This window comes from Pelomonas sp. Root1237 (assembly GCF_001425055.1).
Classification (GTDB): domain Bacteria; phylum Pseudomonadota; class Gammaproteobacteria; order Burkholderiales; family Burkholderiaceae_C; genus Pelomonas.
This window is the reverse complement of the sequence record NZ_LMDK01000019.1, coordinates 56,527-114,197: the sequence shown is the minus strand read 5'-3', so window position 1 is coordinate 114,197 and position 57,671 is coordinate 56,527. Positions and strand designations below refer to the sequence as shown.

The following is a 57,671-nucleotide window of genomic DNA, read 5'->3' as shown; positions in this document are numbered from 1 at the left end:
GAAGGAGCCCTCATGAACACCACCACCTTTGACCTGCCGCGCCGCCACGCGCTGCAGCGCCGTGACACCCTCGACTGGCTGTTCGCCGCCCTCGTGCTGCTCGGTGGCGGCTATGCCTTCAGCCGCTACCACGCGTCGATGGACGTCTACGAGCAGGGCATCCTGCTGTGCGCCATGCCGGCGCTGATCGCGCTGGGCTGGTTCTGGAAGCCGCTGCGTTGGCTGAGCGTCGCCGTCGGTGCGGCCACCCTCATCGCCATCGGCCTGTATGCCCAGCACACCGACGGCTTCGGCGCCGACCTGGCCGCCGGCGAGAAGGTGTTCTGGCTGAAGTACATGCTGTCCAGCCAGAGCGCCATCCTGTGGATGAGCCTGCTGTTCTACATGAGCATGCTCTTCTACTGGGGCGGCTTCTTCACCGGCGCCGGCCGCAACAGCGTGGCCGAGGTGGTCGGCTCCAAGCTGGCCTGGGGCGGCGTCTTCATGGCCCTGGTCGGCACGCTGGTGCGCTGGTACGAGAGCCACCAGATCGGCGCCGACATCGGCCACATCCCCGTCAGCAACCTCTACGAAGTCTTCGTGCTGTTCTGCTGGCTGACGACAACCTTCTACCTCTACTACGAGGCCCGCTTCGCGACGCGTTCGTTGGGCGCCTACGTGATGCTGGTCGTCAGCGGCGCGGTCAGCTTCCTGCTGTGGTACACGCTGGCCCGCGAGGCCCAGGAGATCCAGCCCCTGGTGCCGGCGCTGCAGAGCTGGTGGATGAAGATCCACGTGCCCGCCAACTTCGTCGGTTATGGCAGCTTCGCGCTGGCGGCCATGGTGGCCCTGGCTTTTCTGCTGAAGACGGCGACGACACGCGCCCTCGTCATCGGCCTCGTTGCCATGCCGCTGGGCATCGTCGGCCTGATCCTGGCGGTGCGCTTCGGCGCCACGCTGGAGGCCGCCACCGTCGCCGGCCTGCAGGGCTGGGCCTACAAGATCGCCGGTGTCGCCGCCTTCCTGGGCATTGCCGTCGCGCTGCGCGGCCACCTGACGGCGCGCCTGCCCGACCTGCCCCAGCTCGACGACCTCATGTACAAGTCCATCGCGCTGGGCTTTGCCTTCTTCACGATCGCCACCATCCTCGGCGCCTTCTGGGCCGCGGAGGCCTGGGGTGGCTACTGGAGCTGGGACCCCAAGGAAACCTGGGCCCTGATCGTCTGGCTCAACTACGCCGCCTGGCTGCACATGCGCCTGATGAAGGGCCTGCGCGGCATGGCCTCGGCCTGGTGGGCGCTGGTGGGCCTGCTGGTCACGACCTTCGCCTTCCTGGGCGTCAACATGTTCCTCTCAGGCCTGCACAGCTACGGTACGCTGTAGCGATGCCTGAAACGCCGGACCGCGAGCCTTGGACGCAGGCTGCGCCGGCCATCGCAGCCGCCCTGCCGGACCTGTGCTTCCTGATCGGGCCCGACCTGCGTTTCGCGGCCTGCAACCACCCGGATCACCCCGATCTGCACGCACCCTGGGCAACGCTGCAGGGTCGATCGCTGCAAAGCATCGGCCCGCCCGCCCTGGCGCAGCAGTTCGCGGCAGCCTGCGCGCCCAGCTCCCAGCGCCTGCGCTATGCGCTGCGCACCCAAAGTGGCCGCCTGGCCCGCTTCGAGGCCAGCATCGCCCCCTTGCTGGACGGCACGGGCTGGCTGTGCATGGCCCGCGACCTCGGCAGCACCGACGCCGAACAGGCGCGTTATGCCCGGGCCATGAAGGGCGCCGCCGATGGCCTGTGGGAATGGGACATCGCTGCCGACAGCGAATACCTGTCGCCCCGTGCCCTGACCCTGCTGGATCGCCCCGGCCGCCTCGCCGAACAGCTGCAAACCGACGACCAGGGCCAATGGCGGGCCGCCCTGCAGTCCCATCTGCAGCACGGCGCGCCGCTGGACATCGACCTGCGCCTGGCCGGCGCCGCGACACGCTGGCTGCGTTGCCGCGGCTGGACCGAGCGCGACGCACGCGGCCAGCCAGCCCGCGTGCTGGCCACGCTGTCCGACATCACCATCGCCAAATTCACCGAACAGGCGCTGACCGACAGCCAGGCCAAGTTCCGCGCCCTCTTCCACACGGTGCCGGTTGGTATCGCGCTGTTCGACGTCGCCAGCGAGACCGTCATCGAGTCCAACGACGAGCTCGGCCGCCTGCTCGGCTGGCCGACGCTGTCCGTCGTCGGCCAGACCGCCGAGGCCCTGGGCCTGGCGCCACTGCCTGGCACTGAGGGCCGCACCGAGATCGACGACCGCGAACTGCACCCGGTCTCAGGCTGCCGCCTGCACGCCAAGCTCGTCGCCGAACCCGTCGACCTGGCGGGCCGGGCGCTGCTGCTGTGCGCCGTCGTCGACATCTCGGTGCAGGTCGACGCCGAGGCCGCGCTGTCGGCCCTGGCCGAGCAGTTGATGGACCAGGAGCGCCGCACCACCCAGCGCCTGGCCCAGGCCCTGCACGACCAGCTCGGCCAGACGCTGACCGCCCTGCGCCTGATGCTGGACCTGGGCGCCGCGGACGCCCGCCAGCAGGCCCGCGGCCTCATCGACCAGGCCTTGCGCGAGGTGCGTCAGGTGCTCGTCGACCTGCGCCCGCCGCTGCTGGAGGACGAAGGCCTGGCCGCGGCGCTGGACAACGAGGTCGCTCAGCGCCGCGCCCTGCATCCGGGCGTGCGCCTGGTGCTGGACGCGGAGGACGAGCTGCTGACGCAGCGCTGGCCGGTGGAGGTCGAGTACGCTCTGTTCATGATCGCCCGCGAAGGCCTGGAGAACGCGCTGCGCCACGCCCGGCCCACCGAGGTCAGGCTCAGCTTCTACGGCTGTGCGCAAGAGATCGAACTCGGCGTGGCCGATGACGGCAGCGGCCTGGACGCCGACTTCGAGCGTCGCCCCGGCCACCTCGGCCTCATCGGCATGCGCGAGCGCGCCCGCGCCATCGGCGCAACGCTGGAGCTGGGCCCGCGCGAGGGCGGCGGCACCCAGCTGACCTTGAGATGGAGCGTGCCCGAATGACGCAAGCCGCCCGCATCTACCTCGTCGATGACCACGCCATGGTGCGCCAGGGCTTGCGCGCGCTGCTGACCGAGGCTGGCCATGATGTCGTCGGCGACAGCGGCGACATCACCGCCGCCCTGGCCGAGTTGCAGCAGCTGACGCCGGACATCGTCCTGGTCGACCTGTCGCTGGGTCCGCGCTCCGGCATGGAGCTGCTGGCCGAGCTGCAGCGCCGCCACCTGCCCGTGCGGCCCCTGGTGCTGACCATGTCGGCGCAGCCCCGCCACGTCGGCATGGCCCTCAAGCTGGGCGCCTGCGGCTATGTGCTGAAGGGCTCGCCATCGGAGGAACTGCTGCAGGCCATCGAGGCGCTGCGCAGCGGCCGCCGCCATCTCGGCCAGGGCGTGGGCGAACTCGCTGCGCGGGCGCTGGCTGAAGGCACGGGCGACGACCCCTTCGCCGCGCTGTCGGTGCGTGAACGCCAGGTCGTCACCATGGTCGTCGATGGCCATTCCAGCAACGAGATCGGCACCGCCCTGCATTTGTCGCCCAAGACGGTGGACAGCTACCGCAGCCGGCTGATGGCCAAGCTCGGCGCGTCCGATGTGACGGCCCTGGTCAAGCTGGCAATACGTCACGGTCTGATCAGCAACGACGCCTGAGCGGCGCGGACCTGAGCGCCCCGGCAACCGGCATCAAGAACTCCCGGCAGCGCCGCCGGGTGGGGGCGCCTAGATTGACAGTCACCGGCCCTCGGTCGGCGAAAGTCCCAGATGCCCGTCCCCCAAAGCTCAGAGGCCCTCCATGCGGGCGCATGAACTCCCCGCCGACGAGGCCGAGCGCCTGCAGTGCCTGGCCGAGCTGGGCCTGAGCCAGCCGCCCACCCAGCCCGAGCCCGACGCCGTGCTCGACGGCCTGGTGCGCTGCGCCGCTCATCTGCTCGGTTATCCCATCGCGCTGATCAGCCTCGTCGGCGAGCGCCGCATGTGGTTCAAGGCCCGCTACGGCACCGAGGTGGTCGACTGCGAGCGCGAGGCCTCCTTCTGCGCCCACACCATCCTCGGCGAGACGCTGTTCGAGGTGCCCGACGCCACGACCGATCCCCGCTTCGCCACCAGCCCCTGGGTGATCGGTGCAACCCGCCTGCGCGCCTACGCCGGCCTGCCCATCCGCCTGGGCAACCTGACGCTGGGGGCCCTGTGCGTGGGCGACACCGTGCCGCGCCGCCTGGACGCCGTGCAGGCCACGCTGCTGGCCGACATTGCCAACGCGGTCGGCGCCTGGTTCGCCCACCGCCGCGAGCATGTCGACCTGCTCGCCAGCCGCACCCATCTGCAGGCCCAGGCCGAGCTGCTCGGCCGCCTCAGCAGCGAGACGCCCGGCATGCTGTTCCAGTACCGCAGCGCGCCCGGCGGCGGTGGCGAACTCGGCTTCATCAGCGGCCAGGCCGAGCACATCTTCGGCCCCATGGCGCCGCTGCAGCCTGAGGGCCTGCGCGTCTTCGCCGAGCGCGTGCACCCTGAGGACCTGCCCGGGCTGTTGCTAGGCATGCGCGAGGCCAAGGCCGGCCAGCAGGCCTGGCAGCGGCTGTTCCGCGTCTGCCTGCCCGGCGCCGAGCGGCCGGCCTGGCGCTCCGGCCGCGCCAGCCCCTCGCTGCAGGCCGACGGCAGCGTGCTCTGGCATGGCTTCATCGCCGACGTCGACGAGCACATCGAGATCGAGAACCTGCGCCGCGACAAGCTCGCCGCCGAACAGGCCAGCGCCGCCAAGAGCGCTTTCCTGTCCCGCGCCAGCCATGAGCTGCGCACGCCGCTGAATGCCGTCATCGGCTTCAGCCAGTTGCTGCTGCTCAACCATGAAGAGCCCCTGACGCCGCGCCAGCAGGAGCGCATCGAATGGGTGCTGGACTCCGCCAAGCGCCTGCACCAGCTGGTCGACGGCCTGCTCGACGTCGACCGCGCCGAGCCCGGCCGCCCCAGCCGCTTCGATGCGGGCTCCGGGGCCGAGGATGCCTTCACCCTGCTCTACATCGAAGACGAGCCGCTCAACACCCTGCTCGTGCAGGAAGCCCTGCGCGACCGCCCCGACTGGCGCGTGCTGCACGCTGGCGACGGCCGCGCCGGTCTGGCCCTGGCCAAGACCCAGAAGCCCGAGGTCGTGTTGACCGACATCAACCTGCCTGGCCTGTCGGGCCTGGACGTCGTCCGGGAGCTGCGCGCAGACGCCGCCCTGGCCGGCACGCTGTGCATCGCGCTGTCCGCTGACGCGACGCCGGGCCAGATCGAGCGGGCCATGCAGGCCGGCTTCGACGACTACTGGACCAAGCCGCTGGACATCCTCGAGCTCGCCGGCCGCCTGGCCGATGCGCTTGCCGAGCACGGCGGCCGCTGATTCGATTGCTTCTCAGGGAGAGAACATGATGAACGCCCTCGCGACGAGCCCCAGGCCCGCCCCCCCGCCCGCCCAGCCCCGCGTGACCCGGCCCGCGGCCGCGGCCGTGGCCCGCACACCGTCCGAGCGCGCCTGCCTCATCCATCTGCTCGTCGTCGACGACGACGTGGCCGCCATCGAGTACCTGGGCCAGCTGCTCAAGGGCTTCGCGCAGATCAGCTTCGCCACCAATGGCGAGGATGCGCTGCGCCTGGCCGAGCTGCATCGCCCCGACCTGGTCCTGCTCGATGTCGAGCTGCCTGGCATGGACGGCTTTGAGGTCTGCCGCCGCCTGCGCGCCACGCGCGGCCTGGCCGAGCTGCCCATCATCTTCGCGACCTCGCATGTCGATCCCGGCATCGAGGCTCGTGCCCTCAGCCTCGGCGCCAACGACTTCCTGCGCAAGCCCTTCGACGACGTGCAGGTGCTGGCGCGCCTGCGCACCCAGCTGCGCGCCGCCGCCGAGCGCACAGACAAGCCCGAGGCCACCTCCCAGAGCCGCACGCGCATCCTCATCGTCGACGACGACGCCACCAGCATCCAGCTCGTGCGCAGCCTGCTGGCCGACGTCGGCGAATGCCATTTCGCGCTGAACAGCGCCCAGGCCCTCAGCCTCGTCGGCGAGCTCAAGCCCGACCTCATCCTGCTGGACATCGACCTGCCCGACAGCGACGGCTTTCACCTGTGCAAGCGGCTGCGCGCCGACGCCGCGCTGGGCCAGGTGCCCATCATGTTCCTGACCCAGTCCCACACCCTCGGCCACGAGGCCCGCGCGCTGGCTCTGGGCGGCGACGACTTCGTGCGCAAGCCCTTCAGCGCACCGGTGCTTTGCGCCCGCGTGCGCCGCCTGGTTGAGCGCAAGCGCTCGCTGGAGCGCCGCCAGGTCGACCACGACCACCGCCAGATCAGCGACGGTCGGGTCGCCGCCATCGTCCAGGCCTGCAAGGACGCCATCCTCGTCGTCGACGCGGCCGGCGGCGTCGTCATGGCCAATGCCGCCGCCTGCGCCCTGCTCAACGTGAGAGCACAGCCGCTCAGCCTGCGCCTGGATGAGCTGCTCATCATCGACGCTCTGGGCCGCCACTGCGTGCAGCGCGCCAGCGGCCAGCGCGTACCAGTCGAGGTCAGCACCTCGACCGAAGGCGAAGGCGCCGACGCGCTGACCGTGCACGTGCTGCGCGACACCCGCGAGCGCGACCGCGAGCAGGCCCTGGCGCGCCGCCAGACCGAGGCCGCCGCCACGCGCCGCGCCACCGCGTCCATGCTCTCCTACATCGCCCATGAGATCGGCAACCCGGTCAACGTCATCAAGGGTTTCGCCCAGCTGATGCAGGCCGAACGCCTGAGCGCCAGCCAGGCCGACAAGCTCGCCCACATCCTCGACGCCGTCGGCCAGCTGTCGGGGCTGCTCGGCGACGTCAGCGACGTCGCGCGCATGGAGTCGGGGCAGTTCCATGTCGAATTGCAGGATGTCGAGCTGCACACCCTGGCCGGGCAGGCCTGCGAACCGGCCGCCGCCCAGGCCGCCGCCGTCGGCATGCTGCTGAGCGCGCCGCCACCGGCACCGCCCGTGCGCGTGCGCGCCGACGCCCGCCGCCTGCGCCAATGCCTGGACAACCTGCTGTCCAACGCCATCAAGTACGCCGGCGACGGCATCTGCATCGCGGTCGAGATCGAAGCCCGCGGCCCCGAGGTCGTGCTGGCCGTGCAGGACCGCGGCTGCGGCCTCAGCGAAGACCAGCTCGCCCACCTCTACGAACCCTACAACCGCCTCGGCCGTGACGGCGGCGCCATCCCTGGCACGGGCCTGGGCCTGACGCTGACGCGCGACCTGGTGCAGGCCATGGGCGGGCGGCTGGAGGTGCGCAGCCAGCCCGGCCGCGGCTGCCGTTTCGAGATATTGCTGGCGGCCAGCCAGCCCACAGACAACCCGGATTGACTCAGCCTCGCTGCGCGGCCCCAAAATGGGCCGCGCCATGCCTTTGACCCTCCCCAGCCCTCTCCACCCCGCCGCGCCCAGCCCGCTGGCCAGCCGGCTCGACAGCCTGTTGCCGGCCCTGGCGGATGCCCGCGTGCTGCTCGTCGATGACGACCCCGGCATGATCCAGATGCTCGGCCGGCTGCTGTCGGGCTACAGCCAGCTGCGCTTCGCCACCGACGGCGCCCAGGCCCTGGCCATCGCGCGGAGCTGGCAGCCCGAGCTGGTGCTGCTGGACGCCGAGATGCCCGGCATCGACGGCTTCGAGGTCTGCCGCCAGCTCAAGGCCGACCGGCTGCTGGCCGAGGTGCCCGTCATCTTCGTCACCCAGCACACCGGCGCCAGCGTCGAGGCTGCCGTGTTCGAGCTCGGCGCGGCCGACTTCGTCGCCAAGCCCGTCGCCGGCCCGGCCCTGCGCGCCCGCGTCGCCATGCAATTGCGCCTGCATCGCACCGCCCAGCGCCTGCTGCGCCTGGCCCGCCGCGATGCGCTGACCGGCCTGGCCGAACGCGCCCAGTTCGACGACGAGCTGGACCTGGAATGCCGCCGCGCCCGCCGCAGCGGACAGCCGCTGGCCCTGCTGCTGGCCGGCCTCGAAGGCCTGGCGGCCTACCGCAAGCGCCATGGCCAAGGCGCCGCCGACAACGCGCTGCGTCATGTCGCCGGCCTGGCCCAGCAGGCGCTGCAGCGGCCCGGCGACCTGGTCGCGCGCCACGGCGACGAAGTCTTTGCGCTGCTGCTGCCCGACACCACGGCTGCCGGTGCCGCGGCCCTGGCCGCACGCCTGCAGCAAGCACTGGCCGGTGAGGCCGAACTGACCCTGGCCATCGGCATCGGGCTGCTGGCCAGCGATGGCGACCCGAGCGTGGCCGCCGCCGCCGCGCTGGCCGCGGCGCTCGAGGCCGGTCCGGGCCGGGTCTGCGTGTGCGCTGCGACTGCCGACGGCCACGAGCCGCCGCTCGCCACATGATGCTGCCCGCTCCCGACAGCTGGCCCACCCAGCTGGACACGCGCCACAGCCTGCTGCTGGTCGACGACGACGCCGCCAGCGTGCAGGTGCTGGCGCGCATGCTCAGCGGCCTGGGCGAACTGCGCTTCGCGCTGTCCGGCGAGGACGGGCTGCGCCTGGCGCGTGAGAGCCCGCCCGACCTCGTCCTCGTCGACGCCGAGATGCCCGGCCTCTCGGGCTTCGAGGTCTGTGCCGCGCTGCGTGCCGACCCGCGGCTGGCCGATGTGCCCGTCATCATCATCACCGGCCACACCGAGGTCGCCGTCGAGGTGGCTGGTTTCGCGGCTGGCGCCTCCGACTTCATCCGCAAGCCGCCGGTGGCCGAGGTCGTCGTCGCGCGCGCCCGCACCCAGCTGCGCTTGAAGGCCCTGGGCGACGCGCTGCGCGCCTCGGCCCTGACCGACGGCCTGACCGGCCTGGCCAACCGCCGCCGTTTCGACCAGGACCTGCGCCTGGAATGCGAGCGCGCCCGCCGCGGCCACGAGAGCCTGGCCCTGCTGTTGATCGACGTCGACCACTTCAAGCGCTACAACGACCGCTACGGCCATGTGGCCGGCGACGCCTGCCTGCGCGAGATCGCCGCCGCCATCCGCGGCTGCATCCGCCGCCCCGCCGACCTGGCCGCGCGCTACGGCGGCGAGGAGTTCGCCGTGCTGCTGCCGCAGACCGACGCGGCCGGCGCGCGTGCCATGGCCCAGCGCATCGTCAACGCCGTGGCCGACCTGGCGCTGGCGCATGCCGATGCGACACCGAGCTGCCTCGTCAGTGTCTCGGTCGGCTGGGCCGCAGCCCGGCCGGATCTGGACGCCAGCGTCGTGCTGACACGTGGCGAGTCCCTCGTCGAAGCGGCCGACCGCGGCCTCTATGCCGCAAAGGCGGCCGGCCGCGGTCGCATCGGCGAAGCCAGCGAGGCCCATGCCCACGCTTGAGCGCCAGCCGCGGCTCGGCGGCCCACACACTGCGCCAGACCAGGACCCGACATGTCCCTGACTTCCTGTGCCCCATCCACACTGCGCCGCTGGCTCGCCGGCCTGTTGCTCGCTGCGACCACGTTCGCGGTTCCGGCGGCTCCCCTGGTCATCGCCATTGGCGACTCGACCCTGTTCGCGCCGCTGCAGCTGGCCGCGCAGGAGGGCTTCTTCGCGGCCGAGGGCCTGGACGTGCAGGTCATCGGCTGCATCAACGGCCGGCGCTGCCTCAAACACCTCACCGACGGCGAGGCCCAGATCGCGACGGTGGCCGACACGCCCATGGTGTTCGCCCTGCATGCCGGCCACCGCTTTGAGATCGTCGCCACCTTCGGCACAACGCCCCGCGACACGGCACTGGTGGCGCGCACCGACCGCGGCATCCGCACGCCCGCCGATCTCGCCGGCAAGCGCATCGGCGTCGTGCGCGGCACGAGCGCCCACTACTTCACCAACGTCTTCCTGCTCGTCAATGGCGTGCCGCGCGACTCGGTCAACCTCGTTTTCATCGACCCCGATCGCGGCGCCGAGCCGCTGCTGCGCGGCGAGGTGGACGCGGCCGGCCTCTACCGCCCCGCGGGCCCCCAGGCGCTGCAGCAGCTCGGCCCCAAGGGCGTGCAGTTGTCGACACTGCGGCCCTACACCGTCATGGTCAACCTCGTTGCCCAGCCCGGGCTCAGCCAGGCCACGCTGCTGCGCATGCTCAAGGCGGCACAACGCGGCGTGGCCCTGCTCAACAACCAACCGGGCCGCGCCCACGAGCTGCTCGGGGCACGCTGGAAGGTCGGCGCCCGCAATGCTGCCGCCCAGCTTGACGGTTATGAGTTCCACCTCGGCCTCGACCAGAACCTGCTGTCGACACTGGAGGCCGAGTCGCGCTGGGCGGTGCGCGAAGGCCTGGTGGAGAACAAGGCCGTGCCGGACTATCTCGAGCTGATGCGCGTCGAGCCGCTGCGCGCGCTGGATCCGCGCTCGATGACGATAGTCAAGTAAACCACCATGCGCCTGCGCCCCGCCCTGATGACCTGTGTGATCGCGGCGCTGCTGGTCGTCGGCACGCGGCTGACGAGCATCGCCATCGAGCGCGAAGCCTCCGAGCGCAATGACGCGCAGCGCACGACGGTCGAGGTCATTGCGCGCGACGCCGCCGGCCTGCTGGTGCTGACCCAGGACTACGGCCTGTACCACAGCGAACGCGCCGCCCGGCAGTGGAACCTCGTGCACCAGCGCCTGAGCCAGGCGCTGGCCAACTACGCCGGCGCGGACGCGGCCAGCGCCGAGCAGGTCGGCGACCTGCAGGACACGGCCCGCGGCCTGCCGCAGGTCTTCGCCGCGCTGCGCCAGGCCTCGCAGTCGGCAGCCGTCGATGCCGATGGTGTCGCCCGCCGCGAGATGCTGACCGACCAGCTGGTCAACGAAACGCGCCGCGTCAGCGACGGCGCCTTCGAGCTGTCGCGCGACCTCGTCGAGTCGCGCCGCCGCGACGCCGTGCGCCAGCGCTGGCTGGCGGTCGCCACGCAGGCCACGCTGCTGACGCTGACGCTGCTGCTGGCCGGCCTGCTGCTCAAGCGCGTGCTCGCGCCCATCGACAAGCTGCGCAGCGTGGCCAAGGCCGTCGAAGGCGGTGACCTGGCTGCCCGCAGCGGCTTGGCAGACAAGGACGAGCTCGGCCAGCTGTCGCAGGCCCTGGACGCCATGACGGCCGCCCTGCAGCAGCGCGACACGGCCCTGCGCGACAGCAACCGCCAGCTTGCACGCAACGAGGCCTTTCTGGAGCGCGCCGGCCAGATGGCGGGCGTCGGCGGCTGGGAGCTGGATGTGGACAGCGGCCGGCTGAGCTGGACGGGCCAGACCCACGCCATCCACCAGTTGCCGGACGGCACCGAGCCGGACAGCGAGGCGGTCTTGCGCGGCTTCATGCCCGACTCCGAGCAGAAGCTGCGCCAGGCCATGGCCACGGCCGCTCGCACCGGCGAGGGCTGGGACCTGGAGCTGGAGCTGCTGGCCCCGGACGGTCGGCTGCGCTGGCTGCATTCCGTCGGCGCCACCGAACGAGAAGAAGGCCGCGAGGCCGGCCGCGTCGTCAGGCTGGTCGGCGCCGTGCAGGACATCACCGAGCGCCGCGCCGATGCCGACGCCCTGCGCCGCGCGATGCAGGCGGCCGACGCGGCCAGCGCGGCCAAGAGCGACTTCCTGGCCAATATGAGCCACGAGATCCGCACGCCCATGAACGCCGTCATGGGCCTGACCTTCCTGCTCGAACGCACGCCGCTGGACGCCGCCCAGCGCGACCTGCTGGCCAAGGTCAGCAGCGCCAGCCGCTCGCTGCTGGACGTCATCAACGCGGTGCTGGACCTGTCCAAGATCGAGGCCGGCGAGATGGTCATGGAAGCCACGCCCTTCGACCCGCGCGCGCTGCTGCGCGATGTCGCCAGCCTGTTCCAGTCGCAAGCCGAGTCCAAGCGCATCGCGCTCAATCTCGAATTGGACGCAGGCCTGCCACCGCTTCTGCTCGGCGACGCGGCGCGGCTGCGCCAGGTCGTCAGCAACCTCGTCTCCAACGCCATCAAGTTCACGTCCGAGGGCGAGGTCGCCTTGAGCGCGCGCTGCGCCGACGCCGGTGCCCAGCCGCTGCAGCTCGAGATTGCCGTGCAGGACAGCGGCATTGGCATTCCGGCCGAGGCGCTGTCGCGCATCTTCACGCCCTTCACCCAGGCCGACAGCTCCACGTCGCGCCGCTACGGCGGCACGGGCCTGGGTCTGTCCATCGTCAAGCAGCTGTGCGAGCTGATGGGCGGCCAGGTCGGCGTCAGCAGCAGCCCCGGCGCCGGCACGCGCTTCATCGTGCGCCTGCCCTTCGAGCCCGCGGCCGGCCCGGGCCCGGCCATCCGCCCGCTGACGCTGCTGCTGGCCAGCGACGATGCCACCCAGCGCGACGCGCTGCAGCGCCTGTGTGCCGACCTTGGCTGGCAGGCCGAACCGCTGGACGCCGCCGCGGCGCTGATGGAGCGCCTGGGCCGCGCCGCACCCGACCTGGTGCTGCTCGACCACCGCCTGTTGCAGACCCTTCCCTCGGCCGGGCAGCGCGTCTTGCAGGAACGCCTGGCCGCCCTGCCCTGCGTGTTGATGAGTCGCGGTGCCGGCGTGGGGCAGCTGCGCCTGCCAGCCGATGTGTCGGCCCTTTTCGACGCCGTACAGGCGGCGCTGGCCGCGCGCGGCACCACGCAGCCGCTGCTGGCCAGCGGCCCCAGCGCCACAGCCGTGCAGCGCCTGCCCGGCGTGCGCGTGCTGGTGGCCGACGACAGTGACATCAACCTCGAGGTGGCCCGGCGCATCCTGGAGCAGGAGGGCGCGATCGTCACGCTGGCCCAGGACGGGGCCGCCGCCGTCGCGCGGCTGCGCGCCGAGCCGGGTGGCTTCGACGCGGTGCTGATGGACGTGCAGATGCCGGTGCTCGACGGCTTGGCCGCCGCGCGCAGCATCCGCACCGAACTCGGCCTGCGCGAGCTGCCCATCCTGGCGCTGACTGCCGGCGCCCTGCTCAGCGAGCGCCAACGCGCGCTGGACGCCGGCATGAACAGCTTCATCAGCAAGCCCTTTGATCCGGCCGGCCTCGTGCAGCAGCTGCGCGAGCAGGTCGAACGCATGCAGGGCCGGCGCCTGCCGGTGGCCGCCCGCGCCGCAGAGAGCCCGGCGGGCGAGGCCTGGCCGGCGCTGGACGGCATCGACAGCGACGAGGCCAGCCAGCGCATGCAGGGCGACCTGGACTTCTTCGCCCGTCTGCTACAGCGCCTGCTCGACGAGTTCGTGGACCTGACGGCATTGGCACCCCTGGATGCCACGCAAGCCGCCGCCCGCCTGCACAAGCTGGGCGGCAGCGCCGGCTTGCTGGCGGCTGCGGCCCTGCGCCAGGCAGCCCAGCGTGGCGAAGTCCAGGCCCGCGCCGGACAGGACTTCCAGGCCGCGCTGGCCGAAGTGGCGCAGCGCCTGTCGGCACTGGCGGCGCAGGCCCGACCCTGGCTGCAAGGTCGCCAGCCCGGCCCGGCGACCGCCGCGGCCCGCCCGCTGGATGCGCAGGCGCTGGTGCGCTTGAAGCAGGCCCTGCAGGCGCATGACCTGGCCGCCCTGGACCAGTTCCAGCCCCTCGCCCCGGCACTGCGCGCGGCCTGCGGCGAGGCCGGCTTCGAGCGGCTGCGCCACGCGCTGGACCGGCTGGATTTCGAGGCGGCTCTGGCTGTTCTCAGCTCCATTGCCGACGCACCAGCTTGACGCGCTGCATCGCCGCATCGGACTGGGCCAGCGCCGCCAGAGTGCGTGCCGTCGAGACGGATTCGCAAAGCAGGGCGAAGAGCGTCTATGGCTGCAATCGATCACGCCCAGCCTGTTGCGGGGCGGTCAGCCCACCGGCAGGGCCGTCTCGTACTTGACCTCGCGCAGCACGACGTTGCTGCGTACGCTGCTCACGCCCGGCAGCTTGAAGATGTGCTGCTGCAGGAAGAGGTCATAGGCCTTCATGTCGGCCGCAACAACCTTGATGACGTAGTCGGCCTCGCCGGTGATGGCATGGCATTCGATGATCTCGCGTCGCGTGCCCACCAGGCGTTCGAACTGCTCCACCGCGCCTTCGCTGTGCCGCACCAGGCTGACATTGGCCAGCACGAGGATGGACAGGCCGATCTTCTCGCGGTCCACCAGCACGACCTGGCCGCGGATGACGCCGCGCTCCTCCATCTCCTTGACGCGCCGCCACACCGGCGTGGCCGACAGGCCCACCTTCTCGGCCAGGGCCTGAGTCGACAGGCGCGCGTCAAGCTGCAACGCCTCAAGGATCTGCAGGCTGGCCCGGTCGAACTCGTTTGTTTCCATGTCAGTGGTGCCCGGCCGCCCGAAGCCACTGACGCGCCCCCTCGGGGGGCAGCCAGCAACGCGGGCGTGGGGGCGTTTCGTTAAATAGCCTCTTTGGAGAAGAATCATCTCATTCGGCCCGCCGCAACCCGGCATTGAGGCAAGTTCTTCCGGCGTATGGAGGGAAGAATTTCCCGCCTTAGGAGATCCGATGTCCGACACCTCTGTCACGCCCAGCCTGCGCCCCTACCAGCTCAGCGACAACCTCGCCGCCAACAGCGGCGCCGTCTTCCTGACCGGCACGCAGGCCCTGGTGCGGCTGCTGCTCGCGCAGAAAGCCCAGGACGAGCGCGCCGGGCTGAAGACGGCCGGCTTCGTCTCCGGCTACCGCGGCTCGCCGCTGGGCATGGTGGACCAGCAGCTGTGGAAGGCCAAGAAGTTCCTCGAGAAGGCCCACATCGAGTTCCTGCCCGCCATCAACGAAGACTTGGCCGCGACGGCCTGCCTGGGCGTGCAGCGGGTGGCGCTGGATGCGCAGCGCACCGTCGATGGCGTGTTTGCGATGTGGTACGGCAAGGGCCCGGGCGTGGACCGCTCGGGCGATGCGCTCAAGCACGGCAACGTCTACGGCACGAGCACGCAGGGCGGCGTGCTGGTCGTCTGCGGTGACGACCATGGCTGCGTCTCCAGCAGCACGCCGCACCAGAGCGACCAGGCGCTGCAGGCCTGGAGCATGCCGCTGGTGCACCCGGCCAATGTGGCCGAGTACCTGGAGTTCGGCCTGTATGGCTGGGCGCTGTCGCGCTTCTCGGGCGCCTGGGTGGGCTTCAAGGCGATCTCCGAGGTTGTCGAGAGCGGCATGACGGTAGACCTGGACGCCGTGCCGCTGGACTTCGAGCATGCCGTCGACTACACGGCGCCGACCAATCTGCATATCCGCTCGGTGGACCTGCCCTCGCTGGAGCTGGAGTCGCGCCTGGCGCACAAGATCGAAGCGGTGAAGGCCTTCGCCAAGGTCAACAGCATCGACAAGCACATCGTCACCAGCCCGGCGGCTACTTTGGGCATCGTGACGGTGGGCAAGGCGCACTACGACTTCATGGAGGTACTGCGGCGCCTGGACCTCGACCCCAACGCCCTGGCCGCGGCCGGCGTGCGCGTCTACAAGGTGGGCCTGGTCTTCCCGCTGGAGCCGACCCGCATCACCGAGTTCTGTTCCAACCTGACCGACGTGCTGGTCATCGAGGAGAAGGGCCCGGTCGTCGAACGCCAGATCAAGGAGCTGCTCTACCACCTGCCCGACTTCCAGCGCCCGCGCGTCGTCGGCAAGACGGATGAACATGGCTGCGCGGTGCTGAGCGCCCTGGGCGAACTGCGCCCCAGCCGCATCATGGGCACGGTGGCCGACTGGCTGGCGCGGCTGAACCCGGCGCTGGACCGCCGCCACCTGGTCGTCGACTTCCTGACGCCGCAACTGCTGAGCAACGCCGCCGACGCGGTGCGCCGCCAGCCCTATTTCTGCTCGGGCTGCCCGCACAACACGTCGACGAAATTGCCCGAGGGATCACGGGCCCTGGCTGGCATTGGCTGCCACTTCATGGCCAGCTGGATGGAGCGCGGCACCTCCGGCCTGATCCAGATGGGCGCCGAGGGCGTGGACTGGGCGGCGCAATCGCGCTTCACCAAGGAAAAGCACGTCTTCCAGAACCTGGGCGACGGCACCTACTACCACTCGGGCTACCTGGCCATCCGCCAGGCCATCGCGGCCAAGACCAACATCACCTACAAGATCCTCTACAACGACGCCGTCGCGATGACCGGCGGCCAGCCGGTCGACGGCCAGACCAGCGTGCCGCAGATCGCGCGCCAGGTGGAGGCCGAGGGCGTCAAGCGCCTGGTGGTGGTGTCCGACGAGATCGGCAAGTACGACGGCCACCATGGCTTGTTTCCGACCGGCACGACCTTCCATGACCGCAGCGAGCTGGATGCCGTGCAGCGCGAGCTGCGCGAGATCGAAGGCGTGACGGTACTGATCTACGACCAGACCTGCGCCGCCGAGAAGCGCCGCCGCCGCAAGAAGAAGGAATTCCCGGACCCGCCGCGCCGCATCTTCATCAACGAGGCCGTCTGCGAGGGCTGCGGCGACTGCGGGGTCGCATCGAACTGCCTGTCCGTGGTGCCAGTGGAGACCGACTGGGGCCGCAAGCGCGCCATCGAGCAGAGCAGCTGCAACAAAGACTTCTCCTGCGTGAACGGCTTCTGCCCGAGCTTCGTGTCGGTGCACGAACCGGTACTGAAGAAGAAGGCCGGCGGCAGCTACACGGCGCAAGACCTGGCGCGCGAACTCGCCGCCATCCAGCCGCCTGCCCCCTGGCAATGGACGGGGCCGTTCGACCTGCTGGTCACCGGTGTCGGCGGCACCGGTGTCGTCACCGTCGGTGCGCTGGTGTCGATGGCCGCCCACCTGGAGGGCAAGCAGGCCTCGGTGCTGGACTTCATGGGCTTTGCGCAGAAGGGTGGTGCGGTGCTGAGCTTCGTGCGCGTGGCACCAACGCTGGACCTGCTGAACCAGGTGCGTATCGACACCCAGCAGGCCGACGTGCTGCTGGCCTGCGACATGGTGGTGGGCGCCTCGCCCGATGCGCTGGGCACGGTGAAGGCCGGTCGCACCGTCATCCTGGCCAACACGCATGAACTGCCCACGGCCGGCTTTGTGCGCAACCCGGATGCATCGCTGCAGGGCGACTCGCTGATCGCCAAGATGAAGTTCGCCGTCGGCGAGCAAGGCGAACTCGACACCATCGACGCCCAGGACATCTCGCAGCGCCTGATGGGCGACACCCTGCCCAGCAACATCATCATGCTGGGCGCCTGCTGGCAGCGCGGCCTGATCCCCGTCAGCGAGGCGGCGCTGATGCGCGCCATCGAGCTGAACGGCGTCGCCGCCGAGGCCAACAAGACCGCCTTTGCGCTGGGCCGCTTGGCCATCGCTGCACCGGACGCTATTCCGAGGCTGGCCGGCGACGTCAACGTGGTGAAGCTCTTCAACTTCGACCAGCTCGACGGCCCTGACGGCCTGATCGAGCGGCGCGCCCAGTTCCTGACCGACTACCAGGATGCGGCCTACGCCCAGCGTTACCGCGCCTTGGTCGAGCGCGTGCGCGCCGCCGAGTCCGCCCTCGGCAAGGGCCAACGCCTGACACAGGCCGTGGCGCGCTACTACGCCAAGGTGCTGGCCATCAAGGACGAGTACGAGGTGGCGCGCCTGTACACCGACGGCCGCTTCGAGAAGGCGATGAAGGACCAGTTCGAGAACTGGGAGCGCCTGTCCTTCCACCTCGCCCCGCCGCTGATCTCCAGGCCCGGCGCCGACGGCCGTGCGAAGAAGATCGAGATGGGTTCGTGGACCTTCACCGCCTTCAAGTGGCTGGCGAAGCTGAAAGGCCTGCGCGGCGGCGTGCTGGACATCTTCGGCAAGACCGAGGAGCGCCGCATGGAGCGCCAGCTCATCACCGACTACGAGAAGCTGGTCGACGAGATCCTCGCTTCACTGACGGCCAACAACCTGAACACCGCCGTCGAACTGGCCCGCCTGCCCGAGAAGATCCGCGGCTATGGGCATGTCAAGCATGCCAACGTCATTGCGGTGAAGAAGCAATGGCAGGCACTGCTGGATCGCTTCCATGGCCGCACGGTCGAGGTTGCGGCGCAGCCGGTGGCGATGCCGGTGCGGGTCAAAGGCGTGGCGGAGCTGTAGCCCTCAGCGCTCCCAGACTCCCGCGCGCCTCAGCGTGTCCGCGGCGTCGAGGTCCAGCGCCCAGTTGCCCAGGCGCTTGTCGACGCGCTGCGCGGTGGCCGGGCGCACGCCAGGCAGCGGCGCACCCTCCAGGAAGGCGCCGAGGCACTCGCCGATGTAGTCCAGCCCGAGGTGGCCCAGCGTGGCCGCGCTGCCGGTGAAGCGACCGTTGATCTCGAAGGCCAGCAGCAGCCCGTCCGGCGTGCGGCCCAACTGCACATTGAAGGGGCCGCGCCAGCCCAGGTCGGCCAAGGCCGCCCCGAAGGCCTGGAGCATGGGGCGCAGCTCGCCGTCCAGGGCCAGCGCCTCGACACGCTCCGTGCGGCCGAGCCTGACTTGCGTGTGCCGCGTCGCGAAGGGCGCCAGCACCCGGCCCGAGGGCGCCACGCAGCCGTCCAGGCTGAGCTTCTCCACTCCAGGCAACGACCAGTCCAGCGGCACACCACCCTCGCGCAGTCGCTGCCAGGCCGCCAGTTCCGGCCGGGCGCCCAGCCAGGGTTGAAAACAGTAGTCCGGCCAGGACAGCGCGGCGCGCAGTTCGCTCTCCCCGGTGGCCAGCACGACACCGCGCGACGCGTTGCCGCGGCGCGGCTTGGCAACCAGCGGCCAGCCCCATCCAGACGCCAGCCCTGACACGGCGGCCCAACCGTCCTGATCGCACAGCGTCGGTGCGAAGGGCAGGCCGCGTGCCGTCGCGAAGGCGGCAGTGGCCCGCTTGTCGCGCAGCACCTGCGCACTCGCTGCGCCGCCCACCATGCAGCGCACCCCGGGGTTGCGCTCGGCCCATCCGGCGAGGAAGACAACGTCGTCGTCGCGACCGGGCAGGATGAGGTCGGGTGCCTCCTGCGCCACGATGGCTTCGAAGCGGGCCAGGAAGCCGGCGTTGTTGAGCTCGGGAGTGAGGTGAACGCGGTCGCACAGGAAGTTGCTGACCGCGTCGGCCTGTGAGTTGAAGCCGACCACCTCGACACCCTCGCGCCGCCCAGCCAGCCCTTCGAGCAGGTTCTGCCCCACCAGGCTGCCGACGCTGGCGACCAGCAGGCGCGGCCTCTCATGCATGGCCGGCTGGTTCTTGCATCAGGGTAGGCACGACATGCGTGGCGAGGGCGCACCGCAGCTGATCGAGGTCTGCTTCGGTCAGGAAGCCATGCCAGGGCAGGCCGAGGCTGCGCCCGGCCAGGGCGGCCGTGACCGGCAGATCGCCAACGACCGGGCAGGCCGCGAAGGCCGGCTGCGCCGGCAGCGGCGGGCAATACCAGCGGCGCGTCTCGATGCCCTCGCGGGCCAGGGCTGCGGCCACCGGCGCCGCGGGAACGGGCAGCATCAACACCAGGTTGGCCGGCAGCGCGTCGCCGGCATCGAAGCCCGTCTGCCGCCCCACGCCGGGCAAGCCGTCCAGCAGCGCGCTGTAGGCCGGCCACCGCGCCCGGCGCCGCTCGCGCAGCGCGCCACGGCGTGCCCACTGGCACAGGGCCACGGCAGCCGCGTACTCTGACATCTTGGCGTTGCCCGCCACGGCGGCGGCCCGCCCGCCCTCGAACCCGAAGTTGGACAGCCGAGCCACACGCTCGGCCAGGGCGGCGTCGCGCGTGGCGATGAGCCCACCCTCGCCGATGCCGAAGGGTTTGGTCGCATGCAAGCTGAAGGCGGCGCAGGCCCGATGCCCGACGGCCTGGTTGCCGAAGGCCGCCGCGGCATCCATCAACACCGGGACGCCCGTGTCCTCGGAAAAGGCGTCCCACGCGGCCGCATCCAGCGGCCGGCCGAAGGTGGCCACGGGCATCACCAGCGCCAGGCGGCGGTGGCGTGCGACCTCGCGCGCGAGCACCGGGCTGAGCTGCCAACTGCCCTCGGCGACGTCGGCGAACAGCACCCGCAGCCCCTGGCGCAGTGCAGCGGCTGCGGTGGCGGGAAAGGTGAAGGCGGGCATCAGCACCTCGCCGCCCCGCGGCAGGTCCAGCGCCGCCATCGCCAGTTCGAGGGCGGCGGTGCCACTGCTCGCCGTGCGCACATGCAGGTCCGCCCCCACCGGCGCGATCGGCGCGATCGGCCAGTGCGCCGCGAGCGTCGCTTCCAGCTCCCGCACCAGCGGGCCGAAGTTGCTGTACTGGCGTGCGGCGTCGATGCGGCGCAGCCAGGGCATCAGCGCGTCTGCGCAGGGCAGGTCGGGAATCAGCAGCCGCATGCTCATGGCGCTGGCGCCGGGACAGGGCCGGGCACCTCGTCGTGCCCGATCTCGAAGTGCTCGGCCGGCAGGCCTGCACACCAGCGCTGCCACATGCGGCGAACGGCTCGCTCCAGGCCCCGCGCGACCGTGGCCGGCCGGCGCAGCGGCGTGGCCTGCCAGCGATCCCGCAGGCCCGCACGCAAGGCCGCCAGTGCCGGCAGATCGCCGGCCCGGGCGGCAGCGATGGCGACGAACTCGTCGACGTCGCGCGCCACCCAGTCCTCCAGCCCGATGCGGCCCAGCACGCCGGCCGATTGGCAATGCGCCCGCCCGGCGCCGCGCAGCGTCACGACCGGCACGCCCATCGCGAGCGCATAGTTGGTCGTCGTGCCGCCACCGTAGGGCCAGCTGTCGAGCACAAGGTCCACCTCGCCGTACAGGGCCAGGTAGTCGGCCAGCGCCACGGGCGGCCGGAACTGCAGCCGCGCCGCGGCAATGCCCTGCCGCGCGAACTCAGCCTCCAGGCGCTGCGCCTGCGCCTGCGCGGCGACGTAGCCGATCAGCAGGCGCGCATCCGGCACGGCGTGCAACACGCGGGCCCAGCCAGCGACGACCTCCGGGCCGATCTTGCGCACCGCGTTGAAGCTGCCGAAGCAGACCCGCCCCGCCGCCAGCGCCGGCAGCGGACCGACCTCCGGCAGCCGAACCAGCGGCGTGAACGTGCCCGAGCAGGGGATGCGCGCGAACTTCTCGACGTAGAAGTGCTCGTACAGGCCCGGCGGCGCATTGAAACGGTCGCACAGCGCGTAGTCCATGGCACGCAGGCCGGTCGTGTTGGGATAGCCGATCCACGTCACCTGCAGCGGCGCGGGCTTCATCGCAAAGCTCGGCAACCGGTGGCCGGCCGTGTGGCCCGACAGGTCAAACAGCACGTCGATCGCGTCGGCATGGATGCGGGCCGCCAGCGCCTCGTCGCCGAGGTCCCGCACGTCGCGCCAGACCTGGGCCAGCGGGCGCAGCCGCTCGGTGACTGCATCGCGCTTCGCACCGCCCGCGTAGACCCAGACTTCGATCTGCGTCCGGTCCAGCGCCGCCCAGACCGGCTCGATGAAGCCGGCCACGGGATGATCGTAGAGATCGCCCGAGACGAAGCCCACGCGCAGCCGCCGCGCCGGGTCGCACGGCTGCGCGAAGGCGAAGCCGGCAGCCGGCACCGCGGCCTCGGCGCGCCGGCCGTATTCGACATGCGCGGCGAAGCTCTGCTCGGGCGCCAGGCTGCCATCGAGCGTGCCGTAGTACAGCCGGTTGCTGAACAGGGACAGGTCGCGAGGAAACTCATCGCGGCTCGCGCTGCAGTAGGCCGCAGCCTCGGCCGGGTCACCCCGGTGCGCAGCGTGCCAGGCCAGCAGGCGGCGCGCTTCCACGTTCTCGGGATCGAGTTCGAGGACGCGGCGATAGCTGGCCGGTCCGTCGGCTTCCTGCCCGGTGACCGTCAGGAAGCGGGCCAGGTTCAATTGAAACTCCACCGACTGCGGCGCCAAAGTCACCGCGCGCCGGCTGGCATCGATGGCTTCGGACATGCGCTGCGAAGCCGCCAGCGCGACGGCCAGGTTGTTGTGACGCGCCGCCTCCTGCGGTTCGTCACGCACCGCACGGCGCGCCAGGCTCAACGCCTGCGGCAGGTCGCCTGCTTCCATCGCCGCGGCAAAAGCCTGCCAGGCCATCGTCCCGGCCGCCGTTCCGAGAATGCGCAGGTTGTCTCGGATTTCGGCATCGCCCGGCGCCAACTCGGCCGCACGGCGCAGCGCCGCCAGCGCGTCGCGATGCTGGCCAAGCTGCATATGGCCCAGGCCGAGCAACTGCCAGAGCTTGCTGTCGGAGGGCCGGTTGCGCAGCGCGGCCTGGGCGCAGTCGACGGCCAGGGCATGCTCACCGAAGTTCAGGAGCCGGATCAGCTCGATGTTGGACGCGATCGATTTGTGCCTTACCGCCATACCCGCCATTTGCGTCTGCCGTCACACCGGCTCGGCCCAACCCAGCTCCGCCATGTCCGCCACACGATGCTTGTCATCGCCCAGCATGATGAAGTCATCCAGCTGCGGCGGCTTCACCGCCGTGCCGGCCAGCATCGCATGCACCTGCCCCCGATGGTGGGTCTGGTGCATGAAGAGGTGCGCCAGCACCCGCCCCACCGGCTCGCGCGGCCCGTTCTCGATACCGGCGCCGCGGTCGAAGGCGACGATGCGCTCCTCGTCGCCCGGCTGCAAGCCTGAGCAGAACGCCACCAGCTTCTCGTCGCTTTCGTCCTGCCGCGCCGCCAGCTCGGCCGCCGTCTGCGCCGGCACATAACTGGCCCAGATGTGGCGCATGGCTGCGTCACCCTGCAGGGCGGCAAGGTAGTAATGGTCCACATTGAGGATGTGATTGGCCGTCAGCGCCAGGCTGGGGAAGAAGCTGGTGCGCGGGGCGTGGAAATCGGCATCGGACAGCGCTGCCAGCGCACCCAGCAGGCGGCGGTTGGCGAGGCGGTTGGCGCGGGCCTGAATGAGGAAGATATTCATGGCTGGCATTGTGCTCGGGCGGCCCCGCCATGGGGCTGACGGCGCGGACCGGACATGCTTCAATCGCCACGCAGGCAGCATGCCGCGCCACAAAAGAGTCAAGGCTTGCGCATCGGAGACGGCTATACCGGGTCAGAGAAGGTCAGCACGGCTGCATGGGTGGCGGCCGCGGCCGTGCTGTCCATCGGCCTGGCTTTGACAGCGGGCGCCGTCATCTGGCAGCAGCAGCGCGCCGGCGCCGAGGCGCGCGGCCTGCAGGAACGCCAGGTTGAGCGGCTGCAGGCCGATGTCGTGAAGCGGCTGACCATGCCGGTCTATGGCCTCAAGGGCGCCCGCGGCGCGCTGGCGGCGCTGGAGGGCAAGTTCAGCCGCGCGGCCTTTGACGCCTATGTCGAGTCGCGCGACTTGCCCCGCGAGTTCCCCGGCGTGCGTGGTTTCGGCTTCATCGAGAGGGTGGCGCGCCGCGACCTGGCCGCCTTCGTCGCGGCCCGCCAGCGCGAGGGGGGCACCGAATTCCGCGTGCATGGCTCGGGCCAGGACCCGACGCTCTACGTCGTCACGCAGATTTCGCCGTTCTCGCACAACTTCTCGGCCTGGGGCATCGACTCCGGCGCTAACCCGGTGCGCCGCCAGGCCATCGAACAGGCCATCGACAGCGGCGAGGCGACTCTTTCCGGCCCCGTGCGCCTGGTGCAGGACCCTCTGAAGGGCACCGGTTTCCTGCTGCTCGTGCCGGTCTATCTGCAGGGCCATGACCCCGGCACGCCGGCCGAACGCCGCGCCGCGCTGCTCGGCCTGCTGTATGCCCCGCTGGTGGCGGGCGACCTGCTGCGCGGCGTGGCAGAGCCGGCGTCGTCGCTGCTGGACCTGAAGTTGTCCGTCCGGACCACCGACGCCGAGTTTCAGCCCCTGCTGGCGACGCGCGCGGGCCAGGCGCTGGCACCGGCCGAGGCGGCCGATTACGAGCTGAGTGACGCGCCGACGGCCGATTCGTTGCGCTTCACGGTCGCCGGCCGCGAGTTCATGCTCGATACGGCGCTGACCCGCGAGGCGTCCATGCGGCTGCTGGGCCTGTCGGGCCTGGGCCTGGAACTGGGCGGTGCGCTGCTGAGCCTGCTGCTGGCCGTGACGGTCTATCTGCTGGCCGCCGGCCGCACACGCGCCGAGGAGATGGCGCGCGGCATGACCGCCGACCTGGCGCGCCTGGCCATGGTGGCCAGCCACACGACCAATGCCGTCTTGATCACCGACACGGATCGCCGCATCAACTGGGTCAACGACGGTTTCACGCGGCTCAGCGGCTTCACCAGTGCGGAGGCCGTGGGCAAGCGGCCGAGCGACCTGCTGCATTCCGAGCTGACCAACGAGGACACGGTGCACGGCATGCGCGAGGCCATGAGCGTTGGACTGGGCTGCAAGGTCGAGCTGATACGCCGCGCCAAGGACGGCCGCGACTACTGGGTGGACGTCGAGGTCCAGCCCCTGCACGACGCCGAGGGCGCGCTGACGGGCTTCATGGTCATCGAGTCCGACATCACGGCCCGCAAGCAGCTCCAGGCCCAGGCCGACGAGGCGCGCCAGAGCCTGCAGGACCTCTACGACAACGCGCCCTGTGCCTATTACGCGCTGGACGAGAACGGGCGCTTCCTGCAGATCAACGCCCTGGGCCTGAGCTGGCTGGGCTGCACGGCCGAAGAGCTGATCGGCCAGGCCAGCCCGGCGGACTTCTTCGATGCCGAGGGCCGCCTGCTGTTCAGCCAGGCCTTCCCCCGCTTTATGCGCGAAGGGCGCATCTCGGAGCTGGAGTTCAGCGTCAAGGGCCGCCAGGGCGAAGCCCGCCGCGTCAGCCTGTCGGCCACGGCCGTCTACGACGCCAACGGCAACTACCTGCGCAGCCGCTCCGTGATGTTCGACATCAGCGAGACCCATCGCATCCGCCAGCAGTTGCACCAGTTGACGCTGGACCAGGAGGCCATGCTGGAGAGCGATCTGGTCGGCATCGTCAAGCTGCGAGACCGCGTGACCGTCTGGCGCAATCAGGCGCTGGAGCGCATGTTCGGCTACGCCGAGGGCGAACTCCTCGGTGCGCCGGTGCGCCAGCTCTACGTCGACGACACCGCTTACGAGACCCTGGGTGCGCTGGCCTATCCACAGCTCAAGGCCGGCGGTCGCTTTCGCACCCAGCTGCAGATGCGGCGCAAGGACGGCTCGTTGATCTGGGTGGACCTGGCCGGCGTCGAGCTGCCCGCCGTATCCAGCGAACGGGGTGGCGAGTCGCTGTGGATGATGGTCGACATCACGCAGAGCAAGGCCCACGAGGCGCGCATGGAGCGCGCGGCCCTGCACGACGCATTGACCGGCCTGCCCAACCGCCTGCTGCTGGGCGACCGGCTCAAGCAGGCCATTGCCGCCGCCGAGCGCAGCGGCCATGTCTTTGCGCTGGCTTATCTCGACCTGAACGGCTTCAAGCAGATCAATGACAGCCATGGCCACGACGCCGGCGACGAAGTGCTCAAGGCCGTGGCCGCCCGCCTGCACACCGGCCTGCGCGCCAGCGACACGGTGGCCCGCCTGGGTGGCGACGAATTCGTCGTGCTGCTGACGCCGACCCTGGTGCCGGCCGACGCCGAACCGGTGCTGAACCGGCTGCTGGACGCTCTGTCCCAGCCGATCACGCTGGGCTCGGGCGAGCAGGTGGCCGTGGGCAGCAGCCTGGGCCTGGCCCACTTCCCGGTGGATGGCCAGACGGCGGATGCGCTGATGCGCTTCGCCGACGAGGCCATGTTCGCCAACAAACGCGCCGGCCGCGCCCGCGCACGCACAAGTTAGCAAACGTTTCCGCCGGGATGTATTCACGCCCGGCGGGCACTGTGCGCCGATCGGTTGTAACAGCCTCCCCAGGCTTGGGGCATGATTCGCGCCCATGCTGACCCGCCGCCAAGCCCATCTCGCCCTGGCCAGCCTCGCGCTGCCGGCCACATCCGCTCGCGCCCAGGAACGCCGCGCCATCGTGCTCGGCCAGTCCGTGCCGCTGACCGGTCCCGCCGCCCAGCTCGGCCTGCAGATGCAGCTCGGCGCCAAGGCCTATTTCGATGCCGTCAACACCAGCGGCGGCGTGGGCGGCCTGCCCATCGTGCTGAAGACGCTGGACGACGGCTACGAGCCCGCGCGCTGCAAGGCCAACACCGAGAAGTTCATCCAGGAGGATGTCTTCGCCTTGTTCGGCTATGTGGGCACGCCCACATCGGTGGCGGCGCTGCCGCTGGCGACGGCCGCCAAGATTCCCTTCATCGCCCCCTTCACCGGCGCCGAGGCGCTGCGCGACCCGTTCAACAAGCTGGTTTTCCACATCCGCGCGTCCTACTACGACGAGACCGAGCTGATCGTCAAACAGCTGACCCAGCTCGACCTGAAGAAGATCGCCGTCTTCCACCAGAACGACGCCTATGGCCAGGCCGGTCTGAAGGGCGTGCTTCGCGCGCTGGAAAAACGTGGCCTGCAGCCGGTGGCCGTTGCGACGGTGGAGCGCAACAGTGTCGACGTGGCTGCGGCCATCAAGACCCTCGTGCCGGCACAGGCCGAGGCGATCGTGCAGATCAGCGCGTACAAGAGCTGCGCCGCCTTCATCCGCGAGGCCCGCAAGGCAGGCTATTTCGGCCAGTTCTACAACGTGTCCTTCGTCGGCACGCAGGCCCTGGCCGATGAGCTCGGCAAGGACGCCGCCGGCATCGTCGTCTCGCAGGTCATGCCGTCGCCCTTCGGCACCGCGGTCGGCCTCGTCAACGACTACCAGCAGGCCCTGCGCAAGCTCGACGCCAAGGCCGAGCCCAACTACACGAGCATGGAAGGCTATGTCGCGGCGCGCGTCATCGTCGATGCCCTGCGCCGTTTGGGCGGCCGGCCCACCCGCGAAGCACTGATCGCCGCGCTGGAGACCTTGTCCGGCTACGAGTCACGCGGCTATCACCTGAACTTCTCGCCCACCAAGCACACCGGCTCCAGCTTCGTGGAGCTGTCGATGCTCACGGGCGACGGAAAAGTGAAACGTTGACCCCTCTGCGGGCCGAGCGCCGGGCCGCTCCCTAGCCGGCCCGCGCTGGCGATGTGCTTGCGGCTCGATGCCGCAAGCATCGCCGTCCCCTCGGGGGACCGACCAGGCTTGGCCGCGTCCAGCGGGGCAAGACTGGGCGAGGGGCACCAAGATTCAACCGCGATCGTCCTTGGGGGAGTCCATGACGATGTAGCTGGTGATCATGCTGACCTGGGGCAGGCCGCCCAGCACGTCGGCATGGAAGCGCTTGTAGGCCGGCAGGTCGGCCACCTCCACACGCAGCAGGTACTCGAAGGCACCGGTCACGTTGTGGCACTCGCGCACAACCAGGCAGTCCTTCATCGCCTGCTCGAAGCTCAGCTGCTCGTCCAGCGTGTGGCGCGACAGGCCGATGGCCACGTAGGCCACGAAACCCAGGCCCAGCCGCGCCGGGTCCAGCACGGCGCGGTAGCCCTTGATGACGCCCACTCTCTCCAGCTCTTGCACGCGCCGCAGGCAGGCCGACGGGCTGAGCGCGATGCGCTGGGCCAGCTCGGCATTGGTCATGCGGCCGTCGCGGGCCAGCTCGCGCAAGATCTTGTCGTCGATCGCATCCATGGCCGCAGATGATTGCACATTGGCGAGCCAACGCACTGCACAACGCAAACCCATTCGGTGCCGACCTGCCTAGAGTTGCGCGCCATGGAAACCACCCTCAGCACCCTGGCCGCCCTCACCGGCTTCGCCTTCGTCATGTCCATCACGCCCGGACCCAACAACCTGATGCTGCTGGCCTCGGGCACCAACTTCGGCTGGCGGCGCAGCCTGCCGCATCTGCTGGGCATCAGCTTCGGCTTCGGCGTCATGCTGGTGCTCGTCGGCCTGGGGCTGGGCGAGGTGTTCACGCGCTACCCCGGCCTGCATGAGGTGCTGAAGTGGGCAAGCCTGGCCTATCTGCTCTACCTCGCGGTCAAGATCGCCAGCGCCGCGCCACCGACCGCTCAAGGCGGCGGCCAGGGCCGACCCCTGGGCTTTGGCGCTGCGGCGCTGTTCCAGGTCGTCAACCCCAAGGCCTGGGCCATGGCGCTGACGGCCGTGACGGCCTATGGCGAACTCGGCATCGCGGCGCTGACAGCCGTCTTCGTCCTCGTCAACCTGCCCTGCTGCGGCTCATGGGCCCTGCTGGGCGAGCAGATGCGCCGCTGGTTGCACCGGCCGCGCGCGCTGCAGGCCTTCAACTGGGGTGCCGCGGCGCTGATGGTGGTGTCGGTGCTGCCGCTGCTGCGGAGCTGACGCCGCTCAGTCGGCCATCGGCTCTACGCTGACGCTCACGCCCAGTGTCGCCACGCCGCCGCCGCGCAGCACGCCGCGCAGCGGCGCCACGTCGGCATAGTCGCGGCCCCAGGCCAGCGTGACGTGGTCCAGGCCCGCAGGCACGGCATTGGTCGGATCCAGGGCCAGCCAGCCCTGCTCGGGGCACCACAGTTCAACCCAGGCATGCGAGGCATCCGCGCCGACAAGTTTGGTCACGCCCTCGGGCGGGCGTGTCAGCAGATAGCCGCTCACATAGCGCGCCGCCAGGCCCAGTGAGCGGCAGGCGGCGATGAAGACGTGGGCGAAGTCCTGGCAGACGCCGCTGCGCAGGGCCAGCGCGTCGGCGGCGCGGGTCGCCACCGTCGTGCTCTGCGGCAGATAGCGCAGGTCGGTGTGGATCTGGTGCATCAGCGACAGGCCGCCGGCGGCCAGCGTGCGGCCGGGCGAAAAGGCGCGGCGCGCATAGGCGCGCAGCGTCTCGTCGGGTGCGGCGTAGTTGGAGGCGAGCGCGAACTCGTCGGCCTCCTGCAGCGCACGGCCAGCGCGGTAGCGCAGGCCGGCCGCAACGGCCTCCCAGGCCTGGCCGCGGCCGGGCTCGGGCACCGGGCGGTCGCTGAGCTCCACCTCGAAGCGGCTGTCGACGACGAGGCGTTCATGCACGCGCGCATGGCCAAAGCTCAGGTGCTGGTTGCCCCAGGGGTCGCGGCGCAGATGCCGGGCCAGCTCGCCCGTATCCAGCTCCAGCCCCTCGACGCCCCAGCCGTCCGGCAACGGGTCGATGTTGAGCCGCCAGTCGCTGACCTTTTGCCAGGGCGTGTGGCGCGGCGCCAGGCAGGCGGCGTGATAGGCCCATTCCACCGAGTCGTCGTAGGTGTACTCGGTGACGTGATGGACGGCGAGCCGGATGCCTGTCATTGCCAGACTCGCTGTTCTGCGCCGAGCACATGCGCGAAATAACGCTGGCTGATCAGGCTGGACAACTCGCCCGCCTGGGCCGCCGCGCGCGTCAGATGCTCGACAAGGGCCGGCCCTGACGCCGCCAGTTCGGCCAGCGGCCAGGCCTCGGGCACGGGCAGCTCGGCAGCGATGTCGGCGGCCCAGCCGGGATCGTGGCGGGCCAGCTTGGCGAAGCGGTCGCGCAGCGTGCGCGCCACCCAGGCCAGCGACCGCGGGTTGTCGGTGTCGTGCACCAGCAGGTGCAGCAATGGCGGTGCCTCGCGGCGCGCCTGGAACTGGGCACGGTAGGTGATGGTCGAGTCGAACACGCCCAGCAGCAGGCCGAAGCCGTCCTCGGTCAGCGCCAAGCCATGCTCGAAGGTCTCGGCCAGCACCTCGGCATGGAAGGACAGGCGCTCGATCTGGCGGCCGATGGACAGCAGCCGCCAGCCGTCATCGCGCGTCATGCGGTCGGTCTGGGCGCCGGTGATGGCGGCCAGGTGGGTGTCGGCGCGCGCCAGCACATTGAGCACATCGGTCACCGGCGTGCCCGGACCGGGGCGGTCCAGCACAGCGCGCAGATGCTGCTCGAACTGGGCGGCTGTTTCGTGGATGAGGCGCCAGGCCTCGGGCGACAGGCGCTCGCGCAGCGCCTGGGCGCAGGACTGCAGCGCACGCAGGTTCCAGCCGACGCTGGTCTCGCCGGACGCCGGCAGCAGGGCCGTCAGGATCGCACGCTCGAAACCACGCGGGTCGTCCTCGGCCGCGGGCGCCTTGGCGCCGACAAGGCCATGGCGGCGCGCCAGCGCGTCCAGCAGCGGCAGCATGGGCGGCGGCATCGCGCCGCGCTGCACCATGACGCTGGCCTCGATGACATGACGCGCCAGCCGGGCGCTGTTCTCGGCACGCTCGGTGTAGCGGCCCAGCCAGAACAGGTTCTCGGCGGCGCGGCTGGTCACCGTCCAGTGCACGTCGCGCAGGTCGGCGGCCTGCAGCGGCTGGGCCAGCAGCGTCGTCGGGTCGACCTCGCCGTCGGTCATGACCCAGGTGTCGGCGCTCAAGCTGCCGCGCTGGATGGACAGCCAGGCATCGGCCAGCGGGTCGCGCTTGGGCGCCACGCGCGCCAGGCCGCCGGGCAGCACCTTCCAGCCGCCCTGGCCGTCGGTCATGGCGAAGACGCGCAGCACGGCCACGCGCGGCTCCAGCGCGCCGCGCGTCCAGACCGGCTGCTTGGTGGGCTTGACGCGGGCCTGCAAGGTGTAGGCGGTGGGGTCGGCGTCGATACGCTCGGCCAGCTCCCAGAGCTGCTCGTCGGTCAGTTCCGCGGCGACGATGGGCGAGAAGCTGCGCGTCGTGCTGCTGGCCGAGAAGGTCGGCACGACGACAAACTCCGCCAGCCGCGGGCGCAACCTGCGCCAGGCGCTGTCCTCGCCGCACCACCAGCTCTGGATGGCTGGCAGCGTCAGGTCCTCGCCCAGCAGGCTCTCGGCCACGCCGGGCCAGAAGGCGGACAGGCCCGGGCTCTCCAGCCAGCCGGCGCCCGGCGCATTGGCGATGACGACCTCGCCGGCACGCGCTGCCTGCAGCAACCCCGGCACGCCAAGGATGGAGTCGGGGCGCAGCTCCAGCGGGTCCAGCCAGGTGTCATCAACGCGGCGCAGCAGCACATGCACGCGCTCCAGGCCGGCCAGGGTCTTGAGATAGACCTTGTCCGCGCGCACCGTCAGGTCGGCGCCTTCGACGAGGGTGATGCCGAGATAACGCGCCAGGAAGGCCTGCTCGAAATAGGTCTCGTTGCGCGGCCCCGGTGTCAGCAGCGCGACGCGGCTGCGCTCGCCGGCGGGTGACAGCTGGGTCAGGGTCTGGATGAAGTCGCGGTAGCTCGCCGCCAGGCGCTGCACGGCCATCTGCCGGAAGGCTTCGGGGAACTGCTGGGCAACGATGAGGCGGTTCTCGAGCACATAGCCCAGGCCCGACGCCGCCTGCGTGCGCTGGCCGACCACCCACCAATGGCCGTCGGCGCAACGCGTCAGGTCGAAGGCCAGCACATGCAGGTGAACGCCAGCGGCCGGCTTGGCTCCATGCATACCGCGCAGGTATTGCGGGTGGGCCAGCACCAGTGACGCGGGCAGCAGGCCTTCGCTCAACAGCTTGCGCTCCCCGTAGGTGTCGGCCATGACGGCGTTGAGCAGGCGCGAGCGCTGGGCGATGCCGGCCTCGATATGGCGCCATTCGTCCGGCTCGATGAGCATGGGCAGCAGTTCCAGCGGCCAGTGGCGGGCCAGCGGCGCACCCTCTCTCTCGTCCTGGCCGGGCAGCGGTGGGGCATCGCTGTGCACGTTGTAGCTGGCACCGTCCTCCAGCACGCGGCGCTGCACGCGCAGGGCCTTGGCGCTGAGCTCCTGCCAACCCGCCGCACCGCCGGCCGCGAAGAAACGACGCCAGCGCTCGGTGAGGCCGCCCTGGGGCTCGCCGGGCTGGTTGACCTGGCCGGTCAGCTCATAGAAGTGGCCGTCACGGCTGCGCAACGCGGCCGAAGCGGCAAGCGCCAGCGGGTCGGGCGCCAGCACCTCCTCGGGCTCGTCGGGAAGCAGGCTCCACTGGCTGGGGGTGAGCTCAGACATGGGCGAGGAGGATCGATGCGGTCATGCGGCGCGAAGAAGGCGGAAAGGGCATTGTCGAGCAATGTCCGCGCGGCGCCGGCCCGGGGCTGCGGGGGGTGCGCCGGCTGGCGCCGGTCACTGCTCAGGGCGCCGGTAAGCCCGGCTCGCTGGCAACCTGGCCACGCGGCGACAGAAAGGCGCGCAACACGCGTTCGGCCGCTTCCGGGTCATCGCGCCAGGCGCCATGGCCCACGTTGGCAAAGCGCTCGAACTGCACCCATTGCGCCGGTAGCGCGGCAACGATCTCTTCGGCGTCCTGCGGCGGCGTGACCGGGTCCTGCTCGCCGGCCATGACCAGCACCGGGCACTGCACATTCGCGAGGCCCGGGCGAAGGTCCATGTCGCGCAGCTCGGTGCGGGTGTGGGCGAACAGGATCTCCGGCTTGAACATCATCCAGCCGCCGGCGTTCGGGTTCTTGAGCTGCGTGTTGTAGAGGCGGCGGCAGACCTTTTCATACACGGCCCAGCTGGCCGGGCCGGGGTTCTCCCAGAACTCGCGCGTGGCGGCCGCGGCGTCCGGCCCGCCGAGCGCACCGAAGCGCTCGATCTTGCGCTCCAGCCCGAAGTGATGCGAGGTGCTGGACAGCACGACCTTGCCCGGGTGCTCCGGGTGGCGGGCCAGATAGCGCTGTGCGACAAAGCCGCCGAAGCTCTGGCCCAGCACGATGGGCTTGACGACGCCCAGTGCGTCGCACAGCCGCACGATGTCGTCGGCGAAGACGTCCAGCACCCACTCATCCGCCGGCCGCGGGTCGCTGCGGCCATGGCCGCGCTGGTCGAAGTAGACGACCTGGCAGAGATCGGTGAAGCGGCTGAAGAAGGGCCGGAAGGCGGTATGGTCGAAACCCGGGCCGCCATGGATGAGGATCAGCGTCGGCTTCTCGCGCAGTTCGGGGCCGACGGGCTCATGGCCCAGGCCCTCAATGTCGACGAAGAGGCGGACGCCGGGTTCGATTTCGATGCGCATGTTTCGGGTCTTAGCGCGATTCGCGCTGGTGGCGAATCGAGATTACAACGGCCACATCAGCGCGCGGCACGTATCGGTAGCGGACGACGTAACCTCGTGCAGCCCGGCCGACGACCAGTTCACGCGTGCCGGTGCCGGCACGGCGTCCGATTTCTGGCGCGTAAGTCAACACACGCAGCGCATCGAGCAACTCGTCTTTGCGCTCGACGGCGTTGTCAGCATCGTGCGCCATCAGAAAGTCCGTGATGCGATCCAGATCGTCAATTGCACCGCGCCCAAGCTCGACACTCGTCATTCGAGAATCTTGCGAGGCTTCGGCAGTACCGCCGGCTTACCGGCAACCTTGGCATCGAAGTACGCCTTGGCTTCGTCAAGACTGACGGCTTCGCCAGTCTTCAGGAACTCAGTCCAGCGCTCCTCGCAGATCCTGTCCATCTCCGCATCGAATTCCGCCTGCTCGACCGACTCGGCAATGGCATCGCGGATGAAGGCATGCGCCGTCTTGCCGGCCCGCGCGGCGGCTTCGCTCACGCGTTCCTTCAAGTCGTCTTCCAGGCGAATGGTCGTCGTCGACATGGGGGGCTCCAATGTTGTAGCGCAATTGTGCTACATCAGCCCACCTTGCGCAGATCCAACGTGAACGGGAACTCCAGGCTGCGCTTCGGCTCACCCACCTCGACCTGGCCCGGCGTGTGGCCCATGGCCACGAAGCGCGACAGGCGGCGGCTCTCGGCCTCGTAGGCGTTGACCGGCAGCGTCTCGTAGCTGCGCCCGCCCGGGTGCGCGACCGAGTAGCGGCAGCCGCCCAAGGACCGGTTCTGCCAGGTGTCGACAAGGTCCAGCGTCAGCGGCGCGTGGATGGGGATGGTGGGGTGCAGGGCCGACTCCGGCAGCCAGGCGCGGTAGCGCACGCCGCAGACGAACTCGCCGACGCGGCCCGTGGGCTGCAGCGGCACGGGCACGCCGTTGACCGTCACACGGTGGCGCGGGTCGACGAGGCCGGTGACGAGCAGCTCCATCCGTTCCAGCGACGCGTCCACATAGCGCACATTGCCGCCGGCCGAGCCTTCCTCGCCCATCACGTGCCAGGGTTCCAGCGCGCCGCGCAGCGTCACATGCACGCCGCGGGCCACGAACTCGCCGTACTTCGGGAAGCGGAACTCGAAGTGCGGCGCGAACCAATTGGCGTCGAAGGCATAGCCGGCCTCGCGCATGTCCTGCATGACGTCGGCAAAGTCCTCGCGCACGAAATGCGGCAACAGCCAGCGGTCGTGCAGCTCCGTGCCCCAGCGCACCAGCGGTGCGCGGTAGGGTTTGTTCCAGAAGCGGGTGACGAGCGCGCGCAGCAGCAGTTGCTGCACGATGCTCATGCGCGCATGCGGCGGCATCTCGAAAGCGCGCAGCTCCAGCAGGCCCAGGCGGCCGGTGGCGGAGTCGGGCGAGTAGAGCTTGTCGATACAGAACTCGCTGCGGTGGGTGTTGCCGGTCACGTCGACCAGTACATTGCGCAGCGTGCGGTCGATAAGCCAAGGAGCGACGTTGTCCCCGAGCTTGTGGATCTCGCCCAGCGCAATCTCCAGCTCGCGCAACTGGTCGTTGCGCGCCTCGTCCACGCGCGGCGATTGGCTGGTGGGGCCGATGAAGAGGCCGCTGAACAAATAGCTGAGCGACGGGTGGTTGTGCCAGTAGGCCAGCAGCGACGCGAGCAGCGCGGGGCGGCGCAGGAAGGGCGAATCCGCCGGCGTGGCGCCGCCGAGCACGAAGTGGTTGCCGCCGCCGGTGCCGGTGTGGCGGCCGTCGATCATGAACTTCTCGCTCGACAGGCGCGTGAGGCGCGCGGCTTCGTACAGGAACTCGGTGTGGTCGACCAACTCGCGCCAGTTGTGGGCCGGGTGGATGTTGACCTCGATGACGCCGGGGTCTGGCGTGACCTGCAGCAGCTTCAGGCGCGGGTCGCGCGGCGGCGGGTAACCCTCCAGCACGATCTTGTAGCCCGTGTCCTCGCAAGCCGCCTCCACCGCCGTCAACAGCTCCAGGTAATGCTCGAGCTTTTCGAGCGGCGGCATGAAGACGTAGAGCACGCCGCTGGCCTTGCCCTTGCGTTCGGCCGCGGGGCCGTTGGCGCGCCGCGGGTCGCGGGCTTCGACGCACAGCGCCGTGCGCGTGACGTCACGGGCGCTCTCGAAGCGGCCTGGTGCGGCCTGGGTCGAGGCGTCGCCTGCCCCTGCCCCACCAATGCCGGCGCCACCCGCAGCAGCACCGGCCTTGCCCCCCAGCCGCAGGCCCGGCACCGGCCCGGCCGACGTCACGCCCAGCGTCTGCACCCGCAGTGCCGCCGCGGCCGGCAGCATGCCGCGCGGTGCGAAAGGATCCTGCTCGATCAGATAGGGATAGTCGCCCTTGCTGACCCAGGGGAGCGAGTCCAGCGGCAGCCGCCAGCCCATCGGCGAGTCGCCGGGATGCAGGTAGAGGCGATCGTCGCGGAAGAACCAGGGCCCCGTCTGCCAGCGCGTGCCGGCCAGGGCCGGCGAGTCGCCGCTGTGGGCGATCGGCAGCACATAGCCGACGACCTCGGCCAGGCCTTGCTCGAAGATGCGGCGCAGGCGCGCCCGCTCCATCTCGTCGTCCAGCCGCGAGTCGAAGGGGTCGACGTTGACCGGCAGGCGGCGCTCGCGCCACAGGTAGTAGAAGGTGTCCTCGTAAGCGGGCTCGACATGGCTGTCTGGTAGGGCCAGGCGGCGCGTCAATGCGCTCATGAAGGCCTGGGCATGCGTGCTCGTGTAAGCGTGGCCCTCGCGTTCGTCAGCGAACCACTCCGGGTTGCGCCAGCAGGGTTGGCCGTCGGCACGCCAGTAGATGGACAGCGCCCAGCGCGGCAGCTGCTCGCCCGGGTACCACTTGCCCTGGCCGAAATGGAGGAAGCCGCCCTGGCCATATTCGTCGCGCAGCCTGTGCGTGAGCTGCTGGGCGTGGATGCGCTTGGTGGGGCCGAGCGCCTCGGTGTTCCATTCGGGGGCGTCGCGGTCGTCGATGGACACGAAGGTGGGCTCGCCACCCATCGTCAGCCGCACGTCGCCGGCGGCCAGTTCGCGATCCACCTGCTCGCCGAGCTTCAGCACTTCGGCCCATTGCTCTTCGGTGTAGGGCTTGGTCACGCGCGGCGATTCGTAGATGCGCGTGACGCTCATCTCGTGCTCGAACTCGACCTCGGCCTTGTCGACGGCGCCGCTGATGGGCGCTGCGCTGCCAGGCGTGGGCGTGGCCGCCAGCGGGATGTGGCCTTCACCGGCGAGCAGGCCGGAGGTCGGGTCCAGGCCGATCCAGCCCGCGCCGGGCAGATAGACCTCGCACCAGGCGTGCAGGTCGGTGAAGTCGACCTCGGTGCCGCTGGGGCCGTCCAGCGCCTTCTCGTCGGGCGTCAGCTGGATCAGGTAGCCCGACACGAAGCGCGCCGCCAGGCCGAGGTGGCGCATCAACTGCACCAGCAGCCAGCCGGAATCGCGGCAGGAGCCGGAGGCTTTCTCCAATGTCTCCTCGGGCGTCTGCACGCCGGGCTCCATGCGGATCAGGTAGGAGACGCTGCCCTGCACCTTCTGGTTGAGCTCGACGAGGAAGTCATTCGTCGAACGCCGGTCGAGCGGGATCTCCTTCAGGTAGGCGGCCAGCAAGGGCGTCAGCGGCTCGACCTGCAGATAGGGCGCGAGCTCGATCTGCTGGACCTCGTCGTACTTGAAGGGGAAGGTCTGGGCGTGCTCTTCGAGGAAGAAGTCGAAGGGGTTGTAGACCGACATCTCGGCCACCAGGTCCACCGTGACGGTGAACTCGGTCGTCTTCTCGGGGAAGACCAACCGCGCCAGGTAGTTGGCGAACGGGTCCTGCTGCCAGTTGATGAAATGGTCGGCAGGTTCGATGCGCAGCGAGTAGCTCAGCACCGGCGTGCGGCAATGCGGCGCCGGCCGCAGCCGCACGACCTGCGGGCCGAGGCTGACGGGGCGGTCGTATTTGTAGCGGGTGACGTGCTTGAGGGCGACGTGGATGCTCATGTCAGTTGTCCGTTCTGCATTCGCGGCTATCGCGACGCATAGAGTTATCGGGCCGAGCGCCGGGCCGCTCCCAAGCCGGCCCGCGATGGCGATGTGCTCGCGGCTCAATGCCGCGAGCATCGCCGTCCCCTAAGGGGACCGACCGGACCCGCCCGCGTTCAGCGCGGCAGGACAGGGCGAGGGGCACTGTCATCCTGTCGAAGGAACGAGGAAGTCGCGGCTGATGCCGGCACCGAGATCGGCCACCTCGGCGAGGAAGTCGTCCAGGAAGGGATGCAAGCCCTTGGCCAGGATCTCGTCAATGCGCCCGAAGGCCAGTTCCGCCTCCAGCCGCCCGACGCGGCGCAGCGTCTCGCCCGACTGTGGATTGGCCACGCGCTTGAGGTTGGCCAGCATGCGCGTCACGCAATGCGACAGCGAGCGCGGCATGTCGGGGCGCAGGATCAGCAGCTCGGCCACCTTGTCGGGCTGGATGACGTTGCTGTAGACCTTGCGGTAGATCTCGAAGCCCGACACCGAGCGCAGCACGGCCGACCAGTAGTAGAAATCGCGCGCCGTGTCGCGCTCGGAGACGATCTCCCCGTCGTGGCGATAGAACTTGACGTCCAGCAGCCGCGCCGTGTTGTCGGCCCGCTCCAGGAAGGAGCCGATGCGGATGAAGTGAAAGGCCTCGTCCTGCAGCATGGTGCCGACCGTGACGCCACGCGACAGGTGCGAGCGGTACTTGACCCACTCGAACAGCTGCGACGGATCTCGCGTCAGCAGGCCTTCGCGCAGCAGGCGACGGAACTCCAGCCAGGTCTGGTTCATCGTCTCCCAGACCTCGGTCGTCAGCGCACCGCGCACGGCCCGCGCGTTCTCGCGCGCCGCGCGCAGGCAGTTGAAGATGGACGAGAGATTGTTCTCGTCGGCCACCATGAACTCCATGACGCTGCGGCTGTTGATGCGCGGGTACTTGGTGTTGTAGAGGCTGTTCAGCTCGGAGATCGACACCAGGCTGCTCCACGACTGCTCGGATTCCGTCGCCGATTGCGGCTGGAGGGAGGTTTGGTACGCGATGTCCAGCATCCGAGCGGTGTTTTCGGCCCGCTCGATATAGCGGCTCAGCCAAAACAGGTGGTCAGCGGTTCTTGAAAGCATCGATCAGTCCTCCCTCAGTCCTCAAGAACCCAGGTGTCCTTGGTTCCACCACCCTGGCTGCTGTTCACCACCAAGGACCCCTCTTTCAACGCCACCCGAGTCAACCCGCCGGGCACCATGCGCACGCTCGACCCCGACAGCACGAAGGGTCGCAGATCAATGTGACGCGGCGCGATGCCCGACTCGACGAAGGTCGGGCAGGTCGACAGCGACAGCGTCGGCTGGGCGATGTAGTTGCCCGGGTTGGCAATGAGCTGCGCCCGGAAGGCCTCCACCTCGGCCTTGGTAGCCGCGGGGCCGACGAGCATGCCGTAGCCCCCTGCGCCGTGCACCTCCTTGACCACCAGCTCGGACAGGTGCGCCAGCGTGTAGGCCAGGTCTTCCTTGTCGCGGCAGACATAGGTCGGCACGTTCTGCAGGATGGGTTTCTCGCCGAGGTAGAACTCGATCATCTTCGGCACGTAGGGGTAGATGGACTTGTCGTCCGCGATGCCGGTGCCGATGGCGTTGGACAGCGTCACCTTGCCCGCCTTGTAGGCGTCCACGAGGCCGGCGCAGCCCAGCTGCGAATCGGCGCGGAACACCTTGGGATCGAGGAAGTCGTCGTCCAGGCGGCGGTAGATCACGTCGACGCGCTTGGGGCCGCGCGTGGTGCGCATGTACACGAAGCCGCCGTCGACGAACAAGTCCTGACCCTCGACCAGCTCCACGCCCATCTGCTGGGCCAGGAAGGCGTGCTCGAAGTAGGCCGAGTTGTACATGCCCGGCGTCAGCACGACGACGGTCGGGTCCGACACGCCCGAGGGCGCCACGCTGCGCAGCGTGTCCAGCAGCAGGTCGGGGTAATGCGCCACCGGCGCGATGCGGTGATTGACGAACAGCTCAGGGAAGAGCCGCATCATCATCTTGCGGTTCTCGAGCATGTAGCTCACGCCGCTGGGCACGCGCAGGTTGTCTTCCAGCACGTAGTAGTGGCCGCTACCGTCGGCGTGGCCGGCGCGCACGATGTCGACGCCGGCAATGTGGCTGTAGACGCCGCCGGGCACGTCCACGCCCATCATTTCCTTGCGGAACTGGGCGTTGTTCAGGATCTCGTCGGCGGGCACGATGCCGGCCTTGAGGATTTCCTGGTCGTGATAGACGTCGTGGATGAAGCGATTCAGCGCCGTCACGCGCTGGGCCAGGCCGGCCTGCATGGACGTCCACTCGCTGGCCGGGATGACCCGCGGGATCAGGTCGAAGGGGATCAGGCGCTCGGTGCCTTCGCCCGAGTCCTTGTCGCCGTAGACGGCGAAAGTGATACCCACGCGTCGGAAGATCAGCTCGGCCTGCTCGCGCCGCTCGCGCATCAGCGACTCGGGCTGCTCGGCCAGCCAGCGGGCATAGCTCTCGTAGTGAGCACGCACGCCACCGGCCTGCTGGGCCTGGCCGGTGGCGCCTTGCCACTGCAGCGCAGCGGCATTCATCTCGTCAAAGGCGGTCTGCATCGTTGCTCCTGTTCCCTGCCTCGCGACGCAAGTTCCGCGCCCGCGCTAGAAAGAAGCTTCTGGTGCGTGCACGCACGACTTGCGTGCATACCGCCCGGTACATGGGCGGCATGCACGGTTGTACACCGGGTCGAGGCCTCAGAAACGCAGTTGCAACCCTGTACTCGCCGACCGGCCCGCCTGGGGCGCCAGGTCGCGGATGGTCGGCACGGCGGTGGCGTTGTAGGCCAGCTTGTTGCCCAGGTTGTCGAGCTTCAGGTACCAGAGGGCGTCGGTCTGCCCCCAGCGCAGCTGGCGGGCGACGGACAGGCGCAGCGTGCCGTAGCCGGGCGTGGGCGTGTCGAACTCGGCGACGCGGGTCTGGCGGGCGGCGCCGCGCCATTCCAGCTTGCCGGACCAGTCGCCCTGCCGGGCCTCCAGGCCCAGCATGGCGCGCAGCGGTGCCAGGCGCGGCAGGGGCTCGCCGGTGGCACGGTTGTCGCCGCGCACGGCGTCCAGTTGGCTCAGCAACGCGATGGTGGGATGCAGCTGCCAGCGGCCTTCCAGCTCGACGCCACGCAGCCGCGCCGGCACGGCCTGGAAGTTGTAGACCGGCACCGCCTCGCCGTCGTTGTCCACCGTCGCACCGGTGGCTTGCAGCGCGATGTAGTTGGTAAAGCGCGTCTCGTAGACATTGACGTGGACGTGGCTCTGCGCCGATTCCCACTTCAAGCCGACGTCCAGGCCCTTGGACCGCTCCAGGCCCAGGTTGGCATCGCCCCGCTCATACGCCGCGCTGGCCAGATGCAGGCCGTTGGCGAACAGCTCGTAGTAGGCCGGTGCGCGCTCGGTGCGGTTCAGGTTGGCGCTCAGGCTCCAGGCGTCGCTCAAGGGATAGACGCCGCTGAGCGCGACGCTGACGGGTTTGAAGCGCCTGTCCGCCGGGGTGCCGAAGCGCTCGCCACCGTCCGAGTCCACCGTCACGCGCTCACTGCGCGCGCCCGCCGACCAGTCCACGCCGCCCAGCCTGGCCTGCTCCAGCACGAAGACGCCGGTATTGCGGGTGCGCGTGCTGGGCACGAAGGCCTCCTCGCCCAGGGCCGAGAAGTCCAGCGACTCGGTCTGCAGGCCGACCAAGCCCTTGACCGGGCCCCATGGGGTCTGGATCGCGGCGTGCTCCACCTCCAGGCGCCCATCGGTACCGGTGCTCTTGAAGGTCGTGCCGACCTCGCCCGTGCCCTCCACCTCCTGGTGCTCGTAGCGGTTGCGGCTGAGTTGCCAGCTGACGCGGTGGATGGGGCCGTCGGCCGTCGCCCACTCGCCCGCCGTCGCCAGGCGCTGGCGCTGCATGCGGATGGTCACGTCCTCCTCGGCCGTGGTGCCGTAGTTGGTGTGGAAGTCGTCCACGGACACGCCGGCATAGCCGCCCTGGAAGAACACCGAGCCGCCCACCGCGCCGCCATGGCTGCGCGCCGCGGAGTTGCGCACGCTGGTGCGGGTTTCGCCATCACTGTCAAAGCGCGGGGCGACCTGGTCGCCGGCGTCACGCCCGGCCAGGTCGACATGCCAGCCAAAGCCGGCGTGCTGCTGGCCGCTGCCGCCGTCCAGCACCACGGCGCCGCTCTTGTCGCGCGAGGCGCCGCCGAGGCGAACTTCCGCCGCGCCGCTCAGGCCGTCGATCAGCGTGCGCGGGATGCGGTTGTCCAACGTGTTGACGACACCGCCCACCGCGTTGCCGCCGTACAGCAGGGCCGCCGCGCCGCGCAGCACCTCGACCTTGTCGATGACCAGCGGGTCAATGGCCACGCCGTGGTCGAAGCTGAGGTTGGACGCGTCCACCGACGCGCCGGAGTTGCTCAAGATGCGCACGCGGTCGCCATCCAGGCCGCGGATGCTGGGCCGGCTGGCGTTGGGGCCGAAGTTGGTGGCCGCCACGCCGGGCAGGCCTTGAAGGGTGTCGCCGAGGTTGGCGGCGCGGGTCAGCACGAGCTGGTCACCGCTGAGGGAATCGCTGGGTTGGGCCAGCACCTGGCTCTTCAGCGGGTTGCCGGTGACGACGACCTTGTCGAGGGATTCGGCGGGCTCAGCTTGAGCAGAAAGGGAAACAAGACAGGCGGCCGCAAGGGGCGCCAGGGCAAAGGAACGCATGAAGGTACTTCCGCAAGAAAACGCAAACACCCGCGCCAACTTTGGGCGCGGGAAGGCTTGGACTTCAGGCGGAAGCGGGCGGCGCGCGGGCCGGGGGCAGGCCGAGGCTGACCGCGCGCGGTACACCGCCGCGGGCCACTAGCGGCGCGGCATGCGTGGCCGAGCCGACAGCCAGAACCACCGGTTCGGCCACTGGCGCGCCGGCGCCGAGGTCGGCGGCGGTCAGGCAGAGGTCGCAGTGAACCAGGTGGGCGATGCCGTCGTCCTGGCGGTCGCTGCCGACGTGCGACAGCGCATGCACCCCGGCCATCGCTTGCGCGAGGGGGAGTAGCAGCGCCAGCCACAACAGCCAGTTTCTTGACCAACGACGAACGTTCACGGAGGGGCCTGTTACCAGGGCAAAGATCGGTGCGAGAGGGTCTGCGCGGGTGCAGGGCTAGACGCGCGGCGCCGCCAGGGCTCATGCCCAGGCCAGGCGCGCAACAACGCCATGCGCCCGCGCAGACCCTCTCCCGAAGGGTTGTCACTCAAAAGCCTGCGCGCGGCGTTGCGAAGCCTCGCTGGGGACGACCCCAGCTTCGTTTCGCGCCTTGCTCGCAGGCTTTTGAGTGGCAACGCACCCGACCTTTGCCCTGGTAACAGGCCCCGATCCTAAACTCAGGCCTCTACAGAGCCTGAAGTCACCCTCTCATGAAGCTCATCGACACCATCCTGGCCGACGCGCCGGCCATCACGGCCATCCGCCGTGACCTGCACAAGCACCCCGAACTCTGCTTCCACGAGCAGCGCACAGCCGACGTCATCGCCCAGGCGCTGACCGACTGGGGCATCCCCGTGCACCGGGGCCTGGGCAAGACCGGCGTCGTCGGCATCGTCAAGAACGGCTCGTCCGACCGCGCCGTCGGCCTGCGCGCCGACATCGACGCGCTGCCGATGACCGAGCGCAACGAGTTCCCGCACGCCAGCTCCTACCTGGGCCGCATGCACGCCTGTGGCCATGACGGCCACACCGCCATGTTGCTGGCCGCCGCCAAGCACCTGGCGACGAACCGCAACTTCGACGGCACCGTCTACCTCGTCTTCCAGCCTGCCGAGGAAGGTGGCGGCGGCGCGCGCGAGATGATCAAGGACGGCCTGTTCGATAAGTTCCCGATGGAGGCCATGTTCGGCGCCCACAACTGGCCCGGCATGCAGGCCGGCCAGTTCGCGCTGAAGAGTGGCCCGGTGTTCGCCAGCAGCAACGAGTTCAAGATCACCTTGCGCGGCAAGGGCTCGCACGCCGCCATGCCCCACCTCGGCCTGGACCCGGTGCCGGCCGCCTGCCAGCTCGTCACGGCCTTCCAGACCATCGTGTCGCGCAACAAGCGTCCCATCGACCCCGGCGTCATCTCCGTGACCATGATCCACGCCGGTGAGGCGACCAACGTGGTGCCCGACTCAGTGGTCATGGAGGGCACGGTGCGCACTTTCACGCTGGAGCTGCTGGACCTGTTCGAGCGCCGCATGAAGGAGATGACCGAGCAGCTCGCCGGCGCCTTCGAGCTGACTGCCGAGTTCGAATTCCGACGCAACTACCCGCCGACGATCAACCACCCCGAAGAAACCGAATTCGCTCGCCGCGTGCTGACCGACATGGTCGGTGCCGACAACGTGCAGGAGTTCGAGCCCACCATGGGCGCCGAGGACTTCAGCTACTACCTGCTCGACAAGCCCGGCTGCTACTTCCTGATCGGCAACGGCGACGGCAGCCACCGCGTCGGTGGCCATGGCATGGGGCCCTGCATGCTGCACAACCCGAGCTATGACTTCAACGATGAGCTGATTCCGCTGGGCGGCTCGATGTGGGTCAGGATGGCTGAAGCCTGGTTGAATACACCGCGATGAATCACGAGCAAATCATCCAGGACACCCGCGACTGGGTCGTCAAGGCCGTCATCGGCCTGAACCTCTGCCCGTTCGCCAAGGCCGTCCACGTCAACGAGCGCATCCGCTACGTCGTCAGCGACGCCACCGAGCCCGAGGCGCTGCTGAAGGACCTGGCCCGCGAACTGCTGGCGCTCAACCGTGCCGATCCGGAAGAGGTCGACACGACGCTGGTCATCCATCCCCATGTGCTGACCGATTTCCTCGACTTCAACGACTTCCTGGACGCGGCCGACGCGCTGGTGGAAGAACTGAAGCTCGACGGCATCCTGCAGATCGCCGACTTCCACCCCGCATACCAGTTCGAAGGCAATGAGCCCGACGACATCGCCAACTACAGCAACCGCTCGCCCTACCCGACGCTGCACATCCTGCGCGAAGACAGCATCGAGCGCGCCGTCGAGTCCATGCCCGACACGGCGTCCATCTACGAGAACAACCTAGAAACGCTGGACAAGCTGGGCGTGGAGGGCTGGCGCAAGCTCGGCCTCAAGGGCTGAGGCTCATTCCTTCACCCAGGAGAACGCGCCGCCGCCCTTCTTGGGCGAATTGGCGCGTGTGCGCAACACGGCATCGAAGCCGCTCTTGCCGCCATTCCAGATGGCTGTCAGCAAGCTGACAACATCGTCGCGGCTGTAGGCATCCAGGTCGGCACGGAACTGCTTGATCGCCGCCGCCAGCATGTCGCGCGGCAGCTCCTGGTGGGTTGCCAGCACGAGGAACATGGCGGCGAACAGGTCGGGCCGGCTGCCACACAGCACCTGGATGCGTCGCAGCGCCTCGGGCGGCGCCGCGCGCTGGCCCGGATGCAGCCAAGTCAACTCGTCTGGGCCTTCGGCTTGCACGTCATCGGCCATCGCGGTCTCCTCGTGCCGCTCGTTGGCGGCTTGATTTATCACAGCGTCCGCCTAGTGTCAGTCATTTATGACCCAAAACGTGCAGCAAACCACGTTCAAGAGGCTTTCCGAGGCATGCTGACGCCCCAGTCATGCGGCAAACTCCGCGGCTGCTCTCGTGTCCCCCGCCACCATGCAACCCAAGACCCTCGCCCTCATCGATGACGACGCTGAGTACTCCGAGTTCCTGACCCAGCATCTGCAGGAGCAGCAGGGCATCGCGGTCAGCCGTTTCGACGACAGCAATGCGCTGCTGGCCTCACCCGATGCCTTTGGCTTTGATTTCTATCTCGTCGACCTGATGCTGCCCGGCGTCAACGGCGTGGAGCTGATCAAGATCCTGCGCCGGCGCACCGATGCCGGCGTCGTCGTCGTGTCGGGGCGCCTCGGGCCGGAAGTCTTCCGCGAGGTCATCACGGCTGGCGCCGACATGTATCTCGTCAAGCCGGTGCAGTTCGAGCAGGTGTCGCTGGCGATTGCCGCCGTGCAGCGCCGCGTTGCCAAGCCCTCGGCGGCCGACGCGGTCTGGAAGCTGGACCGCGCCAGTGGCGAGCTCGTCGTGCCCGACGGCACGCGCATCCAGTTGAGCGAGGCCGACCGCCAGTTGCTGGAATGCTTTGCCCAGGCCGGCGGCGAACCGGTCACGCGCGAGACTCTGCTGAACAAGCTCGGCCGCGAGGTGCCCGAGGGCGAGACCGACGACGGCCTGTCGGCCACCATCTACCGCCTGCGCCGCCGCATCGAGCGCGCCACGCCCACCCTGGTGCCGCTGCAGAGCAAGTCGCGGGTCGGCTATGTCTTCCGCGCGCCGCTGCAGCTGATCTAGACCTGTTTTCTGAAAACGCCTGGGGCCAGCGCATCCAGGCCCGGCGTCGTGACCAGGCCCTGCTCGGCCGTTCCAACGAAGAACAAGCCCCCGGGATGCAGCCGCGCCAGCACTTGCGCCAGGACGGTCTGGCGCGTCGCCGCATCGAAATAGACCAGCACCTGGCGCAGCCAGATCGCATCAAAGCCCTGAGCGCCGTGCAGCGGTGCGCGCAGGTCGTGGCGCTCGAAGCGCACGCGCTCGCGCAGGCCGGCCTGCATCTGCACCAGGCCGGTACTTGCCGGGTCGCCGCCCAGGCCGTAACGGCGCAGCCGCTCCGGCGTGACCCCGCGCAGTTGCGCCTGCGGGTAGAGGCCCTCGGCGGCGCTGCGCAGACGGCGCTCGTTGGTGTCGGTGCCCAGCACCAGCCAATCAGCGCCGACGCGCCCGGCCTGCTGCAGGTCGGCCAGCAGCATGGCCAGGCTGTAGGCCTCGTCGCCGAAGGAAGTGCTCGCGCTCCACAGCCGCGGGCGCTGCGGACGGACACGGCTCAGTTCGGACTCCAGCAGGTCGAAATGCATCAACTCACGGAAGAAATGGTTTTCGGGGGTGGTCAGCAGGTCGACAGCCATCTGGAATTCGCCGCCATCGTCCGCCGTGGCGATCAGCGTGACATAGGCCTCATAGCTGTCCAGGCCGAGGCGCTGCAGCCGCGGCGCCAGACGGGACGCCACCACGGTCCTCTTGACCGTCGCAAAGCCCAATCCCAGGTTCTCCTGCATCAGCCCACCAAGCCGCACATACGTGTCTTCGCGCAATTCCGGCAAGCCCATCGTTCAGGCGTCCTCTCGGGCCGTCGTGGCGATGAGATCGGCCAGGCCGAGAGCGCGGCAGGCGTCGGCGGGCACGTTGCTGGCCCACGTCAGCTGCAGGCTCTCGGCACCGGCGGCATCGAACTGCTCGACGGCCGTGTAGAGGCCGATCTCCATCGGCAGGCTGCCCCGGCAGCTGACGCGCTGGCCCGCCTGAGGGGTGGAAAGGACGACGGCCAACATGGCTCCAAGCCTAGGAGCTGCCGACAGCCGCCGCTGCGGGGAATTCTTGACCGGGTCTGTCGGGCCGCCTCAAGACCCCGCTGCGGCGTGATCCAGGCCACGGCCTCGGCCGCCTTCAGCGGTCCAGCACGCCGCTCATGCCGACGGCAACCCGTTTTCGGGTCGATGGCGCTGCACATCACGCATCAGGCGCGCGACGACGAGGCGCATGACGTGGAAACCGAGCTTGGGGTTCTGGTAGTAGAGCAAGGCCATCTCCTCGGCTGTGAGGCTGTAGACGACGCAATCGCCCGGAGCCTCCAGCGTCAGCGTGCGGCGGTTGTCGGGCGCGAACAGGCCGATCTCGCCGACCAGGCTGCCCGGCGGCAGCAGTTCGTCGTATTCGGCCAGCCGCAGCGTACCGGTGTCGAGGTAGAGCATCTCGGTGGCGGCATCGCCCTGGCGCCACAAGGTGGTGCCGGCTTTCACGGTCCGGCGGTGCATGTGCGGCAGCAGCCACTCGGACACTGGCGTGCCGTCGCGCGCGTTCTCGATGGCCTTGACGAGCTTCCTGATCTGCAACGTCTTCTTGATGTTGATCGGGATCAGTGCGCCATAAAGCAGCAGCGTTGGCAGCGCCGACTTCAGCGCGCCATAGGCGACGAGGAAGCAGCAGGCCGTCAGTGCCGCGATGCGCAACGGCAGCATGCTTTTCATCAGATAGCTGGCCAGCATCAGCGTGGCGCCGATGAAGCCGAGGATGGTGGCGAGGGTGTCGGTCATGGTTGGAGCAGCGCCTGAACTTGGGGTTGGGCCAGCACGGTCAGCGCATGCGCGTGGCCCTGCTCGACGATGGCGTCGAAACGCTGCCAGGCCAGCAGGCCGACACGCTCCAGCGGCGGGTTGAAATAGACGTCGCAGGCGGCCTGCGCGGCACGGCGGCGCGAGCTGCTGTAGAGGATGGTCACGTTGAGCAGATAGGCCGACAGCGCGGGCAGCCGGTAGCGCCGCCGCGAGCGCGCGCGCCAGCGGTCGCGCAGCAGCGCCCAGGGGCCGGGCACCTCGTCGAAGTCGAGCTTGCGGGCCTTGTGCAGGCTGAGGTCCGCGCCGATGACCAGGCCCACGCCGCGGCGCGCGCGCATCACGTCGACGGGGAAGTTGTTGAAGCTACCGCCGTCGCACAGCAGGTCACCATCGACGACGACGGGTGGCAGCGCGCCGGGGATGGCCGTGCTGGCGCGTAGCGCACGCTCCAGCGGGCCGTGGGTCAACAGGGCCTCGCTGGCCTGGGAATAGTTGGTGGCCACGCAGAAGAAAGGCTTCCACAGGTCCTCGATGCCGGCGCCCGGGCCGGCCAGCCGGCCGAGCGCTCGGTCCAGGATGCCGCGCAGGCGCCGGCCGCGGATCAGCGAGATCAGCGGCAGCAGGTTGAAGTCACCGGTCGGGTTGACCTTGAAGGCCTCGCGCGCAACGGCCGTGGTGTGCGCCAGCGGCTGGTCGGTCGCGGCCAGCGCCGCCATGACCGCGCCCATGCTGGTGCCGCCCACGCAGTCCACCACCACGCCCTGCTCTTGCAGCGCGCGCAGCAGGCCGAGGTGCGAGAAGCCGCGCGCGCCACCGCCGGCCAGCACCAGGCCGACCGCGCGGCGCGCCTGCAGCCGTGCCAGGCGGGCCAGGTCGCCTGCCAGCGCGGGGCGCACGTGGAAATGATCGGCCACCGGCCGGCGCGCCAGCCAGGCCGCCGTGCCGCGCGGTGCCGGCGTGTCGGCCGCGTGCAGCAGCACGAGGATCTCGTCGGCCTCCGTTCGTGGCGGGCGCTGCACCAGGCATTGCGTCTCGCTGAGGTGCACGGCCGGCGCGGCGCCGGCATCGGCCAGCAGCAGCACCTCGTCGGCATGGCGGCAGCAGCGCTGCGTCCAGGGCGTGGGCGCGTCGTCGGCCAGCAGCAACACGAAGTCGTGGGCGGCCTCGACCTCGTCCAGCCACAGCGACACCTGGCGATAGCGCTCGCCTTCGTCGGCCGCCGCGCCGACGGCGGCATCCACCGCGGCCGCGTCGATGACGCAGACGCGGCCGAAACGGCCAAGCCCCGCCGCCAGGCCGAGTGCCAGCCCGGCCGCGTCCACGCCGGCGGTGATGGGCAGCAGCGCCTGCACGACCGGCGCAGCGAAGGGCGCGGGCGCATGTTCGGTCTGCAGCCGATGCACGATCTGGCGCGTCAGCGCGATGCCGACGCGCGGCTGCTGCTCGATCAGGCGCAGGAAGGGATCCTTGTCCAGCCGCACGAGCACGGAGTCGCGGATGGCGACGACGGTGGCCGAGCGCGGCGCCGCCGTGTACAGGCTCATCTCGCCGATGACCTGCCCACGTCCCAGCTCCCGCACGACACGCGGCGCCTCGCCATCACTCGACACATAGGCCCGCAAGCGCCCGCTGACCGACAGATACATCGAGTCGCCCGGCTCGCCCTGCTGCATCAACGTCTGGCCGCCAGCCACCTCGACCCAGGTCAGCTGCTCGCGCAGCAGGGCCAGCGTGGCCGCGTCGAGCTCGCCGAAGGCCTGGGCCAGCAGCTCGCCAAGCAGGCGGTCGTGATAGCCCTCGGTCATGTGAGCCCCCCGTCCAAGGAATACCTTGGCCGGCCCCCCGAGGGAGCGGCGATGCTCGGCGGATTGACCGCCGAGCACATCGCCATGGGCGGGCCGGCTTGGGAACTGGAGTCGGACACAAGCAGTCCCTGCGGACTGCTTGTGCCTACGGAAGGACCTGGGCCTCTGACCCAGGGCAGGCCCGGCGCTCGGCCCGCAAGTCGAAGGCAATTCACAGAGCCAGTCACGCCAGCACCAGCGCAAAGACGTCGACCGAGCTCGTCTTGCCCTTGAACTGCACCGGCCCGATGGGCTCGCTCGGCAGCGCGCCGGCGAGCTGGGCCTGGGTCGCGGCGTCGAACAGCACGGCGTGGCCGGCCACCTTGGTGTGAGCTTCCATGCGCGCCGCGACGTTGACCGCGTCGCCGATGCAGGTGTAGGTGGCGCGCTGGCGCGTACCGGTGTAGCCGGCCACGACATCGCCGCTGGCGATGCCCACGCCGATGCGGATCTCGGGCCGGCCGGCGGCGCGCTGCTCCTCGCTGAACTGGGCCACCATCTCGATCATCTCGGCCGCCGCCAGCACGGCGCATTGGCCGGCCGCGGGCAGCGGCTGCGGCGCGCCGAAGATGGCCATCAGACCGTCGCCGATCATCTGGTTGACGACGCCGCCATGACCGTTGATGGCCGCGAACATCAGCGTGTAGTAGGTGTTCAGCAGCTCGATGATGTCCTCGGGCGGCTGCGATTCGGCAAGCGTCGTGAAGCCACGGATGTCGCAGAACAGCACCGTCGCCTGCACCCGGCGCCCGCCCAGTGCGAAGCCCTCCGCCTCCAGGTCCTGGGCCACCTCGCGGGTCGCGAAGCGCCGCACCAGCTCGCGCTGCTGGTCACGCAGGCGCTTGCGCTCCAGGCTGGCGTTGATGCGCGCCTTCAGCAGCACGAGGTTGACGGGCTTGTGCAGATAGTCCTCGGCGCCCAGCTCGACGCAGCGCACGATGCTGTCCATGCCCTCGACGGCCGAGGTCACGATGACCGGCAGCTCGCGCAGCTCGGGGTGGGCGCGCAGCTTCTCCATCAGCTCGATGCCGTCCATGCCCGGCATGTGGATGTCCACCAGCAGCAGGTCGAAGGCCTCCTGCTGCACGCGCTGCAGCGCCGCCAGGCCGTCCTCGACCGCCACGACCTCGTGGCCCAGCAACTCGACGTGGCGCGCCAGCAGCAGGCGGTTGACCCGGTTGTCCTCCACCAGCAGGATGCGCGCACGCTTGGCACGGCGGTCACGCATGGCGGCGCTCCTTCAGCTCGGCGGCCACGGGGTCGAACAACGCGGCCAGCGCATCGACCCGGCCGGCGGCAGCAGCGCCCAGCTCGGCCAGCGTCGTGTGCTCCAGCGCGCGCGCCGCCTCGGCGAAAGCCGTGGCTCCAAACGTCACGCCGTTGCTCTTGAGCGAATGCGCATGCCGTCTGAAGGCCACCGCGTCGCCGGCAGTGATGGCCGACCGCATCGCCGCCAGGCCTTGCGGCACGTCCTCCAGGAAGGAGTCGATCAGCTCGGGCATGAAGTCGGCCCCGGCGCTGTCCACCAGTGCCGCGAACACGTCGTCGTCGATCACCGCCATGACCCCCTCCTTTGCGCCCCATCCATGCAGCCGTGCACCTTCAACTGCACCCGGACCGGGCACCGCATCATGACCGCACCGGCACGGCTTGCAAGGCCTGTACCAGCGCCTCCACCCGAATCGGCTTGGTCACGTAGTCGTCCATGCCCGCCGCCAGGCAGGCTTCGCGGTCCCCCTGCATGGCGTTGGCCGTCATCGCGACGATGCTTGGGCACTGCGGCAACGCACGCAGGCGCCGCGCGGCCTCCAGCCCGTCCATCTCGGGCATCTGCACGTCCATCAGCACCAGGTCATAGGTCTGGCGCGCCACCGCTTCGAGCACCTCGATGCCGTTGCTGGCCACATCCGCCCGGTAGCCCATCTGACCGAGCAGGCGCAGCGCCAGCTTCTGGTTCACGACGTTGTCCTCAGCCAGCAGGATGCGCAGCGGGTGGCGCTCGGCCTGGCCCAGGTCCAGCCGCGGCGCGGCCGGGGCATCGCCTGCCGCCGCCGCCTTGCCGGCCAGCAAGGCCATCAGCATGTCGTGCAGTTGGCTCTGGCGCAGGGGCTTGTGCAGATAGGCGACAAAGGCGTCTGCGGCATCGCCAATCTCCTTGCGGCCCAGCGAGCTGAACAGCACCCGTGGCAGCGCGGGCGCCAGCGGCTGCATGCGGCGAGCCAGCTCGACGCCATCCATGCCCGGCATGTGCATGTCCAGGATGGCCAGGTCAAAGCGCTCGCCGGCCTGCAGCCATTGCAGGGCCTGCTCGGGCGACTCGGTGTCCAGCGGCACCAGGCCCCATTTGGCCAGTTGCAGGGCCAGCACGCGCCGGTTGGTGGCGTTGTCGTCGACCACCAGCAGGCGGTGGCCCTTGAGGGCAACCTGCGGGCCGAAGAACTCGCGCCGCGCCATCGTCTGCGGCTCCGCCAGCGGGGCCACGATCGTGAAGTGGAAGCTGGAGCCATGGCCTGGCCCGGCGCTCTCGGCCCACATGCGCCCGCCCATCAGCTCGGCCAGCAGGCGCGAGATGGCCAGGCCCAGGCCGGTGCCGCCGTATTTGCGGCTGGTGCTGGCATCGGCCTGGCTGAACTTCTGAAACAGCTTGGCCAGGGCGGCCTCGCTCATGCCGATGCCGGTGTCGCGCACGGTGAAGCCCACCTCGTACTGCTCGCCACGAGGCTGCGCGGTGATCGTCAGCACGACCTCACCCGCCTCGGTGAACTTGACCGCGTTGGACAGCAGGTTCAGCAGGATCTGGCGCAACCGCGTCAGGTCGCCGTTCACCGAGGTCGGCACATCGCCCTCGAACAGATAGGCCAGGTCCAGCCGCTTCTCGGCGGCGCGCGGCGCCACCAGGTCCAGGGCCGACTCGACGCAGTCGCGCAAGTCGAAGGGCTGGGCCTCGATGTCCATGCGCCCGGCCTCGATCTTCGAGAAGTCGAGGATGTCGTTGATGATGGTCAGCAGCGCGTCGCCGCTGTCGCGGATGGTGGCGGCGAAGTCGCGCTGCTCGTCATTAAGTGGCTTGTCCAGCAGCAGGCCGCTCATGCCGATGACGGCATTCATCGGCGTGCGGATCTCGTGGCTCATCGTCGCCAGGAAGGCGCTCTTGGCTTCGTTGGCGGCTTCTGCAGCTGCCTTGGCTGCCTGGACCTCGTGGAAGAGCCGCACGTTCTCGATGGCGATCAAGGCCTGGTCGCGGTAGGACTCGGCCAGCGCAATCTCCTTGGCGGTGAAGCCGCCCGGGCGCTTGCGGAACAACATCATTGCGCCCACAGCCTCGCCTTCGCGCAGCAGCGGCACGCACAGCGAAGTACGCGCGCCGGTGACGGCCCGAATCATCTGCTGGCGTGGCGGCAGTTCGATCGCGTCCCAGTCCGGGATGTGGACCGTGCGCTTCCAGGCGATGGCCTGGGAGGGGAAGTTGGCTTCCGGGTCGATGGTCACCGGCTCGGTCCATCGCCCGGTTTCCAGTCCGGCGGGCGTGGCCACGGCCCGGGACAGATACTGACTGCCTTCGACACGCACGAAAGCGGCCCAGTCCAGGCTCAGCAGGCGTACAGCCGTCAGCACGATGGCATTGAAGACCGGCTGCGTATCGGTGGGCGAGGAACTGATGACGCGCAGGATGTCGGCGCTGGCCGTCTGGCGTTGCAGCGCACCCTGCGTCTCGTTGAACAACTGCACGTTGTCCAGCGCCAGGCTGGTGCTGGCGGCAATGGTTTCCAGCAGGCGTACCTCCGAGTCGCCGAAGGCGTCCTCGCGCTCGAAATCGTTGAGTTCGATGGCGCCGCGCACGGTGCCGTTGCTGGCCAGCGGCACCAGGACGACGGCTCGCGGAATTTCCGTGCCCGCCGGCGGGGCGCTGCCGAGGCCGAGCAGAACCGCCTTGGCATCGCGGTTGACGAGCAGGGTCTGCCTGGTCGTCATCAAGTGGTGGGCGACGCCCTGCGACTGCAGCGGCATCGAATCCGGCCACAGGCGCTGGCCCCGTTCGACGAGGTAGGGGAAGTGCTGCAGGCCACGATCCAGGTCGAAGGCGCGGATGCCGACGTCGCGGCCACGAAAGATCTCGCGCAACTTGTCGCCGACCAGGTCATAGATGCCCTGCAGACTCAGCTGGCCCACGAGGGCCTGCTGCACGGCGTTGATGACGGCCAGTTCGGCCTCGCGCTGCGCCAGCGCGTGTCGGAGCTGTTCGACGTCGGTCGGGTCGGCGCTGCGGGCGGTCGTCATGTCAGCTATCCATTCCGCATTCGCGGCACTCGCGATGCATGAAAGAGCATGCGGGCCGAGCGCCGGGCCGCCCCAAGCCGGCCCGGTGGGCGATGTGCTTGCCGGTCGATCCGGCAAGCATCGCCGTCCCCCCGGGGAACCGACTGGGCTGGCCCGCGTCCAGCGGCGCAAGACCGGGCGAGGGGCTGACTTTCATATCAATGGTCCTGGCGCTGCGGCGCCTTCGACAGGGCATCGACCAGGGCTTCGACCCGAATGGGCTTGGTGACGTAGTCGTCCATGCCCGCGGCGAGGCAGGCCTCGCGGTCGCCGGCCATCGCGTTGGCGGTCATCGCCACGATGCGTGGCCGGCTCTCGGGCCAGCGCCGGTTGATCTCTGCGCTGGCCTCCAGCCCGTCCATCTCGGGCATCTGCACGTCCATCAGCACGAGGTCATAGGTCTGGCGCTGCAGGGCTTCCAGAGCCTCGACGCCGTTGGCCGCCAGGTCGGCCCGGTAGCCCATCTGCTGCAGCAGGCGCAGCGCCAGCTTCTGGTTCACGACGTTGTCTTCGGCCAGCAGGATGCGCAGCGGGTGGCGCTCGGCGAGGTGCTGCGTCGCCACCGGCTGGGCGCGCTGGCGGCGCGGGCTGGGCACGAGGTCGGCCGCCACCGTGGCGCGCAGCGTGAAACCGAAGCGCGCGCCGCGGCCCGGGCCGTCGCTCTCGGCCCACATGCGTCCGCCCATCAGCTCGGCCATGCGCCGGCTGATGGCCAGGCCCAGGCCCGTGCCGCCGTATTTGCGCGAGGTGCTCGCATCGGCCTGGCTGAAGCTCTGGAACAGGCGGGCCAGGGCTTCAGCGCCCAGGCCGATGCCGGTGTCGCGCACAAGGAAGCGCAGCTCCACGCCGCCTTCGGCCGGAGCGGCCTCCACTTCGACGGTGATGCTGCCTGCCTCGGTGAACTTGACCGCGTTGGACAGCAGGTTCAGCAGGATCTGGCGCAGTTTGGTCACGTCGCCATTGATGCCAGCGGGCACAGTGGGCGCGATGTCGACGGCCAGCGCCAGGCCCTTCTCGCGGGCGCGCGGCGCGATCAGGTCGACGGCCGCGTCCACGCAATCGCGCAGCACGAAGGGCGCACTCTCGATGTCCATGCGGCCCGCCTCGATCTTCGAGAAGTCGAGGATGTCGTTGATGATGGTCAGCAGCGCCTCGCCGGCCTCTCGGATGATGGCTGCGTGGTCGCGCTGCTCGCCGTCGAGCGTGGAGTCCAGCAGCAGGCCGCTCATGCCGATGACGGCATTCATCGGCGTGCGGATCTCGTGGCTCATCGTCGCCAGGAAGGCACTCTTGGCCGCATTGGCCTGCTCGGCCACGGCCTTGGCGGCCTGGGCTTCTCCGAACAGGCGCGAGTTCTCCATCGCCACCGACGCCGCCAGGCTCAGGCCCACCAGAAAGCTCAGCTCGCTGTCGCGGAACGGCTGGCCGCCCTGGCGCCAGACGGTCAGGGCGCCCAGCACGCGCTGGCCGGCGCGCAACGGCGCCACCATCATGCGCTCGTCGGGGTCCTCTTCGGTGCCCTCCATCCGGACGCCGCGCGGGTCGTCGCGCGCGGCGTTGATGACGCCGGGCTCGCCCTTGGCGATCAGCGAGCCGATGATGCCCTCGCCGGCCGTGATGACGGCGTCGCGCACCTCGCTCTCGTATCTGCCGACGGCGACGATGGCGCGGTAGCGCCGCGCCGCGCCCCCGCCCTCTTCCTCCGGCACGAAAACCGCGCTGTTGTCGGCGTCCAGCAGCTCCTTGGCATGCACGGCGATGCGGTTCATGACCGTGGCCAGGTCCAGCGTGGAGGAGATCTCGCGGCCCACCTCGGCCAGGGCCGCGCTCTCGCGCGTGCGGCGCTGGATCTCGTCGAACAGGCGCGCGTTCTCCAGCGCCACGCCGACGCTGGCTCCCACCGTGCTGAGGAAGCGCACGTCGGCCTCGCTGAAGGCGTTCTCGCGTTCATAGCTTTCGACCAGGATGGCGCCCAGCACCTGGTCGTTGCCGATGATGGGCACGTTGGCGAAGGACAGCGCCTGGTCGGTGCCTGGCACCGCCAGCAGGCCGGCGGCGGCGATCTCGGCCACGTTGCGGCAGACCAGCGGCTGGCGCGTGCGGCGCATCTGCTCGAAGGGCCCGTCCGGCGCCGGCCGCTCCGGCGGCAGCTGGATGGGCACGCCGTGCTCGAGCTCGTAGAGGTAGTGGTTGAGGCCGCTGGCCGGGTCATACCAGCGGATGCCGATGTCCCGGGTCTCGAGCAGCTCGCACAGGCGGTCGCCGACACGCTGGATGATGGCCTCGAAGCTCAGCTCCGGCGACAGGCTCTGCTGCAGGTTGTTCAGCATCGCCAGCTCGTTGACGCGGCGCTCCACCTGCGCCTTGCTGGCCAGCAGCTCGGCCGTGCGCTCGGCAACGCGCTGCTCCAGGCCCTCGCGCAGCCGCAGGTTGGCCAGCGCGACGGCGGCCTGGGCGGCCAGCATGACGAGCAGATCGCGGTCGCCCTCGCGGAAGCGTCCAAACGCCCCGTCCAGGTCGGCGTAGAGGTAGCCGACCAGCTCGCGCTCGGCGATCAGCGGCGCGATGAGGCAGGAGCGCTGTTGCACGGCCGGCACGCCTTCGGGGCCGATGCGCAGGGCCGCCGCGCGGCTGCCGCGCGCTTCATCCAGCCAGGGTGTGATGGCGGTCAGCAGCGCCTCCTCGCCACCGGCCTCCCCTTGCGGCATCAGATGGCTGGCGATGTGGCGCAGGCTGCCGCCGTACTCCAGCACCAGCAGCACGCGTTCGGCGCCACTGATCTCGGCCGATTCGTCGACCAGGAACTCATGCAGCTCAGTGCCCGTGGCCAGCTCGGCCAGGCGCAGGCCGACGTCGACCTGGCGGGCGAAGCGCTCGTCCAGATGCGCGGCGCCATTGAGATGACGCGGCCTGCCGCCGTCGGCCAGCCAGGCCTGCACGACGGCACGCGCCACCGGCCGCTTGTTCAGCGAGTTGCGCCGCAAGCCCTCGTCGGACAAGCCGGCCAGGCGCAGGCAGACGAAGCGATAGGCCCGCGCCAGCGCCACGCCGGCCTCGCGGCGGCGGCCGGCCGCACGCAGCGCCTCGCAGCGCCGCCACCACAGGGCTGGCAGGTCCAGGTTCTCCAGCGGCGCCAGGCCTTGGGCCCAGTGCAGGCGGGCGGCCTCGGCGCTGGCATTCAACGCCGCCTGCAGGTCGCCGGCGCCCAGTTCGGCCCAGGCGATGAGGCCGAGGTCGGCCATGCGCTGGGCGGCCGATGGCGAATGGTCGAGCGCCAGGCGGAACTGCACCGCTGCAGTCGCTGCATCGCCTTCCGCCATCGCCAGCTCACCTTGCAGGCGCGCGATCTCGGAGCGAAAGCCCGGGTTCTGGCGCGCCAGGCTCAGGGACTCGGCTTCGCCGGCATAGGCGCGCGCCTCGGCCAGCGCGCCGCCCTCCAGGTCCAGCCGGGCCAGCGCCGTCAGCGTGTAGGGCAGCAGCGCCGTCGCGCCGCTGCGGCGCCAGATCGCGAGCGCGGCCAGGTAGTGGCGGCGCGCGCGGCGCGTCAGGCCCAGCGTGACGTAATGGTTGCCGATGTTGTGGATGGCCGTGCCCTGGCGCTCGGCATAGCCGGCCGCGGCATAGGCCGCAAGCGCCAGCTTGCACAGATGCAGGCAGTCGGCCAGGTCGGGGTTGTTGAAGGTCTGGGCGTTGTAGGCATTGCCCTGGCCCAGCAGGTCGCCAGTGGCCAGCGCCAGCGCCAGCGCGGCCTCGGCCGCCGCGCGCGCCTCGGCAACGAAACCCAGCATGCCCAGCAGCAGGGATTCGATATAACCGCAGCGGCCCCGGGGCACAGTTTTGCCGGCGGCGGCAAACAGCTTGGCGGCCTCGTGCACCCGGCCCAGCGCCACTTCGGGCTCCAGCTGGCAACGGCACTGGGCTTCGGCCAGCAGGGCCAGCGCATAGGCACGGTCGAGTGCGTCAGTGCCGGCCTCGGCCAATGCGGCTTCGGCGGTGGCGATGGCCGCCAGCAGTTCACCGCGGCGCATCTGCACCAGCCCGAGCGCGAGGCGGGCGCGGAGCCGCCAGGCGGGACGGCCCTCGGCCAGCTTGGCCAAGGCCGCGGCGGCATCGGCCGCAGCAGCCAGGGCGCCGAGCGCGATGAAGCTCTCGACGCGCAGCTCCAGCACCCGGGCGTCGCCGCGCCAGCCCGCGCTCACGTCGATGAGACGCTGGTGCTGGCCCGACCAGGCCAGGTCGGCCAAATCCTCCAACACGGCGACATCGGGGCGCAAGGGCATCGCGGGACAGGGCCTGTTCACACCACGGGGATCGGATGCGTTGCCACTCCGGAGAGGGGCCGCGCGAGTCTAGTCCGCTCTAGTCGGCCTGGGGCAGCGTCAGCCTCATGACCGTCCCCAATGGGCCGGTGCGCAACAGTTCCGCCGTGCCGCCATGCATGTCCATCACGCGGCGCACGATGTACAGGCCCAGGCCGTGGGCCGACTCAGTGCCGCCGCTGCCGCGCGCGCCGCGGGTGAAGAGGCGGGGCAGCAGCTCGCGCGGAATGCCGGGGCCGGCGTCCGCCACC

43 protein-coding genes (2 of these 43 only partly in view) are annotated in these 57,671 nt (G+C 70.0%); 17 read left to right on the top strand and 26 right to left on the bottom strand.

All coding sequences use genetic code 11. The features are described 5' to 3' along the window. From ASC91_RS23345 to ASC91_RS23300, 10 genes are all read left to right on the top strand, one after another. Nucleotides 1-16: the 3' end of a cytochrome c biogenesis protein ResB gene (locus ASC91_RS23345; RefSeq protein ID WP_056202813.1), read on the top strand. Its footprint begins 2,072 nt before the window's first position; only the last 16 of its 2,088 coding nucleotides appear in the window; its start codon lies off the left edge, out of view; the stop codon is at nucleotides 14-16. After that, complete coding sequence (ccsB, locus tag ASC91_RS23340; RefSeq protein ID WP_056202810.1) at nucleotides 13-1,362, top strand: c-type cytochrome biogenesis protein CcsB; 1,350 nt, start codon at nucleotides 13-15, stop codon at nucleotides 1,360-1,362. Before ASC91_RS23345 ends, ccsB begins: the two co-directional genes overlap by 4 nt. Before the next feature lie 2 nt (nucleotides 1,363-1,364). Continuing rightward, nucleotides 1,365-3,035, top strand: a complete 1,671-nt coding sequence (locus ASC91_RS23335; protein WP_056202808.1) for a PAS domain-containing sensor histidine kinase — start codon at nucleotides 1,365-1,367, stop codon at nucleotides 3,033-3,035. Then, nucleotides 3,032-3,679 carry a response regulator transcription factor gene (locus ASC91_RS23330; protein ID WP_056202806.1) on the top strand — a complete coding sequence of 216 codons (648 nt, stop codon included), beginning with the start codon at nucleotides 3,032-3,034 and terminating at the stop codon, nucleotides 3,677-3,679. Before ASC91_RS23335 ends, ASC91_RS23330 begins: the two co-directional genes overlap by 4 nt. A 142-nt stretch (nucleotides 3,680-3,821) precedes the next feature. Next, nucleotides 3,822-5,408 (top strand): response regulator, encoded by a 1,587-nt coding sequence (locus tag ASC91_RS30815; RefSeq protein WP_056202803.1) that lies wholly within the window; start codon nucleotides 3,822-3,824, stop codon nucleotides 5,406-5,408. 25 nt (nucleotides 5,409-5,433) lie between these two features. After that, nucleotides 5,434-7,386, top strand: coding sequence for a hybrid sensor histidine kinase/response regulator (locus tag ASC91_RS23320; RefSeq protein WP_056202801.1), 1,953 nt, complete (start codon nucleotides 5,434-5,436; stop codon nucleotides 7,384-7,386). Nucleotides 7,387-7,423: 37 nt separating this feature from the next. Further along, on the top strand, nucleotides 7,424-8,395 hold the full coding sequence (locus ASC91_RS23315) for a response regulator (RefSeq protein ID WP_162247854.1): 972 nt from the start codon (nucleotides 7,424-7,426) through the stop codon (nucleotides 8,393-8,395). After that, nucleotides 8,392-9,363, top strand: coding sequence for a diguanylate cyclase domain-containing protein (locus ASC91_RS23310; protein ID WP_082532952.1), 972 nt, complete (start codon nucleotides 8,392-8,394; stop codon nucleotides 9,361-9,363). The genes ASC91_RS23315 and ASC91_RS23310 overlap by 4 nt, the downstream gene beginning before the upstream one ends. Before the next feature lie 51 nt (nucleotides 9,364-9,414). Further along, nucleotides 9,415-10,395 (top strand): ABC transporter substrate-binding protein, encoded by a 981-nt coding sequence (locus tag ASC91_RS23305; RefSeq protein WP_056202795.1) that lies wholly within the window; start codon nucleotides 9,415-9,417, stop codon nucleotides 10,393-10,395. Nucleotides 10,396-10,401: 6 nt separating this feature from the next. Then, nucleotides 10,402-13,671: a hybrid sensor histidine kinase/response regulator gene (locus ASC91_RS23300; RefSeq protein WP_056202792.1), complete on the top strand. Its 3,270-nt coding sequence runs from the start codon at nucleotides 10,402-10,404 to the stop codon at nucleotides 13,669-13,671. Between the two features lie 126 nt (nucleotides 13,672-13,797). Here ASC91_RS23300 and ASC91_RS23295 read toward each other — a convergent pair whose 3' ends face one another. After that, nucleotides 13,798-14,268 (bottom strand): Lrp/AsnC family transcriptional regulator, encoded by a 471-nt coding sequence (locus ASC91_RS23295; protein WP_056202791.1) that lies wholly within the window; start codon nucleotides 14,266-14,268, stop codon nucleotides 13,798-13,800. A 190-nt stretch (nucleotides 14,269-14,458) separates the two neighbouring features. On the opposite strand from ASC91_RS23295, the gene ASC91_RS23290 reads away from it, so the two are divergent. Then, entirely contained in the window at nucleotides 14,459-18,004 is a 3,546-nt protein-coding gene (locus ASC91_RS23290; protein ID WP_056202788.1) for an indolepyruvate ferredoxin oxidoreductase family protein, read from the top strand. A gap of 3 nt (nucleotides 18,005-18,007) precedes the next feature. Here ASC91_RS23290 and ASC91_RS23285 read toward each other — a convergent pair whose 3' ends face one another. From ASC91_RS23285 to ASC91_RS23270, 4 genes are read right to left on the bottom strand one after another with little or no spacing between them, the layout of a single operon-like run. Beyond that, nucleotides 18,008-19,102 (bottom strand): hypothetical protein, encoded by a 1,095-nt coding sequence (locus ASC91_RS23285; RefSeq protein ID WP_056202784.1) that lies wholly within the window; start codon nucleotides 19,100-19,102, stop codon nucleotides 18,008-18,010. Then, a complete protein-coding gene (locus tag ASC91_RS23280) occupies nucleotides 19,095-20,234 on the bottom strand; it encodes a DegT/DnrJ/EryC1/StrS family aminotransferase (RefSeq protein WP_082532951.1) in 1,140 nt (379 codons plus the stop codon). The genes ASC91_RS23285 and ASC91_RS23280 overlap by 8 nt, the downstream gene beginning before the upstream one ends. Further along, nucleotides 20,231-22,204: a tetratricopeptide repeat protein gene (locus ASC91_RS23275; RefSeq protein ID WP_056202776.1), complete on the bottom strand. Its 1,974-nt coding sequence runs from the start codon at nucleotides 22,202-22,204 to the stop codon at nucleotides 20,231-20,233. The genes ASC91_RS23280 and ASC91_RS23275 overlap by 4 nt, the downstream gene beginning before the upstream one ends. 21 nt (nucleotides 22,205-22,225) lie before the next feature. After that, nucleotides 22,226-22,771 carry a DinB family protein gene (locus tag ASC91_RS23270; protein WP_200955325.1) on the bottom strand — a complete coding sequence of 182 codons (546 nt, stop codon included), beginning with the start codon at nucleotides 22,769-22,771 and terminating at the stop codon, nucleotides 22,226-22,228. Between the two features lie 105 nt (nucleotides 22,772-22,876). Between ASC91_RS23270 and ASC91_RS23265 the strand changes: the two genes are divergently transcribed. Next, complete coding sequence (locus ASC91_RS23265; RefSeq protein ID WP_056202772.1) at nucleotides 22,877-25,600, top strand: CHASE domain-containing protein; 2,724 nt, start codon at nucleotides 22,877-22,879, stop codon at nucleotides 25,598-25,600. Between the two features lie 94 nt (nucleotides 25,601-25,694). Further along, nucleotides 25,695-26,822, top strand: a complete 1,128-nt coding sequence (locus ASC91_RS23260; protein WP_056202770.1) for an ABC transporter substrate-binding protein — start codon at nucleotides 25,695-25,697, stop codon at nucleotides 26,820-26,822. Nucleotides 26,823-26,975: 153 nt separating this feature from the next. Here the strand turns inward: ASC91_RS23260 and ASC91_RS23255 are convergent, their stop codons facing one another. Then, nucleotides 26,976-27,419 (bottom strand): Lrp/AsnC family transcriptional regulator, encoded by a 444-nt coding sequence (locus tag ASC91_RS23255; RefSeq protein WP_056202768.1) that lies wholly within the window; start codon nucleotides 27,417-27,419, stop codon nucleotides 26,976-26,978. An 84-nt stretch (nucleotides 27,420-27,503) separates the two neighbouring features. Between ASC91_RS23255 and ASC91_RS23250 the strand changes: the two genes are divergently transcribed. Further along, the gene (locus ASC91_RS23250) at nucleotides 27,504-28,094 is read left to right on the top strand and encodes a LysE family translocator (protein WP_056202766.1); all 591 of its coding nucleotides are present in this window, start codon (nucleotides 27,504-27,506) and stop codon (nucleotides 28,092-28,094) included. 6 nt (nucleotides 28,095-28,100) lie between these two features. Here the strand turns inward: ASC91_RS23250 and ASC91_RS23245 are convergent, their stop codons facing one another. The 10 genes from ASC91_RS23245 to ASC91_RS23200 all read right to left on the bottom strand — a co-directional run bounded on the left by ASC91_RS23245 (nucleotide 28,101) and on the right by ASC91_RS23200 (nucleotide 41,857). After that, nucleotides 28,101-29,030 (bottom strand): transglutaminase family protein, encoded by a 930-nt coding sequence (locus tag ASC91_RS23245; protein WP_056202763.1) that lies wholly within the window; start codon nucleotides 29,028-29,030, stop codon nucleotides 28,101-28,103. Continuing rightward, on the bottom strand, nucleotides 29,027-31,675 hold the full coding sequence (locus tag ASC91_RS23240) for a circularly permuted type 2 ATP-grasp protein (RefSeq protein WP_056202760.1): 2,649 nt from the start codon (nucleotides 31,673-31,675) through the stop codon (nucleotides 29,027-29,029). The genes ASC91_RS23245 and ASC91_RS23240 overlap by 4 nt, the downstream gene beginning before the upstream one ends. 121 nt (nucleotides 31,676-31,796) lie before the next feature. After that, nucleotides 31,797-32,681 (bottom strand): alpha/beta fold hydrolase, encoded by an 885-nt coding sequence (locus tag ASC91_RS23235; RefSeq protein WP_056202750.1) that lies wholly within the window; start codon nucleotides 32,679-32,681, stop codon nucleotides 31,797-31,799. A gap of 10 nt (nucleotides 32,682-32,691) precedes the next feature. Continuing rightward, entirely contained in the window at nucleotides 32,692-32,976 is a 285-nt protein-coding gene (locus tag ASC91_RS23230) for a type II toxin-antitoxin system RelE/ParE family toxin (protein ID WP_056202747.1), read from the bottom strand. Then, complete coding sequence (locus ASC91_RS23225; RefSeq protein WP_056202746.1) at nucleotides 32,973-33,257, bottom strand: DUF6290 family protein; 285 nt, start codon at nucleotides 33,255-33,257, stop codon at nucleotides 32,973-32,975. The genes ASC91_RS23230 and ASC91_RS23225 overlap by 4 nt, the downstream gene beginning before the upstream one ends. Before the next feature lie 35 nt (nucleotides 33,258-33,292). After that, nucleotides 33,293-36,724 carry a DUF2126 domain-containing protein gene (locus ASC91_RS23220; protein ID WP_056202743.1) on the bottom strand — a complete coding sequence of 1,144 codons (3,432 nt, stop codon included), beginning with the start codon at nucleotides 36,722-36,724 and terminating at the stop codon, nucleotides 33,293-33,295. A gap of 189 nt (nucleotides 36,725-36,913) precedes the next feature. Then, a complete protein-coding gene (locus ASC91_RS23215; protein ID WP_056202742.1) occupies nucleotides 36,914-37,864 on the bottom strand; it encodes an alpha-E domain-containing protein in 951 nt (316 codons plus the stop codon). A 14-nt stretch (nucleotides 37,865-37,878) separates the two neighbouring features. Next, a complete protein-coding gene (locus ASC91_RS23210; RefSeq protein ID WP_056202739.1) occupies nucleotides 37,879-39,351 on the bottom strand; it encodes a circularly permuted type 2 ATP-grasp protein in 1,473 nt (490 codons plus the stop codon). Nucleotides 39,352-39,489: 138 nt separating this feature from the next. After that, nucleotides 39,490-41,478, bottom strand: a complete 1,989-nt coding sequence (locus ASC91_RS23205; RefSeq protein ID WP_056202737.1) for a TonB-dependent receptor — start codon at nucleotides 41,476-41,478, stop codon at nucleotides 39,490-39,492. Nucleotides 41,479-41,542: 64 nt separating this feature from the next. Then, nucleotides 41,543-41,857, bottom strand: a complete 315-nt coding sequence (locus ASC91_RS23200) for a hypothetical protein (protein ID WP_157282007.1) — start codon at nucleotides 41,855-41,857, stop codon at nucleotides 41,543-41,545. Nucleotides 41,858-42,168: 311 nt separating this feature from the next. On the opposite strand from ASC91_RS23200, the gene ASC91_RS23195 reads away from it, so the two are divergent. Together ASC91_RS23195 and ASC91_RS23190 are read left to right on the top strand one after the other, a co-directional pair. Further along, nucleotides 42,169-43,362, top strand: a complete 1,194-nt coding sequence (locus ASC91_RS23195; RefSeq protein ID WP_056202732.1) for a M20 aminoacylase family protein — start codon at nucleotides 42,169-42,171, stop codon at nucleotides 43,360-43,362. Continuing rightward, nucleotides 43,359-43,901: a DUF1415 domain-containing protein gene (locus ASC91_RS23190; protein ID WP_056202728.1), complete on the top strand. Its 543-nt coding sequence runs from the start codon at nucleotides 43,359-43,361 to the stop codon at nucleotides 43,899-43,901. The genes ASC91_RS23195 and ASC91_RS23190 overlap by 4 nt, the downstream gene beginning before the upstream one ends. Before the next feature lie 3 nt (nucleotides 43,902-43,904). On the opposite strand, the gene ASC91_RS23185 is transcribed toward ASC91_RS23190, so the two are convergent. Then, nucleotides 43,905-44,258 carry a hypothetical protein gene (locus tag ASC91_RS23185; protein ID WP_056202726.1) on the bottom strand — a complete coding sequence of 118 codons (354 nt, stop codon included), beginning with the start codon at nucleotides 44,256-44,258 and terminating at the stop codon, nucleotides 43,905-43,907. A 172-nt stretch (nucleotides 44,259-44,430) separates the two neighbouring features. Here ASC91_RS23185 and ASC91_RS23180 point away from each other — a divergent pair, with 172 nt between their 5' ends. Beyond that, complete coding sequence (locus tag ASC91_RS23180; protein WP_056202722.1) at nucleotides 44,431-45,123, top strand: response regulator transcription factor; 693 nt, start codon at nucleotides 44,431-44,433, stop codon at nucleotides 45,121-45,123. On the opposite strand, the gene ASC91_RS23175 is transcribed toward ASC91_RS23180, so the two are convergent. The 9 genes from ASC91_RS23175 to ASC91_RS23135 all read right to left on the bottom strand — a co-directional run. Then, nucleotides 45,120-45,935, bottom strand: coding sequence for a protein-glutamate O-methyltransferase CheR (locus ASC91_RS23175; RefSeq protein WP_056202720.1), 816 nt, complete (start codon nucleotides 45,933-45,935; stop codon nucleotides 45,120-45,122). The genes ASC91_RS23180 and ASC91_RS23175 overlap by 4 nt on opposite strands. A gap of 3 nt (nucleotides 45,936-45,938) precedes the next feature. Further along, nucleotides 45,939-46,157 (bottom strand): hypothetical protein, encoded by a 219-nt coding sequence (locus tag ASC91_RS23170; protein ID WP_056202716.1) that lies wholly within the window; start codon nucleotides 46,155-46,157, stop codon nucleotides 45,939-45,941. Between the two features lie 135 nt (nucleotides 46,158-46,292). Further along, the gene (locus tag ASC91_RS23165; RefSeq protein WP_056202713.1) at nucleotides 46,293-46,919 is read right to left on the bottom strand and encodes a Crp/Fnr family transcriptional regulator; all 627 of its coding nucleotides are present in this window, start codon (nucleotides 46,917-46,919) and stop codon (nucleotides 46,293-46,295) included. Further along, nucleotides 46,916-48,745, bottom strand: a complete 1,830-nt coding sequence (locus ASC91_RS23160; protein ID WP_056202711.1) for a patatin-like phospholipase family protein — start codon at nucleotides 48,743-48,745, stop codon at nucleotides 46,916-46,918. Before ASC91_RS23160 ends, ASC91_RS23165 begins: the two co-directional genes overlap by 4 nt. Nucleotides 48,746-48,968: 223 nt before the next feature. Further along, a complete protein-coding gene (locus ASC91_RS23155) occupies nucleotides 48,969-50,012 on the bottom strand; it encodes an adenylate/guanylate cyclase domain-containing protein (protein WP_056202707.1) in 1,044 nt (347 codons plus the stop codon). Continuing rightward, nucleotides 50,005-50,346 carry an Hpt domain-containing protein gene (locus tag ASC91_RS23150; protein ID WP_056202705.1) on the bottom strand — a complete coding sequence of 114 codons (342 nt, stop codon included), beginning with the start codon at nucleotides 50,344-50,346 and terminating at the stop codon, nucleotides 50,005-50,007. The genes ASC91_RS23155 and ASC91_RS23150 overlap by 8 nt, the downstream gene beginning before the upstream one ends. 67 nt (nucleotides 50,347-50,413) lie before the next feature. Next, nucleotides 50,414-53,062, bottom strand: coding sequence for a response regulator (locus ASC91_RS23145; protein ID WP_056202703.1), 2,649 nt, complete (start codon nucleotides 53,060-53,062; stop codon nucleotides 50,414-50,416). A gap of 197 nt (nucleotides 53,063-53,259) precedes the next feature. After that, the gene (locus tag ASC91_RS23140; protein WP_056202700.1) at nucleotides 53,260-57,381 is read right to left on the bottom strand and encodes a GAF domain-containing protein; all 4,122 of its coding nucleotides are present in this window, start codon (nucleotides 57,379-57,381) and stop codon (nucleotides 53,260-53,262) included. Between the two features lie 79 nt (nucleotides 57,382-57,460). Continuing rightward, nucleotides 57,461-57,671: the 3' portion of a PAS domain S-box protein gene (locus ASC91_RS23135; RefSeq protein ID WP_056202698.1), read on the bottom strand. Its footprint extends 2,180 nt past the window's final position; only the last 211 of its 2,391 coding nucleotides appear in the window; its start codon lies off the right edge, out of view; the stop codon is at nucleotides 57,461-57,463.

Bases quoted from the DNA above. Each gene is read 5' to 3' on its own strand.
- ASC91_RS23310 (WP_082532952.1), top strand. From the start codon at position 8,392: ATGATGCTGCCCGCTCCCGACAGCTGGCCCACCCAGCTGGACACGCGC.
- ASC91_RS23290 (WP_056202788.1), top strand. From the start codon at position 14,459: ATGTCCGACACCTCTGTCACGCCCAGCCTGCGCCCCTACCAGCTCAGC.
- ASC91_RS23175 (WP_056202720.1), bottom strand. From the start codon at position 45,935: ATGGGCTTGCCGGAATTGCGCGAAGACACGTATGTGCGGCTTGGTGGG.
- ASC91_RS23220 (WP_056202743.1), bottom strand. From the start codon at position 36,724: ATGAGCATCCACGTCGCCCTCAAGCACGTCACCCGCTACAAATACGAC.
- ASC91_RS23270 (WP_200955325.1), bottom strand. From the start codon at position 22,771: ATGAATATCTTCCTCATTCAGGCCCGCGCCAACCGCCTCGCCAACCGC.
- ASC91_RS23235 (WP_056202750.1), bottom strand. From the start codon at position 32,681: ATGCGCATCGAAATCGAACCCGGCGTCCGCCTCTTCGTCGACATTGAG.
- ccsB (WP_056202810.1), top strand. From the start codon at position 13: ATGAACACCACCACCTTTGACCTGCCGCGCCGCCACGCGCTGCAGCGC.
- ASC91_RS23275 (WP_056202776.1), bottom strand. From the start codon at position 22,204: ATGGCGGTAAGGCACAAATCGATCGCGTCCAACATCGAGCTGATCCGG.
- ASC91_RS23185 (WP_056202726.1), bottom strand. From the start codon at position 44,258: ATGGCCGATGACGTGCAAGCCGAAGGCCCAGACGAGTTGACTTGGCTG.
- ASC91_RS23155 (WP_056202707.1), bottom strand. From the start codon at position 50,012: ATGCGTGACCGCCGTGCCAAGCGTGCGCGCATCCTGCTGGTGGAGGAC.
- ASC91_RS23320 (WP_056202801.1), top strand. From the start codon at position 5,434: ATGATGAACGCCCTCGCGACGAGCCCCAGGCCCGCCCCCCCGCCCGCC.
- ASC91_RS23140 (WP_056202700.1), bottom strand. From the start codon at position 57,381: ATGCCCTTGCGCCCCGATGTCGCCGTGTTGGAGGATTTGGCCGACCTG.
- ASC91_RS23250 (WP_056202766.1), top strand. From the start codon at position 27,504: ATGGAAACCACCCTCAGCACCCTGGCCGCCCTCACCGGCTTCGCCTTC.
- ASC91_RS23195 (WP_056202732.1), top strand. From the start codon at position 42,169: ATGAAGCTCATCGACACCATCCTGGCCGACGCGCCGGCCATCACGGCC.
- ASC91_RS23205 (WP_056202737.1), bottom strand. From the start codon at position 41,478: ATGCGTTCCTTTGCCCTGGCGCCCCTTGCGGCCGCCTGTCTTGTTTCC.
- ASC91_RS23300 (WP_056202792.1), top strand. From the start codon at position 10,402: ATGCGCCTGCGCCCCGCCCTGATGACCTGTGTGATCGCGGCGCTGCTG.
- ASC91_RS23285 (WP_056202784.1), bottom strand. From the start codon at position 19,102: ATGCATGAGAGGCCGCGCCTGCTGGTCGCCAGCGTCGGCAGCCTGGTG.
- ASC91_RS23330 (WP_056202806.1), top strand. From the start codon at position 3,032: ATGACGCAAGCCGCCCGCATCTACCTCGTCGATGACCACGCCATGGTG.
- ASC91_RS23295 (WP_056202791.1), bottom strand. From the start codon at position 14,268: ATGGAAACAAACGAGTTCGACCGGGCCAGCCTGCAGATCCTTGAGGCG.
- ASC91_RS23215 (WP_056202742.1), bottom strand. From the start codon at position 37,864: ATGCTTTCAAGAACCGCTGACCACCTGTTTTGGCTGAGCCGCTATATC.
- ASC91_RS23190 (WP_056202728.1), top strand. From the start codon at position 43,359: ATGAATCACGAGCAAATCATCCAGGACACCCGCGACTGGGTCGTCAAG.
- ASC91_RS23160 (WP_056202711.1), bottom strand. From the start codon at position 48,745: ATGACCGAGGGCTATCACGACCGCCTGCTTGGCGAGCTGCTGGCCCAG.
- ASC91_RS23165 (WP_056202713.1), bottom strand. From the start codon at position 46,919: ATGACCGACACCCTCGCCACCATCCTCGGCTTCATCGGCGCCACGCTG.
- ASC91_RS23180 (WP_056202722.1), top strand. From the start codon at position 44,431: ATGCAACCCAAGACCCTCGCCCTCATCGATGACGACGCTGAGTACTCC.
- ASC91_RS23150 (WP_056202705.1), bottom strand. From the start codon at position 50,346: ATGGCGGTGATCGACGACGACGTGTTCGCGGCACTGGTGGACAGCGCC.
- ASC91_RS23245 (WP_056202763.1), bottom strand. From the start codon at position 29,030: ATGACAGGCATCCGGCTCGCCGTCCATCACGTCACCGAGTACACCTAC.
- ASC91_RS23335 (WP_056202808.1), top strand. From the start codon at position 1,365: ATGCCTGAAACGCCGGACCGCGAGCCTTGGACGCAGGCTGCGCCGGCC.
- ASC91_RS23225 (WP_056202746.1), bottom strand. From the start codon at position 33,257: ATGTCGACGACGACCATTCGCCTGGAAGACGACTTGAAGGAACGCGTG.
- ASC91_RS23240 (WP_056202760.1), bottom strand. From the start codon at position 31,675: ATGTCTGAGCTCACCCCCAGCCAGTGGAGCCTGCTTCCCGACGAGCCC.
- ASC91_RS23210 (WP_056202739.1), bottom strand. From the start codon at position 39,351: ATGCAGACCGCCTTTGACGAGATGAATGCCGCTGCGCTGCAGTGGCAA.
- ASC91_RS23255 (WP_056202768.1), bottom strand. From the start codon at position 27,419: ATGGATGCGATCGACGACAAGATCTTGCGCGAGCTGGCCCGCGACGGC.
- ASC91_RS23230 (WP_056202747.1), bottom strand. From the start codon at position 32,976: ATGACGAGTGTCGAGCTTGGGCGCGGTGCAATTGACGATCTGGATCGC.
- ASC91_RS23170 (WP_056202716.1), bottom strand. From the start codon at position 46,157: ATGTTGGCCGTCGTCCTTTCCACCCCTCAGGCGGGCCAGCGCGTCAGC.
- ASC91_RS23305 (WP_056202795.1), top strand. From the start codon at position 9,415: ATGTCCCTGACTTCCTGTGCCCCATCCACACTGCGCCGCTGGCTCGCC.
- ASC91_RS23280 (WP_082532951.1), bottom strand. From the start codon at position 20,234: ATGAGCATGCGGCTGCTGATTCCCGACCTGCCCTGCGCAGACGCGCTG.
- ASC91_RS23145 (WP_056202703.1), bottom strand. From the start codon at position 53,062: ATGACGACCGCCCGCAGCGCCGACCCGACCGACGTCGAACAGCTCCGA.
- ASC91_RS23315 (WP_162247854.1), top strand. From the start codon at position 7,424: ATGCCTTTGACCCTCCCCAGCCCTCTCCACCCCGCCGCGCCCAGCCCG.
- ASC91_RS23260 (WP_056202770.1), top strand. From the start codon at position 25,695: ATGCTGACCCGCCGCCAAGCCCATCTCGCCCTGGCCAGCCTCGCGCTG.
- ASC91_RS30815 (WP_056202803.1), top strand. From the start codon at position 3,822: ATGCGGGCGCATGAACTCCCCGCCGACGAGGCCGAGCGCCTGCAGTGC.